The organism is Nonomuraea sp. NPDC050022, from assembly GCF_044460705.1.
Classification (GTDB): domain Bacteria; phylum Actinomycetota; class Actinomycetes; order Streptosporangiales; family Streptosporangiaceae; genus Nonomuraea.
Genome location: NZ_JBITKE010000013.1, coordinates 1 through 56,300, shown reverse-complemented (window position 1 = coordinate 56,300; position 56,300 = coordinate 1). Strand labels below are relative to the sequence as shown.

Sequence of the window (56,300 nt, the reverse complement as noted above, 5' to 3'; positions counted from 1 at the left end):
ACCATGATGTAGGGCGCCAGCGAGTGCCTGCGCATCGCCACGAGGTAACCCTCGCAGCGGGAGGAGCGCGGACCCTCGATGTGCGCGATCCGTTTGTGGCCGTGATCGACCAGGTGGTCGATGGCCAGCCGGGCGCCGAGCTGGTCGTCGTCGACCACGATGTCGACGCCGTCGAGCTCGATGTCACGTTCCCCTACGACGACCGTCGGCGTGTAGGAGGTCGCCTCGATCAGCGTCTCGCTGGTCGGCGCGATGCCGAGTAACACCAGCCCGTCGACCCTGAGCTCCAGGAAGGCCTCCACGGCCTCGTCCTCGAAGGCGGGGTCCCATTGGCTGTTGCCGATCAGCATGCGCAGTCCGTCGCCGTGCAGGCTCTCCTGCAGTCCGTCGAGGAACTCGGCGTAGAACGGGTTGTGCAGGTCGGCGACGAGCGCGCCGACGAGGTGAGTACGGCCTTCCACGAGGCTCCGCGCGACCGCGTTGGGCCGGTAGCCGAGCTCGCGGGCCGCCTGCAGCACGGCTTGCCGCCGGTGCTCGCTCACGTGCGGGGATCCGCGTAGTACGAGCGAGACCAGCGATTTCGAGACGCCGGCTCGCTCGGCGACGTTGCGGATGGTCGGTCGTGGCCGAGGTACCGCGTCTACCTCCCGGAGCTCGGTAATAGTTGAAGTGTTGACGGGTGGTCCTGACATGTGTCTCCCCCGCGATGCGAAGTTGGGCACCTGTCTGACCAAACGATCGAGTTCGCCGCAGGGTACGGCCTCATGTTAGGGAAGGCTGATATTGACCACTTGGCTACATGTCCGCTATTAGGCATGGCGTCGGATACTGTGCTGTTGTGACACCCGGGAAGTCAGCCGAAGCGGCCCGACCGGCTCGGCGCAGGCTCAGCGTGGATCGCCGTCGCGAGGAGCTCATGGCCGCGGCCCTCGAACTCTTCAGCACACGCGACGCGGAAGACGTCTCGATCGATGACGTGGCCTCGGCCGCCGGCGCTTCGCGGGCACTGGTCTACCACTACTTCGGCGGCAAGCAGGAGCTCTATGTGGCGGCGCTGAAGAGCGCGGCCGACCAGCTGGAGTCGCGGCTGCGCCCGCAGGGCGGCGGCAGACCTCTCGATGAGCTGGCTTCGGGGCTCGGGCGCTACTTCGACTTCGTCGAGGAGCACGCGGCCGGCTTCGCGGCGCTGCTGCGCGGCGGCCCCGCCAACCGGGCGGGGGAGGTCGGGGAGATCGTCGACGGTGTGCGGCAACGTCTCTTCCGGCTCATCCAGCGGCAGATGCGGGTGGAGCGGCCGAGTCCGGTGCTGCGTACGACGCTGAGATCGTGGATCGCGTCGGTGGAGACCGCCGGCCTCGACTGGCTGGAACACCGCGACATCGAGCGTCCGACGCTCGAGAAGATGCTCGTGGACCAGATGGTCTCACTACTCAGAGTAGCCGCCGGCTATGACCCGGAGGTCAACCGGCTGCTGGATCTGCTGACCAAGGAACAACTGGCCTAGGTCCCCTTCGGGAAGGATGGCGCCGGGCGGGCGGCGCCAGCTCCCCATTTACGACATGACGTCGTCACCTGGGTGGACCGGGCTGTCCAGCACGGCCCACCATTCAACCCCCCTGAGGTTCGTGACGACCTCGGCACTACTCCGAGCGCTGCTGCGGAATCCCCGCCAGCAGTGCGCGGACCTCGGTCTCCCGGTAACGCCGGTGACCGCCGAGGGTACGAATCGACGTCAACTTGCCTGCCTTCGCCCACCGGGTAACGGTCTTGGGGTCGACCCTGAACATGGTCGCGACCTCGGCGGGCGTGAGCAGCGGCTCGGCCTCGGGTGTACGAGCTGACATTTGTGCGGCCTCTCCTCCGTGTGGACCGGCTCAGCGATCCTGTGACTCCCTTTGCGCGTGTCACGGATGTCCCCCTATAGCCCAGAGCGTGCGGCTTTTCTGAGCCATATGCGGCATCACCCGAAGTGACCATACCGCCACGCAGAGCGATTTGCGAGCCCTTCTTTGACCCAACTGCCCGCTCACATGGCGATGTCACGCTCGGTGATTCTAGCGACACGTTTCGTGGTATCGCAGTGAAAACGGCAAACTACTCAGTTCGCAGAAGAGAGCAGCCGCGAGTCATGACCTACTTATGCAGGTCAGACGGTTGTATTGGGGTTCAGTTGGCAGATTCCAGAAGTTGCATTGACTTCCAGCGCAGGATCACCCTCTGATACATGGCGTAGGCAAGCTCTTCTTGACCCGTGTCCAGGCCCGTGAGGGCCGCTGAGAGCTCCGCGACGGACTGATCCGCTTGCAGAGCGTCATCATTCATGAGGCGCACGAGACCGCCGTAGTCGAGCTCGACCAGCGAGTGCGGGTGGAACTCCTCCAGCCACCTGGCCACGTCCTCCACGTCCAGGTTGGCCGCCACGTCGCCCAGGTGCCTGCGCAGCACCTGCAGCGCCCGCGCGGAGCGCCTCCTGGCCTGGGCCATGGAGGTGACGTAGATGAGGTTGCGACCCGTCGTGGTGGTCACGTCCTGTCCGGGCGTCGCGGAGCCGAGCACCAGCCAGCGCTCGTTGCCGTCGAAGGGCACGAACCACGCGGGTGGCACGTGCCAGGCCGTCGTGCGGATGTGGGTGCGGAGCGCGGCGGAGTCACCGGTGCGCTTGTACCGGTCGAAGTCGTCGGCGGTCTGCTCGGCGATCGCCTTGGGCACGAATCGGTCCATGAGCTTCGCGGGAGTACTGCCACGCAGCCTTGAGAAGGCCAGCCACGAGCGAAGCCGGGTCTGCCACGGACACACATAGAGACGGTCCTCAACGCGCCGCAGATAGGCGTTGGGGCTCTCCTGCGCGGGTGCCGGGTGGGGCGGCATGCCGAGCAGGCGCCTGACGGCCTCGGCGTGCTCGGCGTTGAGCGCGGTGGCCCGGCGGGGACGATCACGCGATTCGGCGTACTCGGCCCAGACCTTGCGCTCGGACTCGGCGAACGCGGTCAGCGGCTCGTAGACCCGGAGGTAAGCGGCATAGGGCAGCACGGAGGCATCGTGTCATGAAGACAACCTGCTCGCATCGTCGCGCTACTACGCTGATAGACGAGATCCGTCGCAACGGGGCGGCGGACACGGGACAGGGAGTCACTACCGTGACCGATGTCTTCGGCTCGTCCCACAAGGACGTCCATGAGCAGGTCGTGTTCTGCGCCGACGAGCAGAGCGGCCTGCGGGCCATCATCGCCATCCACAACACCGCACTCGGGCCGGCCCTGGGAGGCACCAGGTTCTATCCGTACGCGGGCGAGCAGGCGGCTCTGGCCGACGTGCTCAACCTGGCCAAGGGCATGGCCTACAAGAACGCGCTGGCCGGTCTCGACCATGGCGGCGGCAAGGCCGTCATCATCGGCGACCCGCGCCGGGACAAGAGCGAGGCGCTGCTGCGCGCCTACGGCCGCTTCGTCGAGTCACTCGGCGGGCGCTACATCACCGCCTGTGATGTGGGCACCTACAGCGAGGACATGGACGTCATCGCCCGGGAGTCACGCCACGTGATCGGCCGCACGCTGGCGCACGGCGGCGCGGGCGACTCCTCGATCCTCACCGCCTTCGGTGTCTACCAGGGCATGCGCGCCTCGGCCGAGCGCGTCTACGGCTCGCCGTCGCTGCGCGGCAAGCGGGTCGGCGTCGAGGGCGTCGGCAAGGTCGGCCATCGGCTGGTCGACCTGCTGCGCGAGGACGGCGCCGACGTCGTCCTGTGTGACGTCGATCCCAAGGCGGTCGAGCGCGTACGACAGCGCCACCCCGCGGTCGACGTCGTGGGCGACGCGGTGACGCTCACCGGAGCCGACATCGACGTGTTCGCCCCCTGCGCGCTGGGCGGGGCTCTCGACGACCACTCGGTGGCCAGGCTCCGCGCCAAGATCGTCTGCGGCGCGGCCAACAACCAGCTCGCCCATCCGGGCGTGGAGAAGCAGCTCGCGGAGCGCGGCATCCTCTACGCGCCCGACTACGTGGTCAACTCGGGCGGCGTGATCCAGGTCGCCGACGAGCTGGAGGGCTTCAACATGGAGCGTGCCAGAGCCAAGGCGACCCAGATCTACGACACGACTCTGAAGATCTTCGGGATCGCGGCCGACGAGGGCGTCCCTCCGGCGGTCGCAGCAGATAGGCTGGCCGAGCGCAGAATGTCGGAAGTCGGGCGTATTAGGGGCATTTGGCTGGGCCGCTGACGCCCCGCGCCCATACGACGTACCGAGCTGGGCACAAAACAGGTACGGTAATAGGCGAACGATAGGCTGACGCCCAAAGTCAGGCGGCGTCAGTGTGTGGTGCGTTAGCGACGAGGGGTCGGGGACGACCCCACACGAGGGGGTCGAGCCAATGGGGCGCGGCCGAGCAAAGGCCAAGCAGGTCAAGGTTGCTCGCCAGCTGAAGTACAACAGCGGTGGCACGGATCTTGATCGTCTTCGCGATGAACTCGGGGTCGGAGACTCCAGCGACAATGACGACGCCGCCGACGACCTCAGCGATGAGCTGGCGGATCGCTATGCAGATTACGCCGACGACTACGGCAACAAGGACGCCGACGACCGGTAGCGGTTGGTCCGGTTGAGTGCGCCGCCCCACGGCAACCATCCGTGGGGCGCTTTCTTGCCGTTGGGGGTTTTTACTTCTTAGGGTTACGGCAAGCCCGGCTGGCCCCACCCCTTTCGGTCCTTTGGGGTTACGGCAAGCCCGGCTGGCCCCACCCGCCGTACAGGGCTGAGGGCCTCCAGGAACACGGCCGCTGAGCCCGCACAGGGCCGGGCGCCGTTACAAGACGGTGTAACCGTCTGGGTGCGAACGGCTGGCAGGTGTCGTCAGTGACTCCTGCCACCCGGTGCATCTACGCGACCCTCCACCCCCGTGTGTCCACGGTTTTGGCGTTGCCCCCGCGTCAGCGGTAGGTGGCTTGGCCGGTGCCTTCTGTGATTTCGCCCAGCACCCAGGCCGACAGGTTGCGTTCGGTCAGTAGGCGGATGGACTCGTCCGCTGCCTCCTGGGCGACGATGGCGGCCATGCCGATGCCCAGGTTGAAGGTCTTGTCCATGTCCTTCTGTTCGATGCCGCCATACCCGGCCAGGACCGAGAAGATCGGTGGCGGGGTCCACGAAGAACGGTCGAGGACGGCGTCGAGGTGGTCGGGGAGTGAGCGGGACAGGTTGCTCTCGATGCCGCCGCCGGTGATGTGGGCGTAGGCGTGGACATCGACCCTCCGGGCCAGCTCCAGACAGTCGAGCGAGTAGATCCTGGTGGGCTCCAGCAGCTCGGCGCCCAGCGGCCTGGCCAGCTCGGGCAGGTCGGCGTCGAGCGACAGCGACGCCTCGCGCAGCACGTGGCGTACCAGCGAATAGCCGTTGGAGTGCACTCCCGACGACGCCAGGCCGAGGACCACGTCGCCGGCCCGCACGCGGTCGGCGCCGAGCATCGCCGACGCCTCCACGACGCCGGTGCCCGCGCCCGCCAGGTCGTATTCGTCGGGGCCCATGGCCCCCGGGTGCTCGGCGGTCTCGCCGCCGAGCAGGGCCGCCCCGGCCAGCCGGCAGCCTTCGGCGACGCCGCCCACGATCTCGGCGATGCGCTCGGGCACCACCTTGCCGCAGGCGATGTAGTCGGTCATGAACAGCGGCTCCGCGCCGCACACCACCAGGTCGTCGAGGACCATGGCGACGAGGTCGACGCCGATCGTGTCGTGCTTGCCGTATTGCTGGGCGAGCATGACCTTGGTGCCCACGCCGTCGGTCGAGGTGGCCAGCAGCGGGCGCTGGTAGCGCAGCAGGGCCGAGGCGTCGAACAGGCCGGCGAACCCGCTGGCGTCGTCGACCACCTCGGGCCTGCGTGAGCGGGCCACCTTGGCCTTCATCAGGGAGACGGCGCGCTCGCCCGCCTCGATGTCGACCCCGGCGGCCTCGTACGTCGTCACGCCTTGCTCTCCAACACGAACTTGCCCACGTTGTCCTGGTCGATGGGGATGGGATAGGAGCCGTCGAAGCAGGCCCGGCACAGCCGCTCGGCGGGGATCGTGGTGGCCTTGGTCAGGCCCTCCAGCGAGATGTAGCCCAGCGAGTCGGCGCCGAGCGAGGCCCGGATCTCCTCGACGCTGAGCGAGCCGGCGATGAGCTCGGCCCTGGTGGCGAAGTCGATGCCGTAGAAGCAGGGCCAGGCCACGGGCGGCGAGGAGATGCGTACGTGCACCTCTCTAGCGCCGGCCTCGCGCAGCATCCTGACGATCGCGCGCTGGGTGTTGCCGCGCACGATCGAGTCGTCGACGACGACCAGACGCTTGCCCTCGACGACCTCGCGCAGCGGGTTGAGCTTGAGCCTGATGCCGAGCTGCCGGATGGTCTGCGAGGGCTCGATGAAAGTGCGGCCGACGTAGGAGTTCTTCACCAGGCCCTGGCCGTAGGGGATGCCGCTCTGCTCCGCGTAGCCGACGGCGGCGGGCGTGCCCGACTCGGGCGTGGGGATGACCAGGTCGGCCTCGACGGGGTGCTCGCGAGCCAGCGCGCGGCCGACCTCGACCCGGGTGACCTGGATGCCGCGCCCGGCGATGGTGGTGTCGGGGCGGGCCAGGTAGACGTATTCGAACAGGCAGCCCTTCGGCTCGGCCAGCGCGAACCGGCGCGACCTGACGCCGCGCTCGTCGATGGTGAGCATCTCGCCCGGCTCGATCTCGCGAGTGAACGTGGCGCCCACGATGTCGAGCGCGGCCGTCTCGGAGGCCACCACCCAGCCCCGCTCCAGGCGGCCCAGGACCAGCGGGCGGATGCCCTGCGGGTCGCGGGCCGCGTAGAGCGTCTTCTCGTCCATGAACACCAGTGAGTAGGCGCCCTTGACCTGCGGCAGCAGCTCGGCCGCCGCGTCCTCGATGGACCGGTCGCGGTCCTGGGCGAGCAGTGTGGTGAGCACCTCGGTGTCGGTGGTCGCCCTGGTCGCCCCGGGAGCCAGCCGCTGGGCCAGCTCCGGGGTGTTGATCAGGTTGCCGTTGTGGGCGAGCGCCAGGCCGCCCTCGTCGGTGGAGCTCAGCGTGGGCTGCGCGTTCTCCCACACACTGGAGCCGGTCGTGGAGTAGCGGCAGTGGCCGATGGCCAGGTGACCCCTGAGGGTGCCGAGCACCGACTCGTCGAAGACCTGGGAGACCAGGCCCATGTCCTTGTAGACGAGGATGCGGCTGCCCTCGCTGACCGCGATGCCCGCGGACTCCTGTCCGCGGTGTTGCAACGCGTACAGCCCGTAGTAGGTGAGTTTGGAGACTTCCTCGCCTGGCGCCCAGACACCGAAGACGCCGCAGGCGTCTTTAGGAGCATGGTCTTGGGGGTCCAGGTCATGGCCGAGCCGGCCGTCGCCTTTCAGCACGTGCTTCAGTCTAGGTCGGCCGCTCCCCTGCTCGCACCCGGGGGCCAGATCAGAGGGCGTGCGCCGACCGGCCGGCGTTGGATCCGTCGCGGATGATCTCCCCGGTGAGGTTGCGGTTCGCCGCGGAGCCGAGGAAGACGATCAGCGCCGCCAGGTCGTCCGCCGTCGAGAGCCGCCGGGTGGGCGTGCGGGCGGCGAGCGCGTCCGCGACCTCCTGCGGGACGGGCCGTTCGCGCTCGGTGAGGGTGAATCCGGCGGCGGCGACGTTCACCAGGATGCCGTCCTTGCCGGCCTCCCAGGCCAGCGCGCGGGCCATGCCGTGCAGGGCCATCTTGGCCGTGCCGTACGCCCCGGGGCCCGGCAGTCCCTCCTCCGCCGCGCCCGACGAGACGAACACGATTCGCCCGAAACCGTTCCGCCGCATATTGGGTAGTACGGCCCCCGCGAGGATCGCGTTTCCGACCACGTTGGCGTGCAGGGCGGCCGTCCACTCAGCCGCGGGTACGTCCTCGAAGGCCATGCTGTTGGGCATGATCGTGCCCCAGCGCACGGCGTTGGCGACCAGCGCGTCCACGGGCCCCGCTTCCCACACGGCGGCGGTGATGCTCGCGTGGTCCTCAAGATCGAGGTGGACGGCCGTGGCCTTGCCTCCGGCCTGCTCCACCCGCTTGACCACCTCGGCCGCCCGTTCCTCGCCCGAGTGGTAGGTGATGGTGACGCGGGCTCCCGTGGCTCCGTAGGCGACGGCCGTGGCCGCGCCGATGCCGGACGAACCGCCGGTGACGAGCACGTGCATGATGAACTCCCTCAGTTGTTAGCCGACTAATTAGCCAGCTAATTCCATGGCGACGCCTGCCCGCAAGGCGGTTTCGCTGGGAGTGAAAGGGTTGTTAGGGCATGGCACGCAACAGGCGGCCGAACATGTCCCGCTCATCTGGGTCGAACGCGCTCAGCAGCTCTTCGTCCATCCTGGTCCAGATCTGCTCCACGGGCTCGCGGACGGCCTTGCCCGCGTCGGTCAGCCAGACCCGGCTCGTCCGTGGCCGGTCGGGGTCGGGCGAGCGGTGCAGGAAGCCGGCCCGCTCCAGGCGCTGGATGGTCTTGGTGACGGTCGGCGGCTCGACGCCCAGCCGCCGGATGAGCTCGCTCTGGGTGAGGCCGTCCTGCTGCCACAGCTGGTTGAGCAGCAGCTCCTGGCCGCTGTGCAGGCCGAGCGGGACCAGGGCCGCGGCCATCTGGTTGCGCTTCGTCTTCATGACCATGATCAACGCGTAGGTCAGGGTCTCTTCCAGCATGTCCTCATCTTGCCCGTCGCCTGCCATTTTGGCGCATGGTGACCCAAGGATGAGCGGGCTCTTACCGTGTCGCGCGGTTTTGGCGATGTCAGCCGCGAAAAGGTGAAGTATCCGGCATACAGACCCGTCGGGAGACGCAGACGTGACCACACCTGGGGATCCGAACCAGCCTCGCCCGAACGACGGCGACCCTTCGAAGGACGAGCCTCCGGAGGAGCAGCCGCGGCCCCGCCGCGAGCCGGGCAAGCCGTTCCACCCCGACCTGCCCACGGCGCCCGAGACCCCTGGTCCGGCCGAGGGCCAGGAGGGTGAGGAGGCGGAGGAGGCGGAGGAGACCCAGGTGTTTCCGGCGCCGGGCGCGCGGCCGTCCTACCCGGGGTGGGACGACGAAGGAGCGGGGCCCCAGAACGGCGCACCGGGACCCACGCCGCCGTCGCGTTACGAGCCGCCGACCTCGCCCGAGGGCGAGCCCGCGCGCCATGAGCCGCCGACGCCGCCGGGTGTGCCGTCGCGCCATGAGCCACCGCCGTCGCCGCCGGGTGTGCCGCCGCGTCATGAGCCGCCGACCGCGCCCCCGACCTCGCCACAGGGTGGGCCGCCGCCGTCACCGCAGGAGGAGCGGCCGTCGTTCATGCCGCAGCCCCCGTCGTACGGGGAAACCGGGCCGCAGACCCCGTCCTATGGGGAAGGCCAGCCGCCGGGCCCGCCCCCTCGAACCGAGCCCATCCCGGCCGTGCCCGGCACCTCGCCCTCCAGCCCGTACGGCGGCCCGCCCGGCGGAGGTGGCCCCGGCTACGGCCCGCCGCCAGGGGGCGCCTATCCGCCAGGGGGTTCGTACCAGCAAGGGGGTCCGTACCAGCCGTACCAGGCCAGCCCGCCCGCCCCGCCCGGCAGCGGCCTGGCCACGGCCTCGCTGGTGCTGGGGGTCGCCAGCCCGTTCCTCGTCTTCGTCTGCTTCACCGGCCTGCTCACCGCGATCCTGTCGATCGTCTTCGGCTGCGTCGCGCTCAGCAAGGGCGTGGGCAAGGGCCGCGCCATCGCGGGCATCGCGGTCAGCATCCCTGCCCTGATCCTCTTCGCCATTGTGGCCATCTGGTTCTGGAGCGTGGTCCAGGAGTGCGGCCACCTTCCCGGCCAGCTCGCCGACCAGTGCTTCGAGAGCAAGTTCCCCTGGATGCGACGGACCCGCTAGGAGAGCGGGAGATGGCCGGACAGGTCGGCACGGGCGCCGCTCGCTGAGACGGCGCCCTTCGCCATGGCCTCGGCCCAGGTGAGGCGGCCTAGCGCCAGCTCGATCCAGGTGCGTCCGTCCGTCTCCACGACGTTCGGGGGAGTGCCGCGTGTGTGGCGCGGCCCGGCGATGGCCTGTACGGCCGCGTATGGCGGCACGCGCACCTCCACCGTCCGGCCGGGCGCGGCGGTCGCCAGCCGGTCGAGCAGGTGGCGTACGGCCTGCCGGGCGGCGTCGCGCTCGGGCCGGAGATCCCGTTCGTAGGCGGCGAGCACGGCCGAGACCAGAGCGTCGGCCAGCGCCGAGGACGGTCCGTCGAAGGGCGGTTCGTCCAGCGCCACGAGTTGGGCGTCCAGTGCGGCCCGCATTTTTTCCGGGTCCAATTTCCGCGAAGGCACTTGACCATTGTGTCGTGGAAAGCGTTCATCGTGGCGGAGGGCCTCGTTCACCTGCGGTTTCGATGGCGGTCGTAGCGTCCCCGCCGTAAGACAGCTCATTTTTGGAGGAACTGTGGCGAACCGGTTGCTACCGCTGCTTCCCGCGCATACATCTGGACGATCGGCGATGACCTGCCGGTTCCGCTGCGGCAACGCTTGTGCGCACGACGTGGCCAACACCAGCGACAACACCTACTTCGGCGACGTGGTCGCCGAGGCGATGTCCCGCCGGGGCATGCTCCGCGCCGGCGCCCTGGGCGCTCTAGCCGCCGGGGTCGTCGGGGTCGGCGTCGCCGGGGCCGTACCGGCTCTGGCCGACCCGACGGAGCCGCCGGAGGCCGAGCTCGCGGGCCACTCCTCGGGCGGCATCCGCTTCACCCCCGTGCCGCCGAACAAGGAGGATGCGCTGACCGTCGCCGAGGGCTACACCTCGGGCGTCGTCGCGCGCTGGGGCGACCCCGTGACGGCCGACGCGCCCGCGTTCGACTTCGACAAGCAGAGCCCCGAGGCGCAGGCCAAGCAGTTCGGGTACAACTGCGACTTCGTCACGCTCTTCCCGATGGGCGCCAACCGCGGGCTGCTCTGGGTGAACCACGAGTACACCAACGAGAACCTGATGTTCCGCGGCTACACCACCGGTGCCGCCGCCACCGAGGACCAGATCAAGATCGCGCTGGCCGCCCATGGCGGTTCCGTCGTCGAGATCGAGCGCGTCCGCGGCACCGGCCAGTGGAAGCTGGTCACCTCCGGCCGCAGGCGGTACAACCGGCGCGTCACCGCCCAGACGCCGATGCGCTTCAGCGGCCCGGCCGCGGGCAGCGACCTGCTCAAGACCGCCGCCGACCCGAAGGGCCGCACCCCCGTCGGCATGCTGAACAACTGCTCCGGCGGTTCCACGCCGTGGGGCACCGTGCTGACGGCCGAGGAGAACATCGACCAGTACTTCGTCAACGGCGACAAGGTCCCGGCGGCGCAGCTCCCGTACATCTCCCGCTACACGATCACCACCGGCACCCCGTCGAGCAGTCGCCGCTTCGACCGCGTCGAGGAGCGCTTCGACCTGGCCAAGCACCCGAACGAGGCCAACAGGTTCGGCTGGGTCGTGGAGATCGACCCCTTCGACCCCGACTCGACGCCCGTCAAGCGGACCGCGCTGGGCCGCCTGAAGCACGAGGCCGCCAACACGACACTGGCCCGCGACGGGCGTGTGGTCGTGTACATGGGCGACGACTCCCGCTTCGAGTACATCTACAAGTTCGTGTCGAAGAACCGCTTCATCCCCGGTAACGACCGGCACAACAGGGACCTGCTCGACGAGGGCACGCTCTATGTCGCCAAGTTCACCGGCGACAGCCCCGCCGCCGAGATCGACGGGTCGGGCAAGCTGCCCTCCGACGGCGCCTTCGACGGCTCCGGCCAGTGGATCCCGCTGGTCTCGGGCAGCAAGTCGTACGTGGACGGCATGACCGCCACCGAGGTGCTGGTCTACACCCGCGTCGCCGCAGACAAGGTGGGGGCGACCAAGATGGACCGCCCCGAGGACATGGAGCGCAACCCCGTCACCGGTGGCGTGTACGTGGCGCTGACCAACAACACCAACCGCACCGCCGCGCAGGTCGACGAGGCCAACCCGCGCCCGTCCAACAAGCACGGCCACGTGCTGGAGATCGTCGAGCGGCGCGACGACGCGGGGGAGAAGACGTTCGCCTGGTCGATCCCGCTGGTCTGCGGCGACCCGAACGACGCCGCGACCTACTTCGCCGGCTACGACAAGACGAAGGTCTCGCCGATCTCCTGCCCGGACAACGTGGCCTTCGACCGGGACGGCAACCTCTGGATCGCCACCGACGGCAACCAGCTCGGCAGCAACGACGGTATGTTCGTGATGCCCGTGCGCGGCAAGGAGCGCGGGCACCTGCGGCAGTTCCTCACGGTCCCGCTCGGCGCGGAGACCTGCGGCCCGATGGTCACCGAGGACCAGCGCAGCGTGTTCGTCGCGGTGCAGCATCCGGGCGAGCTGGACGGCGCCACCCCCGACAAGCCGGCCAGCCACTGGCCTGACGGTGACCAGCCGCGTCCGTCGGTCGCGGTCGTCTGGCACGAGAAGGGCCAGAAGATCGGTTCTTGACCTGAAGTTAAGTTGAGGTCCTAGGCTGCCATGCATGAGCATGGAAATGACCGCCTGGCATCAGCTGTATTCGATGAACAACCAGACGGAGCGTCGCCCACTGTCCAGGGCGACGCTCCGTCGCGTCGGCGCCTTCGCCCGGCCGCACCGGCGGCGGGTGACGTACTTCCTGGTGCTGAGCGTGGTGATGGCCGCCCTGGCGGTGGTCTCGCCCGTCCTCGCGGGCCGGGTCGTCGACGCGATCGTCAAGGGTGAGACGTTCGGCATCGTGGCCGGTCTGGCGGGGTTGATCGCGGTCCTCGCCCTGGCGGAGGCCGGGCTCGGCCTGGTGACCAGATGGCTGTCGGCGGGACTCGGCGAAGGACTGATCCTCGACCTGCGTACGGCGGTCTTCGACCACGTCCAGCGGATGCCGATCGCCTTCTTCACCAGGACCCGCACGGGCGCTCTGGTCAGCCGGTTGAACAACGACGTGATCGGCGCGCAGCGCGCCTTCACCGACACCCTGTCCAGCGTGGCGGGCAACATCGTGACGCTCGTGCTGACCCTCATCGTGATGATCGGGATCTCCTGGCAGATCACGCTGCTCGCGCTGTTGCTGCTGCCGGTGTTCGTCCTGCCCGCGCGCCGGATGGGCACCAGGATCGCCCGGCTGCGGCGTGAGGCGGCCGACCACAACGCGGCCATGGGCACGCAGATGACCGAGCGCTTCTCCGCGCCCGGCGCGACGCTGGTGAAGCTGTTCGGCCGGCCCGCCCGCGAGTCGGCGGAGTTCGCCGCCCGGGCCAGGCGGGTGCGTGACATCGGCGTGCGCACGGCCATGACCCAGTCGGTCTTCGTCACCGCGCTCACCCTGGTCTCCGCGCTGGCCCTGGCCCTCGTGTACGGCCTCGGCGGCTTCTACGCCCTGCGCGACCAGCTCGACCCCGGCTCGGTCGTGGCACTGGCCCTGCTGCTCACCCGCCTGTACACGCCGCTGACCGCCCTGGCCAGCGCCAGGGTGGACGTGATGAGCGCGCTGGTCAGCTTCGAGCGGGTCTTCGAGGTGCTCGATCTCGAACCGCTGATCAAGGAACGGCCGGGCGCGGTCAGCGTCCCCGACGGGCCGGTCTCCGTGGAGTTCGACGACGTGCATTTCGCCTACCCCGCGGCCGACAAGGTCTCGCTCGCCTCACTGGAGGAGGTCGCCGTCCTGGACTCGCGCGGCGGGGTCGAGGTGCTGCACGGCGTCTCCTTCACGGCCGAACCGGGCCAGATGGTCGCCCTCGTCGGCTCCTCGGGCGCGGGCAAGTCGACCATCGCCCAGCTCCTGCCGAGGCTGTACGACGCCGACTCGGGGACTGTGAGGATCGGCGGTGTGGACGTCCGCGACCTGACCGCCGACTCGATCCGCGACACGCTCGGCATGGTCACCCAGGACGGGCACCTGTTCCACGAGACGATCAGGGCCAACCTGCTGCTCGCCCGGCCCGAGGCCGATGAGACGGAGCTCTGGGAGGTGCTCGGCCGGGCCCGGCTGGCCACGCTCATCGAGTCCCTGCCCGATGGTCTCGACACCGTGGTCGGGGAGCGCGGCTACCGGCTGTCGGGCGGCGAGCGCCAGCGGCTGACGATCGCCCGGCTGCTGCTGGCCAGGCCCAGGGTGGTGATCCTGGACGAGGCCACCGCGGCGCTCGACTCCACCTCGGAGGCGGCCGTGCAGGAGGCGCTGGGTGAGGCGCTGCAGGGCAGGACCGCCGTGGTGATCGCGCACCGCCTGTCCACGATCCGCGCCGCCGACGTCATCCTGGTGATCGAGGACGGGCGGGTGGTCGAGCGGGGTACGCACGCCGAGCTGCTCGCCGCCGGGGGGCGCTATGAGGAGCTGTACCGCACCCAGTTCGACGAGCCCGCCACCGTCGGGGTCGCTTAGGCGGCGGTCGTCTGCTCGTGCCGCTCGGGCCGGGGCTGGTTCACCTGGTCGCTGTCACTCGTACGGCGGGCGCGCAGGGCGTACAGGCTGACCGGGATCGCCGTCAGCACGAGCACGGCCGCCAGCACCAGCGTGAACTGGTAGGCGTCGAGGAAGGCGGCCAGCGGCGGCCGGTCACTGGCGCTCTGCCTGGAGCTCAGGACCGCGCCCAGGACGGTGATGCCGAGCAGCCCGAACACCTCGCGCGACACGTTCAGCACCCCAGAGGCGACGCCCGACCGGCCCTGGGGCATGCCGGAGAGGATCGCGGCGGTCAGGGGAACCAGGAGGCCGCCGCCCAGGCCGTACAGCAGGAACCAGGGCGCCACGTCGCCGTACCCGCCGTCGGCGCCGATCCCGGAGATCATGAACAGGGCGCCGCCCATCAGCGCCATGCCGAGCGCGACGGTCGGGCCGATGCCCAGCCGTGCGCTGACCCGCTGCGACAGGATCGCCGTGACCGCCATGACCAGGGCCATCGGCACGAACGCGGCGCCGGCCTCGGAGGGGGAGAAGGCGAGCACGTTCTGCAGCCAGAGGGCGCTGAAGAAGTAGATGCCGAACACGCCGAACGACCAGATGCCCATGGTGATCAGCCCGCCGCTGAACATCCTCGCCCTGAACAGTGACAGGTCGATCATGGGCTCGGCGGACCGCGCCTCGACGAGCAGGAACGCCAGCGCCGAAGCGAGCGCGAGGCCGAAGGCGGCCAGGATCTCCGGCGAGGTCCATCCGGCGCCGTCGCCCTCGATCAACCCGTAGGTGAGGGCGAACAGCGCGAGCGCCGAGGTGGCCAGGCCCGGCAGGTCGAGGCCGCGCGGTGCGCGGGTGAAGGCGGGACGGACGGCCCAGAGCGCGAGACCGAGCGTGACCGCCCCGATCGGCACGTTGATCAGGTAGATCCAGCCCCAGTGCAGCCGCTCGCTGATGAAGCCGCCGGCCGCCGGGCCGAGCGCCATCGACAATGCGCCGGAGGCGCTCCAGATGCCCACGGCCCGCCCGCGCTCGCCCGGGTCGGGGAAGATCTGCGTCAGCAGCGAGAGCGCCGTCGGCGTGAGCATGGCCGCGCCGAAGCCCTGCACGGCGCGGGCGGCGATCAGCATGGTGCCGTCGGTGGCCAGCCCGGCGGCGAGGGACGACAGTGTGAAGATCACCAATCCGGTCGTGAACACCCGCCGGGCGCCGAACACGTCGGCCAGCCTGCCGCCGACCAGCATGAGCCCGGCGAACACCAGGATGTAGCCGCTCACGATCCACTCCAGACCGGAGATCGTCAGCCCGAGCTCCCGCTGGATCGTCGGCAGCGCGACATTCGCCAGGTTGTTGTCGAGGTAGGTCATGAAGGTCCCGAGCGTCACCGCGGTGAGCGCCCACCAGCGCCGGTCCATGTTCGTCTCCTATACGCCGTACTTGTACGTCGTATAGTGAACTTGTACGTCGTATAGTTGTCAACCGTGATGGGAAAACTGACCGCGGCGGCCATCGTCGAGCGGGCCCTGGAGATCGGTGACGCCGAAGGGCTCGACATCGTGACGATCAGGCGACTGGCGGCCGACCTGGGCGTGACGCCGATGGCCCTCTACTGGCACTTCAAGAACAAGGACCAGCTGCTCATCGGCATGGCGGACCACCTGATCCTGGGCTTCGGGATCAAGACCGACGACGACGACCGCCCGTGGCCCGACCGGCTACGGGAGCTGGTCGAGGGCCTGGTCAGGGTCCTGCGCGCCCACCCGTGCGCGAAGAGCGTGCTGGAGCAGGTGGACCAGGGCGCGGTGCCCAGCTTCCTGAAGGTCTGGGACCTGGCCCTCGGGTTGGCGCGGACGGCGGGATTCACCGTGGAGGAGTGCTGCCTGATCTCCAAATACCTGCTGCAGAGCGCCATCTCCATCGCCGACGCCCCGGTCCACTTCCGCTCCCGCCACACCACGGAGGAGATCGCCGAGATCGTCCGGGTGAAGCGCCTCGGCCTGGAGTCCCTGCCGGCGGACCAATACCCGAACCTGGTGGAGATGGCGGGCCCGATGGTCGAGGGGATGACGGCCGGCTTCTATGACTCGTTCGGCGTGGACCTGGTCATCAGCGGCGTGGAGGCTTTGGCGGCCAGACGTTAGGGTGCTCGGCATGACTTTCGAGCTGGTCTGCGAGATCGAGCCGCCCACCACGCCGGACCTGAAGCACGTCCGGCACCAGATCGGCACGATGAGCAAGATCGCCCACTCGTTCCTCATCCCCGACAACCACATCGGCCGGGCGACCGTGTCCAGCGTGGCCGTCGCGCACGAGGTCGAGGCGATGGGCGGGCGGAGCATCGCCTGCCTCAACTCCCGCGACCGCAACTTGCTCGGCTTCCAGCGCGACCTGCTGACGGCCGCGGCCTATGGGGTCGACCAGTTCCTGTTCGTCTACGGTGACAAGCCGGCGAGCGGAAACCGGACCAGCGACCTGACCGTCCGCTCGATGATCGAAGAGGCCAGGAACTTCGACGGCGGATTCCGCGTCGGCGCGGCGGCCGGGCTGCGTCCCCTGCCCGCCTGGAAGCGCACGGCCGACTTCCTGTTCCTCCAGGTCGGCTTCTCTCTGGAGGCCCTGCTGCGCTGGCGCGAGGCCAACCAGGTCGATGTGCCGGTCTACGCGGGGGTGATGGTGCTGGCCAGCGAGCGCCACGCCCGCACGCTGGCGGCGGCGATCCCCGACATCGCCATCCCCGACCGGCTGATCCACGCGGTGGCGGCCGACCGCATGGCGGGCGTGGACGCGGCCTGCGAGCAGGTCCTGGCCATCCGCGACTCGGGCGCCTTCGACGGCGTCCACCTGATCCCGGTCAGCCGCTACCGCGACGTGGAGCCGAGGCTGGCGGCGGCTTTCAGATGAGGCCGAGTTTCAGCATCAGAGCGCGGTCAACCTCCGCGGCCTCATGTGCGTCCAGTGTGCCCATGAAGTCACCCAGCCTGGACGGCGACACGGAGTAGATCTGATCAGCCAAGACGCGCGACTTCGTGCCGTTGAACTCGATTTCGGGCCGGTAGATCGCCGGTCCAGCGCTCGACGACGTAAGGGCGATCGTGATGACGCTGGTCGCGAAGCGGTCCGATTGAATGATCACCCCATACCGGCGCCCCTGCTGTTCGCGGTCCCGAGCGCCAGGAATGGCCTTGACCTCGTAGATCGCGCCACGAAATATCACTCGGCGACGCCCATGAAGCGCTGGATCGCGAGCATCTCGGCCTGATCGTCGGGATCGTCGCGCAGTCGCTCGGCATCAGCTGCGGCCTGCTCCAGCAGCATTTCCTTGTAGGTGTGAAGGATGGCGTAACGGACCGCCTCCGAGCGGCTCCGCCGGTCACCTGCCAGTGCGCGTAGTGCGGTCTCCATCGCCTCGTCGGTGCGGACGTTGAGGGTTCCCATGCGGTCAAGTGTAACACGTTTTGTAATACGTCATTGATGTCGCGGCCGGGCCAGCGCCGCGAATAAGGCGCCCGTCAGGGCGACGGCGAACAGCATCGCGTACGTTCGCTCGAACCCGTGCATCACCTGCCCCACCGCCACCGGCGACAGCTTGGCCAGCGTCCCCGCGTACACCTGGGCCCGTTCGGCGGGCCCCACCGAGCCGGCCAGGACGCTCAGTGACAGGCCCACGCTGATCACGATTCCCACATTCATGATCATCACCCGGAACCCGTTGACCACCCCCAGGCTGCCGCGCGGCAGCGCCCGCATGACCTGCGTGGTGTTGCCGGTCAGGAACGTGCCACTCCCGCACCCGGCCACGAAGAGGCCGACCCCGATGATCCAGTACGGCGTGGCGGGGTCCGCCGTCAGCATCAGCGTGCCGAGCCCCACGGCGCTCATCAGCGCGCCGCCGATCGACACGGCATACGGGGAGATCTTCAGCGAGCCCGCCAGCGGCGAGGCCAGCGCCATGCCGACCGGCACCGGCAGCACGCTCAGCCCGGCTGTGAAGGCGTCCACGCCCCTGGCCGCCTGGAAGTACAGCGCCACGACCAGGATCAGCGCCGAGCGGGCCAGCGCGTTGCAGAACGAGGCCAGGTTGGCGAAGGCCAGCAGCCGCTCCCCGAACAGCCGCAGGTCGAGCACCGGATGCGCGGCCCGCCGCTCCACCAGCGTGATCACCGGCACCAGCGCCGCGAACACCGCCACCCCCGTCAGCACGACAGGGCTCGACAGCCCGGCGGAGCCCGCCTCCGACAGGGCGATGAGGATGGCCGAGAGCGCGGCGAACACCAGGGCGTTGCCCAGCGCGTCCACCGGCTCGCGGGGGCCCCGGGGCATCTTGCGCAGGATCACCGCGCCCCAGCCGAAGGCGATCAGCCCGGCCGGTACGTTCACCCAGAAGATCCACTGCCAGCCGGCCGTGTCCGCGATGAGCCCGCCCAGCGTCGGCCCGGCGAGCTGCGCCACGGAGAGGGTGCCGATGTAGACGCCCATGCCCTGGCTGAGCCGGTCGGGCGGGAACGCGTCGGTGATGATGACCGTGCCGTTGGCCAGGATCATCGCCGAGCCGACCGCCTGCAGCACGCGCATCGCGACCAGGAACCACACGCCCGGCGACAGCCCGGCCAGCAGCGAGGCGACGGTGAACAGCGCGAACCCGGCCAGATAGATCTCCCGCCGCCCCAGCAGGTCCGCCACCCGGCCGAAGAACACCAGGCTGGCGGTATTGACCAGCAGGAACGCCAGCAGGATCCAGCCGGATTCGAACGGGCTCGCGTGGAAGTGCCGGACCACGGTGGGCAACGCGACGTTCAGGGTGCTGCCCGCGATGCCGATGAGGACGAGACCGAGACTGGTGACCGAGCACACGCGCCAGGCGTAACGGAGGCGGTCGTCGTACGCGAGGGGCATGCGGTCCACTATGACGTACGACGTACGTCCGATTTGTCAGGGGGTTATCTGGCCCGCTTGCGCAACCCGTCAAGATCGTGGATCACCACGCGCCGCCGCCCGGTCTCGATCAGCCCGCGGTCCCGTAGCAGCCGCAGCGCCTTGCTGACGGCCTCGCGCGAGGCCCCGGTCCACCCGGCCAGCTCGTCCTGGGAGAGCGGCAGCGCCACGCGTACGCCGCTGTTGGTCTTCTCGCCGTAGCGCTCGGCCAGCTCGATCAGCCGGGTCGCCACCCGGCCCGTCGTGTCGAACGCCCCGTACTCGATCCGCTTCCGGTCCGCGTCACGCAGCCGGCCCGTCACCAGCTGCATGAGCAGTACGGCGATGCGCCCATGGGCCTGCAGGAACGCGGGGAAGTCGCGGACCACGATGCCCGCGATCGGCTCCAGCGCGGTGACCGTGGCCGACCGCGGCGATCCGTCGATGGCCGACATCTCCCCGAGCAGCCCGCCCGGCCCACGTACGGCCAGCACCACCTCGGTGCCGCTGCTCGTGTGCGACGAGACCTTCACCCGGCCCTCGGTCAGGACGAGCACCCAGTCGGAGGTGTCGCCCTCGCTCATCACGGTCGTCCCGCGCTCCCACCTGCGCGGTCGTCCCGCGGCGCGCATTTCCTCGACCTCGTCGGCTGTGAGCATGGAGAGGAACTCGCCGGGATCTGGGTTCATGCGCCGATTATGTCGGTACGGTCAGCGCCCTTCTAGGTCATTGCGGTCAGAACGTAGGCACCCACGAGTTCTTCCTTGCCCTTGAGGCTCAGCTTTCCGAGGGGGTTCACCGTGACGCCGGCTCCCAGTTGCCTGCGCGTCGTCTCGCCGATCACCACCGTGCCCGGCTCGGCGAGGGACTGCAGCCTGGCGGCCACGTTCACGCAGTCGCCCATCGCGTTGAAGCCGCGCAGCTCCGGGCTGCCGATGTTGCCGACCAGGGCGGGGCCGGTGTTGACGCCGACCCGGAATGTCGGCCACGCTTCGGCGTCCTCGCGCTTCCAGGCGATCTCCTCGGCCACCTCGGAGGCGGCCTCCTGCATGGCCAGCGCGGCCCGGCAGGCCGCCCTGGCATGGCCGTTCTGCGTGGCCGGGGCATTGAACAGGGCAAGCAACGCGTCGCCGACGAACTGCACGATCGTGCCGCCGTTGGTCAGGATGCAGGGCACCGCGGCCGTGTGATACCGGTTGAGCATCTCGACGATCTCGCCGGGCGTGACCCGCTCCGAGAACGTGGTGAAGCCCTTGAGGTCGGCGAAGAGCGCCGTCAGCTCCTTCATCTGGCCGCCGAGCGCCGCCTGGCCGGGGTCGGCGAGCAGGGCGTTGGCCACGTCAGGCGACATGTACTGCCGGAAGAGCGTGTCGAGCTCCTGGTAGAGGCGGGCGTTCTCCAGCGAGATCGAGATCTGCCCGGCCAGGGTGGCGGCCAGTGCCTCGTCCTGCGCCGTGCGGCCGACCGGCACCTCCAGCACGCCCGCCAGGTTGCCCTTGACGGTCAGCGGGAAGGCGAACAGGTTGTCGCGTCTGATGGGGGTGTCTCCGGCGAACTCGTACTCGCGGGAGCCGATCTGCGTCTTGCCGTCGGCGACGAGGCCGATCCGCACGTCGCCGTACGCCTGACGGACGCGTTCGAGCGCGGTGGCCAGGAGGTCGCTCTCGGACTGGCGTACGCGGGTCTGGGCGCTGACCGCCACCAGGGCGCTCAGGCGCTCAGAGAGCTCACGCTCGCGGGCCAGTGCCTCGCCGGCCCGGTCGAGAACCGCGGCCTGCCCCTCGTTGAGCCGGAACTTGTCCGATAACCGGGTGGCCGCCAGCGACTCGCCGCGCCGTACGTGCTCGACCAGCTCTTCCAGGGCCTCGTCGTAGTGCAGCTGGATGCGGGCCACGGTCGCCGACAGCGCGACCGAGTCGAACAGGCCGCCGCTCGACCCCTCGCGCCTGAACTGGATGTAGGCGCTGTAGGCGACGAAGACGAAGGCCAGCGTCAGCAGGATGTGCCACTCCCACCAGGACAGGTGCCAGTTGAGCTGCGACATCCCGGCGATCATGGCCTCGGCGAGCAGCGCGTAGGCGGTGATCAGGCTGACCAGCATGGCCGACGGCCGCTGCCGGTGCAGCTGGAACATCATCACGCTGGCCGCGCCGTACAGGCCCAGGCCCGGCAGCGACAGCCATACGAGCCAGTTGACCGGCTCCCTGAGCGGTGGCTCGCTGAGCGGCGTCAGTCCGGGGATCAGCGAGGCCAGCCCCCAGAGGATCATGAATCCGAGGAGCACGCCCCGTATGAGGTGCTGGGATCTCATGACGGTCAGTGCCGCCCGCTCGCCCAGCGGGAACGCCGAGGCGAACGCGAACCCCGAGGCGATCGTCAGCCCGACCTGCTGCCCGAGGTCGAACCCCATCGATCCGGTGGGCAGGATGATCTGCGGAGTGGCCAGGCCGTGCAGGAAGAAGAAGCCGGCGCTGGCCAGGAAGACCATCGAGACCAGGAAGAGCCGGGCGTCCTGCCGTTTCCGCGACGCTTCGCTGATCAGCGCGCCGAGCGCCACGTTGAGGCCGGCCACGGAGATGATCATCCAGAAGTGGCTGGAGTGGTGCTCCCACATGATGTTGAGGTGGCTCTGGGCCAGCAGCAGCCAGAGACCGAGCAGTGGCAGGACCAGGTGGATGGCCCAGACGACCCCTCGCACCGGCTGCGTGGCAGGAGGGAGGTAGGGACTGGCGGTCGACAAGGTCATCCTCCGTGGAGTGCGTGCGCCCCCGAACGGTCCCGATTATCCATCGTAGACAGGCCCGGCCGATGCGTCCTTTTACCCACAGCCGACTTTCATGACTCGTCAAGTAGCGTTATCGCCTTCTGTCTGATTTGTCACGTAATGAACCCGTTATACGGTTCCTGTCATCCGTTGGAACGGTTGAAACGTGAACCTCATGCTCAACCTGAGCAACACACGTTCCTCGGAAGGAAAGCCGTGGCTATCAAGATTCGCGGTGCGCGCACGCTCACCCTCGCCACTGTTGGAGCGCTCGCCGCCTCGCTCCTCGCCGTTGGCGGAGTCGCCACCGCGTCGTCGGCTACAGAGGTGTACGCGTGCGTGCACAAGAAGACCCGGTACGCCCGCATCGTCAACGCCACCACCCCGTGCCGGAAGACGGAGACCCGGATAGTGATCGGCGGCGGTGGCCAGTCGACGACCACGATCACGGAGGGCACCAAGGGCGACACCGGCCCGCAGGGCCCGAAGGGTGACACCGGCCTCCAGGGACGTCAGGGCTTCCCCGGCAAGAACGGTAAGGACGGCCTGCCCGGTAAGGACGGCCTGCCCGGTAAGGACGGCACCGACGGCAAGGACGGCCTTCCGGGCAAGCCCGGCGCCGACGGCACCGACGGCAAGAACGGGCTCCCGGGCAAGGATGGCGCCGACGGCAAGAACGGTCTTCCCGGTAAGGACGGCAAGGACGGCCTGCCGGGCAAGGACGGTAAGGACGGCCGGGATGGCAAGGACGGTGTAGACGGCAAGGGCATCACCTACACGACCTACACCCGTTCGAACAACTTCAGCTCGGGCAGCGGCTCCGTCTCCTGCAACAGCGGCGACGTCGCGACCGGCGGCGGCTTCACCATCAGCGGCAACGGCAACGTCACCAGCAGCGCCCCCAGCGGCGGGTCGGGCTGGTCGGTCACCGCGGCAAAGAACGACACCAACAAGGACATGGGCGTGCAGTCCAGCGGCAACCACGGTGTGAGCGGCACCGTCTACGTGGTCTGCCTCAAGAAGTCCTGACCCTCAAGAAGTCCTGACCCTCAAGACTCTCTGACAAGCGAAGGCCGGTACGGACAGCACCCCGTACCGGCCTTCGCGCTAAAACCTCAGCCGAACAGCGCGGGCAGCGTGCCGGAGTGCGTCTCGCGCAGCTCCGCGACCGGCACCTCCAGCACCCCCTCCACCACCAGCGACGTGCCGCCGGTGGTGCCGAGGCCGTAGCAGGGCACCTCGTGGTCGGCGCAGAGCGCGGCGAACCGGTCGAAAGCCTCCGGCCGGACCACCACCAGCGCGCGGGCCGACGACTCACTGAACAGGTCGGTGAACGCCTCGCCGCTCAGCGCCACCGTCGCCCCGATGCCCCGCGCCAGGCAGGACTCGGCCAGCGCGATGGCCAGGCCGCCGTCGGACAGGTCGTGGGAGCCCTCAAGGAGCCCCTGGGCGGCGGCCTCCACCAGCACGGTGGCCATGGCCTGCTCGGCCGCCAGGTCGGCCGCCGGCGGCAGGCCACCGAGGTGGCCGTGGGCGACGTGCGCCCACTCCGACCCGCCGAACTCCTCCTTCGTCTCACCGAGCAGCGCGATGCGCAGGCCCTCGGCGACGAACCCGGTGGCGACCCGCTTGGCCACGTCGTCGATCACACCGAGCACGCCCACCACCGGTGTCGGGTGGATCGGGGTCGAGCCGGTCTGGTTGTAGAAGGAGACGTTGCCGCCGGTCACCGGCACGCCGAGGGTCCGGCAGGCGTCGGCGAGCCCGCGTACGGCCTCGGCGAACTGCCACATGACCTCGGGGTCCTCCGGCGAGCCGAAGTTGAGGCAGTTGGTGACGGCCAGCGGGCGAGCCCCGGTGACGGCGACGTTGCGGTAGGCCTCGGCCAGCGCGAGCTGGGCGCCCGCGTAGGGGTCGAGCCGCGCGTAGCGGCCGTTGCCGTCGGTGGCCAGGGCGATGCCCCGGGTCGTCGGCTCGGCGCCGGCCATGACCTCGGAGATACGCAGCATCCCGGCGTCGGCGGGCTGGGCGAGCACGGTGTTGGAGCGGACGTAACGGTCGTACTGAGAGGTCACCCACTCCTTGGACGCCAGGTTCGGCGAGCCGAGCAGCTCCAGCAGGGTGACGCGCAGGTCGGCGGGCCGGTCGAGGCGGTCGGGGGTGTTGGCGTTGAGCGCGACCTGCCCGGCGGGCTCGTGGAAGGGCCGCTCGTAGACCGGGCCGTCGTCGGCCGCGGTGCCGGGCGGGATGTCGACGATCGTCTCGCCGTCCCAGGTCATCACCAGCCGGCCGGTGTCGGTGACCTCACCGATCACGGTGGCCGGGACGTCCCACTTCTCGCAGATCGCCATGAACGCCGCGATGTCCGACGGCCGGACCACGGCCATCATCCGCTCCTGCGACTCGCTCATCAGGATCTCCTCGGGCCTGAGCGAGGGATCGCGGAGCGGGACCAGATTGAGGTCAACGTGCATGCCGCCGGTGCCCTTGGCGGCCAGCTCGGTGGTCGCGCACGAGACGCCGGCCGCGCCGAGGTCCTGGATGCCCACGACCACGTCGGCCGCGTAGAGCTCCAGGCAGCACTCGATGAGCAGCTTCTCCATGAACGGGTCGCCGACCTGTACGGCGGGCCGCTTGGCGTGCGACTCGTCCTCGAAGGTCGCCGACGCCAGCACCGACGCGCCGCCGATGCCGTCGGGCCCGGTCGAGGCGCCGAACAGCACCACCTTGTTGCCCGGCCCCGGCGCGGTGGCCAGCTTGATCTGGTCCTTGCGCAGCAGGCCCACGCAGAGCGCGTTGACCAGCGGGTTGCCGATGTAGCAGGGGTCGAAGACGACCTCGCCGCCGATGTTGGGCAGGCCCAGGCAGTTGCCGTAGCTGCTGATGCCCTCGACCACGCCGGGCAGCACGCGCCGGGTGTCGTTCTGGTCGGCGCCGCCGAAGCGCAGCGCGTCCATGACCGCGATCGGGCGGGCGCCCATCGACATGATGTCGCGGACGATCCCGCCCACGCCGGTGGCGGCGCCCTGGTGCGGCTCGACGTAGGACGGGTGGTTGTGCGACTCGATCTTGAAGGTGGCGGCCCAGCCGTCGCCGATGTCGACGACGCCGGCGTTCTCTCCCATGCCGACGAGCAGCGCGTCGGACTTGGGGGCCTTCGTGGCGAACTGCCGCAGGTGCACCTTGGACGACTTGTACGAGCAGTGCTCGGACCACATGACGCTGTAGATGGCCAGCTCGGAGCCCGTGGGACGACGGCCGAGGATCTCCTTGACCCGGTCGTACTCCTCCTGCTTCATCCCCAGCTCGGCGAACGGCATCGGCTCGGCGGGCGTCTCGACGGCCCGCTTGACGCTGTCGGTGCTCACGCGTTCACCAGCTTCTTGAGGATGGAGGTGAAGAAGCCGAGCCCGTCCGTGCTCGGCGCGCCGACGAGGTTTTCGACGGCGTGCTCGGGGTGCGGCATGAGCCCGACCACGTTGCCGGCCTCGTTGCGGATGCCGGCGATGTCGTTGGCGGAGCCGTTGGGGTTGCCGAGGTAGCGCACGACCACGCGGCCGTCGGCCTCTAGCTCGGCGATCGTCTCGGGATCGGCGACGTAGCGGCCCTCGCCGTGCTTGATCGGCAGCACGACCTCCTGGCCGGCCTCGAACGAGTTCGTCCAGGGCGTGCCGGTCGCCTCGACCCGGAGCCGCTGGTCGCGGCAGACGTAGTGCAGCGAGGCGTTGCGCGTCAGCGCGCCCGGCAGCAGGTGCGCCTCGCACAGGATCTGGAACCCGTTGCAGGTGCCGAGCACCGGCAGCCCCTCACGGGCGGCCGGGACGAGCTCCCGCATCAGCGGCGCGAACCGCGAGATGGCGCCGCACCGCAGGTAGTCGCCGTAAGAGAAGCCGCCGGGCAGGAAGACGGCGTCCACACCCTTGAGGTCGTGGTCGGCGTGCCACAGCGGAACCGCTTCCGCGCCGGACAGTCTGATCGCTCTGGCGGCGTCCTGATCGTCGAGAGTTCCTGGAAAGGTGACTACCCCCACGCGGGCGCTCATGTCTTGCGTTCCTCCAGCGTTCGTGGTGTGCACCGCCAAGGTTATCTGGTGCTCGACGATGCCTCCCAACAGCGTCATCGTGTACGGCCGGGCATGCCAAGGGGCGGGCCGCCGCGACGGCCCGCGAAGGGGTCAGATGGAGCGAACGGCTAGACCGCGGCCAGCTCGCGGGAGCGGCGGTTCGCCGTCTCCTCCCAGGCGAGGGTCTTGCGGAGGTGGACCGTGGTGCCGCGGCCGGGGGTGATGCCGAAGGAGATCTCGTCCACGACCGAGCGCATGATCAGCAGGCCACGGCCGTTCTCGGTGTCGGCGGGCGGAAAGTGCAGGGGCATCGAGGGCAGGCCGACCCCGTTGTCGACGACGCGTACGTCGCAGCGGCCGTAGCCGATCGAGGCCGTGACCTCATAGCGGTTGGCCGGGCCGCCGTGGCGTACCGCGTTAGAGCACGCCTCGGAGACCGCGAGCAGCATGTCGGAGATGCACGCCTCGCTCACGTTGAGCGAACGCATCGCATCCCCTAGCACTCGCCTGACCATCGGTATGCCGATCGCATCCCGAGGCAGCGCCAACGAGAACTCAATATCCACCGGACTCCTCCGGGCTCCGGAATGTCACCTGGAGTAGGTTTCCCCGTGAAATCGGGGCTAACCGCAAAATCACGTTGTTGTTATTTACTGTTGGCAAGCCCGTGGCATTGTGGCATGCCGGAACCCGACTTTAGCCGCTCGCGGGTATTTCGATGCGTCAAATGTGCTGTTCTACTCTTCCACCCGCACGACGTAGTCCTCGATGACGGTGTTGGCCAGCAGCGTCTCGGCCATCTTTCGGACGTCCGCAAGTGCCGCCTCGTCGGCCGGACCGTCCAGTTCGACCTCGAAGCGCTTGCCCTGCCGTACGGCCGCGACGCCGGAGAAGCCCAGCCTGGGCAGCGCGCGGGCGATGGCCTGGCCCTGCGGGTCGAGAATCTCGGGCTTCAGCATGACGTCTACGATGACGCGCGCCACTGCGTTCCTCCTGGGTGCGGCGGGAGTTGGGAAAGCCAGCCTACCGGCGCGTGTGGCAGGCAACACAACGGGAACGGGGAGGGCATGGGGCTTGCGCTGAGGGCTGTGACGTCTGCCACCATGTCCCCAAACGCGTACGAACCACCACCACATGGTCCGACGCTCGAAAGGCTGGCCTAAGGTGGCAACCCCATCGACTCCGGCCCTGACCGCACAGGAGTGGCACGTGACACTCGACGCCTCTCGTGGTGCCCAAGCACCCCCGGAGCTCGTCCAGCTCCTCACCCCCGAGGGTGAGCGGGTCGAGCACCCCGACTACGACATCGACCTCAAACCCGAAGAGGTCCGGTCCCTCTACCGCGACCTCGTGCTCGTCCGGCGCGTCGACCTGGAGGCGGTCGCTCTCCAGCGGCAGGGCGAGCTCGGCATCTGGGCCTCGCTGCTCGGCCAGGAGGCCGCGCAGATCGGCTCGGGCCGCGCGCTGACCGACGCCGACATGGCCTTCCCCACCTATCGGGAGCACGGCGTGGCCTGGTGCCGCGACGTCGACCCGGTGAAGCTGCTCGGCCTGTTCCGCGGGGTGAACCATGGCGGGTGGGACCCCAAGGAGCACAACTTCCACCTCTACACGATCGTGATCGGCAGCCAGACCCTGCACGCCGTCGGCTACGCGATGGGCGTCCAGCGCGACGACGCGAACGCGGCCGTCATCGCCTACTTCGGCGACGGCGCCAGCTCCCAGGGCGACGTGAACGAGTCGTTCGTCTGGGCCAGCGTGTTCAACGCGCCGATCGTGTTCTTCTGCCAGAACAACCAGTGGGCCATCTCCGAGCCCCTTGAGAAGCAGAGCCGCATCCCCCTCTACCGCAGGGCCTCCGGGTTCGGTTTCCCCGGCATCAGGGTCGACGGCAACGACGTGTTCGCCTGCCTCGCCGTGACCAGGCAGGCGCTCAAGAACGCCCGCGAAGGTCAGGGCCCGGTGCTCATCGAGGCGTTCACGTACCGGATGGGCGCCCACACCACCACGGACGACCCGACGCGCTACCGCGTGGCCAGCGAGCTGGAGGCGTGGAAGCTCAAGGACCCGATCGAGCGCGTCAAGGCGTACCTGTTCAAGAACGAGTTCGCCGACCAGGCGTTCTTCGACTCGGTCGAGGGCGAGGCCGACCAGCTCGGCGCCGACCTGCGCAGGCGCTGCCTGGCGATGCCCGACCCCGAGCCGCTCGCGATGTTCGAGCATGTCTACGCCGAGCCGCACGCGTTGATCGACGAGGAGCGCGCCCAATACGCCGCTTACCTGGAGGGCTTCAGTGAGTGAGCGAACCCTTGAGCGCCGCATGACCGTCAAGGAGGCGTCATGACCGTGCTCAGCCTGTCCAAGGCGCTCAACGAGGGCATGCGCAAGGCCATGGAGGACGACCCCAAGGTCCTCATCATGGGCGAGGACGTCGGCAAGCTCGGCGGCGTGTTCCGGGTCACCGACGGCCTGCAGAAGGACTTCGGCGAGGACCGGGTCATCGACACCCCGCTGGCCGAGTCCGGCATCATCGGCACCGCGATCGGCCTGGCGCTGCGCGGCTACCGGCCGGTGTGCGAGATCCAGTTCGACGGCTTCGTCTTCCCCGCGGCCGACCAGATCATCACCCAGCTGGCCAAGATGCCGATGCGCTCGCTCGGCGCGATCAAGCTGCCTGTCGTCGTACGCATCCCCTGCGGCGGCGGCATCGGCGCGGTCGAGCACCACAGCGAGTCGCCGGAGGCATATTTCACGCATACCGCCGGACTGCGCGTGGTCGTCTGCTCCAACCCGGCCGACGCGTACACGATGATCCAGCAGGCCATCCGCTGCGAAGACCCGGTCATCTTCTTCGAGCCCAAGCGCCGCTACTGGGAGAAGGCCGAGGTCGACACCGTCGGCACCGACTGGTGGCTGCCTCTCGACCGCGGCCTGCAGGTGCGCCAGGGCACGGACATCACGCTGATCGCCTACGGCCCGATGGTGAAGACCTGCCTGGAGGCCGCCACGGCGGCCGAGGCCGACGGGCGCTCGGTCGAGGTCATCGACCTGCGCTCGCTCAACCCGCTCGACGCGCCGCTGGTGATGGATTCGGTACGCCGTACCGGCCGGGCCGTGGTGGTGCACGAGGCGCCGGTCAACAGCGGTTTCGGCGCCGAGCTGGCGGCCAGGATCACCGAGCAGTGCTTCTACCAGCTGGAGTCACCGGTGCTGCGCGTCGGCGGCTTCTCCACGCCCTACCCGCCCTCGAAGCTGGAGGAGCACTACCTGCCCGACCTCGACCGGGTGCTCGACGCCGTCGACCGCGCCTTCGGCTACTGAGGAGGGGGACTCATGCGACGTGAATTCAAGCTCCCCGACGTGGGCGAGGGTCTGACCGAGGCGGAGATCGTCCGCTGGCACGCCAAGCCCGGTGACACGGTCAAGGTCAACCAGATCGTGGTGGAGATCGAGACGGCCAAGTCCATCGTCGAACTGCCGATTCCCTGGGACGGCGTGGTCTCCGGGCTGATGGCCGACGAGGGCCAGACGGTCGACGTCGGCCGGCCCATCATCGCCGTCGACACGGACGAACCGGACGACACCTCCGGCAACGGGGGCCGCCGGACCGAGGCGGCTGACGCCGGCGAGGTCAAGGCGGACGCCGACCGGGCCGGGGCGCCTGACGTCGGTGAGGTCAAGGCGGACGCCGACCGGATCGAGGCGCTGGCGGACGACCTGGTCCCGCGTCCCCCGGCGGAGGGCGCCGTCGAACCCGGCGCCCACGGCAGTCCCGCCCCCAAGGAGGAACGCCAGGCGGTCCTGGTCGGCTACGGCGTCAAGACCGGCACCACCAAACGCCGCCCCCGCAAATCCCGCCCTGACGGGCCCGCCCAGTCACCCGTGGTCCCGGCCGCTCCCGAGCCACCCGTGATCCCGGCCACCCCGGTCGCGAACCCGTCCCGCGTCGAGGTCACCGCGCCATCCGGCCCGGCGGCGCTGCGGCGGGTCGCGGTCCTGGCCAAGCCACCGGTACGCAAGCTGGCCAAGGACCTGGGCGTCGACCTGACCACCCTGGTCGGCTCGGGCCCGAACGGCTCGATCACCAGGGACGACGTCCACGCCGCCGCGGAGCAGCCCGCCCCGCGGGTGACCGCCCAAGAGCGGGCGATCACCCAGCAGGGCGAGGAGGAGCGCATCCCGGTCAAGGGCGTCCGCAAGCTGACCGCCCAAGCCATGGTGGCCAGCGCCTTCACCGCCCCGCACGTCACCGAGTTCCTCCAGCTCGACGTCACCGAGACCATGGAGGCGGTCCGGCGCCTGCGTACGATCCCGGACTTCGCCGAGGTCAAGGTCTCGCCGCTGCTCCTGGTCGCCAAGGCCGTGCTCACGGCCGCCCGGCGCCATCCGATGATCAATTCCTCATGGGACGAGGCCGCTCAGGAGATCGTGGTCAAGCACTACGTCAACCTGGGCATCGCCGCCGCCACCCCGCGCGGCCTCGTCGTCCCCAACATCAAGTCCGCCCACGGGCTGTCCCTCCCCGAGCTGGCCGCCGAGCTGGGCCGGCTCACGGAGACCGCCAGGGCGGGCCGCACCCAACCGGCCGAGATGGCGGGCGGCACGATCACGATCACGAACGTGGGCGTGTTCGGCGTCGACACCGGCACCCCGATCCTCAACTCGGGTGAGGCCGCCATCCTCGCCTTCGGTCAGATACGGGACATGCCGTGGGTGGTGGACGGCGAGCTCGCGGTGCGCAAGGTGACGACGCTGGCGCTCTCCTTCGACCACCGGATCGTGGACGGTGAGCTGGGGTCGCTGTTCCTGCGCGACGTCGGCGCCATGCTGGAGGACCCACTCCGCATGCTCGCCTGGAGCTGACCGAGGACGCGTGCGCGCTCGTCTGATGGCCGGGTGGGCGCGGGCGCGGGACCTGCCCAAGCTAGCCGAGGGCGGGCGTGAGGACGCGCTTGTCGGCCGAGGTCGGGCCGTGTGACCCGACCCAGACGGGTGCGCCCAGAGCGTCCGCCACGGCCGCGGGCCAGTCGGTGACGGCGTCGCCGTACACCGGTTTGGCCCGCAGCAGCCGTGCGGTCCGCGTCGCGGGGTCGCCGAGCCGGAAGTCAGCCCCCTCGTACGCGTGGCACAGCCGCGAAACCGGCGCGTCCAGATGCGTCAGCGCCAGGCCGTCGACCCCGCCCGCCACCTCCACCGCGTACCGATGCGCCACGGCGTCGAAGTGCCCCACCCTGAACGGCCCCTGCCACGGCCCGGTGCCGTTGTGCGGCTCCGGGAGCTCCAGCGTGGGGTCCTCCGTGACCAGCGGCCCCGGCCCGTGCCGGGGAGTGTAGGTCCGCAGCACGCCCAGCCGGAGCGCCCCGGCCCCGCCGAGCAGGTCCAGCGCGTTCGCGAAGGTCGTGGTGCTCCAGGTCGTGTACGGGTCGAACCCGTGGTTCTCGTCCAGCAGCACCCCCTGAGCCCCCTCGAACACCACCGGCCCCCGCCTGAGCAGCTCATCGGTGGAGTCCACCAGCCGCACCCGCGACGCGAACGCCTGATAGGCCGCCACGCAGTCCGCCACCGGCGGCCCCTCCACCCCCAGCGCTTCCCGCAGCAGGCCCAGCTTGCGGGTCAGCGTCGCGGGGGAGTCGCCCGCGCGCGGGGCGAGCGAGCCGTGCGACAGCGAGTACGCCATCGCCTCGCCGACGCCCATCCCGCACGACCCGTGCCGCTCCGCCCCGCGCGCCAGCTCGCGCCGCCGGCCCGCCTCGACGTGGTACGGCGTGGCCAGCAGGCAGTCCCGATGGACCGTGATCAGCCCGAACGGATCCGGCACGCCGAGCCGCTCCAGATGGGCGGCCTCGGCGGAGAGCGCCAGCGGATCGACCACCACGAACCTCGACAGATGCGTCGGCACCCCCCGCAGAGTCCCCGAGCCGAACTGCGCGAACGTGTGGTGCCGCCCGTCCGGCAGCACCACGTTGTGCGCCGCCTGGGCGCCGCCGTTGAAGCGGACCACCGCGTGGACCGGCCGCGTGGCGCACAGCCAGTCCACGACGGTGCCCTTGCCCGCGTCGCCGTACCCGAGGTCGACGACGATGACGTGCTCGCTCACGCGTCGCGCCCATCGAGCGCGTCGAGCCCGTCGAGCGCGCCGAGTCGTTCGATCATGAGTCGAGCCCGTCGAGCGGCTCCGACACCACGAGTGTGCCGCGGTCCAGCTTGGCCAGCGCCTTCGACACCGAGGCGCCCGCGGCGGAGCCGAGCCCGGCCAGGTCGTCGAGGCCCTCGTCGAGACCGATGGCGTCCTCGCCGAGCCCGATCGTGAGCGCGATCGTCTCGCAGACCGCGTCGAGGTCGTCGAGCTCCAGGACGTTCTGGCCGAGCAGGTCGCGCCAGACTCGCAGCACCCGCGCGTCGCCGGCGTAGCTGGAGCCGGCGGGCAGGATGTAGTAGACGTCGTACCTCTCGGTCAGTTCGGCGACGATCGCGGCCACGTCGATGTCGCGCGGGCGCGGGTCGCCGATCAGCTTGGCGACGGCCTTCCCGCTGACCCGCGGATAGGGCAGCTCGTCGCCGATGATGAACAAATATCCCCGCTTGCCGCGCTTGTCGTAGCAGTCGATCGAGGTGTGCCGGGCCATGAAGTACATGGCCAGCTCGTACGACTCCGACATCTGCCCGCCGCCCCCGCCCTCCAGCAGGATCTGGCCGAGCTGGTCGTCCATGCGGTTGTCGGACTCGAACTGCCCTACCTGGAGCGGCGCCCGGTCGCAGGTCGCGTCGCCGATGGCGCCGAACATGATCTGCGGGTCGGCGGCGTACCCCTTGCGCAGCAGCAGCCCGAGCAGGTCGGGCAGCTTGGCCTGCAGCGTACGCGGCACGTGGCCCATCGAGCCGGTCACGTCGAAGAGCACGGCGACGGCCAGCGAGTCCGGGTGCTCGTCGGAGTCGCGGCTCTCCCGCGTGACGCCGAACGGGTCGAGGTCGGGGTGGGTGGTGGAGGCGCCGCCGTCGCTGTAGGCGAAGGCGCTGGCGCCGGTGGCGGCCCGGTAGCGGGCGGCCGAGCTGTAGACGTCGGTGGACCAGATTCCGCTGCCCATGATGTTCTCCCTAGAGGTGAAGGGGCCGGTAGGTACGCGGTCCGTAAAGGTCTTCGAGGAGCTCGTCGAGCTCGCCGAGCAGCGCCCACGCGTCGGACGGCGGGCGCAGCAGGCAGCCGCGGACGAAGGCGCGCATCGTGCGGGGGTGCTCGCCGAGCAGTCCGGCGACGCATCGGGTGACGCCCAGCACGTCGTCCGACGCGTCGGAGAGCTGTGAGCGGCACCAGTCGACGAGGACGAGCCCGTGGTCGAGGGGGTGGACGAGTACGTGGCGGGGGAGCACGGCGCCGTGCGTGACGCCGGCCCGGTGCGCCAGGCCGGTGGCCACCAGCAGCCGCCGCCAGATCCAGGCCACGTCCCGGGGGTCGAGGCCGGTGCCGATCCGGGTCAGGGGGACGAAGCCGCCAGGTGCCCGGCTGAGGACGTTCGCCTGCCGCACGGCGCGCCCGGCTTTATGCCGAAATTTCGAGACAAGGCGGGGGACGTACGGCAGGAAACGCGGGTCCGCGTCCGAGGCGAGCCGGGTGAGCGCGGCGGCCTCCCGCACCAGCAGGTGGTTGTCGGCCGGGTCGCGCGGCAGCTTGAGCAGCGCGTCGCCGTCCGCCGGATAGAGGACGGCGGTGCCACCCCGATGCAGCGGCGGCCCGATCCGATAAGGCCCGACCTGCCGGCCCCGGTTGAAGTCGGCCCACAACTCGGCCAGCCTGGCGAACGCCTCAGCGGTCCCCGGAGACAGGTCCGGGTGGAGTAACCGGGCATAGCGCCGGTAGACCCGCGCGGGGGAGTCGCCCGTGAAGAGGTCGGCGGCCGAACGCGCCCCTGTGACGATCGACGCGGCCTCCTGGGCGTTCACCGGATCTCCTCCTCCCGCGAGGGCCGCAGCAGGGCGGGGTGCAGCAGCCGGGCGTCGCCCGCGCGGTACAGCTTGGCCCGCGGCCCGCCCCTGGGCCCGCCGGTCTGCGTGGTCTCTCCGGTGCCCTCCACGAACCCGGGCACCGACAGCACCTTCCGGTGGAAGTTGCCCGCGTGCAGCGGGGTGCCCCAGACGCTTTCGTAGATCAGCCGCAGCTCGGAGATCGTGAAGGTGTCGCCCGCGAACGCCGTGGCCAGCGGGGTGTACTCCAGCTTCGACCGGGCCCGCTCCACGCCGTCGGCCAGGATGCGCTGATGGTCGAAGGCCAGCCGAGGCACATCGTCGACCGGATGCCACACGGCCGCCGCCGCGTCGGTGCCCGCCCGCGGATCGGGCAGGTCGGGGGCGAAGGCCAGGTACGAGATCGACACCACCCGCATTCGCGGGTCCCGGCCGGGGCCGCCGTAGCTGGCCAGCTGCTCGATGTGCGCGGGCGCGGTGTCCAGTCCGGTCTCCTCGGCCAGCTCGCGCACCGCCGCCCCCGCCAGGTCCTCGTCGGGCCTGATGAAGCCGCCGGGCAGCGCCCAGGCGCCCTCGTACGGCTCGACACCGCGCTCCACGATCAGCACGTGCAGCCGCCGGTCGCGGATGGTCAGCGCCACCACGTCGACCGTCACCGCGACCGGCGGGTAGCGCCGCGGGTCGTAGTCGGCCAGGAACTCTTCCATCGCCAAGTCCTTCTCAAGCTGAGTAAATCTCGACTTGAGAATAACCACCCGCCACCACGATGTCCAGAAATTTGGGCATTTACGAGATCGCGTTTAGTTGTTAAGAAGGTTTATTAACAAACTCCATCGGCCTTGCGAGGACCCATGGCGCGCTCCCGGCTCATCCTCATCCTGCTCTGGACCTGCACTTTGCTGGTCAGCGCTGGAGGTGTCGCCCTGGCCGCCCCGGCCGCGACCGCCTCCTCGACAGCTCTCTCCGGCTACAAGATCCAGTCATCCGCCAAGGTGTCGGACTCCGGCGCCGCGATCTCCACTCCCGGCTACGCGGCCTCCGGCTGGTATCCGGTCGGCCCGCGCTCGACCGTCCTGGCCGGGCTGCTGGAGAACAACGTCTACTCCGACCCGTTCTTCTCCACGAACATGCAGTCGATCCCGACCGCCGACTTCGACGTGCCCTGGTGGTACCGCTCGGACTTCACGCTCGGCTCGGAGACCGGGTTACGCACGTTCCTCGACATCAGCGGCGTGATGTCGAGCGCCGACGTGTGGGTCAACGGCAGCCAGGTGGCCACGGCCGCCCAGGTCGCCGGCGCCTACACCCGCAACGAGCGCGACATCACCGCGCTGGTCCACCCGGGCGCCAATTCGGTGGCCTTCCGCGTCAACGCCAACAACCCCAACAACCACCTGACGATCGGCTGGATCGACTGGGTGCAGGTCCCGCGCGACGACAACACCGGCATCTTCCGCGACGTGCTGATCAGGCGCAGCGCCGACGTCTCTCTGCGGGACGCGCACGTGATCACCAACCTGGCCGTCCCGGCGCTCGACCGCGCCGACCTGACGATCAAGGCCGATGTACGCAACGGTACGGGCAGCGCGGTGACCACCACGGTCAGCGGCACGATCGGCTCGCTCACCTTCTCCCAGAACGTCTCCTTAGCCGCGAACGAGACCAAGCGCATCACCTTCTCCCAGACCCTCAACAATCCACAGGTCTGGTGGCCGTACCAGATGGGCGCCCAGCCCCTCTACGACCTCAACCTGACCGCGACCGTCGGCGGCGCGGTGAGCGATTCGCTGACCCAGCGCTTCGGCGTCCGCAAGGTGGAGTCGGGCAAGAACGCCAGCGGCCGCCGCTTCTACAAGATCAACGGCCGGTCGATACTGATCAGGGGCGGCGGCTGGTCGCCGGACATCTTCCTGCGCAAGGACCTGCGCTACCTCGAAGACAAGATCCGCTACGTCAAGGACCTCGGCCTGAACACCATCCGCGTCGAAGGCCACCTGGACACCGACGAGCTCTACGACCTGGCCGACAAGTACGGCATCCTGATGCTGCCCGGCTGGGAGTGCTGCAACAAGTGGGAGGGCTCGTTCGCCACGGCCGACTACCCCATCGCCAAGGCGTCGATGCAGGCGGAGGCCACCCGGCTGCGCAACCACCCCAGCGTGATCTCGTTCCTGATCGGCTCCGACAACCCGCCGACGGCCCAGAAGGAGACCAACTACCTCGACGCCCTGACGGCCGCCGAGTGGCCGCTGCCGATCGTCTCCGTGGCCTCGGACAAGTCCAGTCCGCAACTGGGCAACTCCGGCCTGAAGATGCCCGGCCCGTACGAGTGGGTGCCGCCGAACTACTGGTACAACAAGCGCGAAGGCGGCGCGTTCGGCTTCAACTCCGAGACCAGCGCGGGCCCGGACGTGCCGACGCTCGACTCGCTGAAGCGGATGATGACCACCGCGCAGATCAACTCGCTCTGGCAGAGCCCGAGCGCGACGCAGTATCACCGCTCCCCGTCGAGCACGTTCAACAACCTGACGATCTACCACAACGCCCTCAGGGGCCGGTACGGCGTGCCGTCCAGCCTGAACGACTACGTGAAGAAGGCGCAGCTCGCCCAGTACGAGGCGGTCCGCGCGCAGTTCGAGGCCTACGGCCGCAACTTCACCGACTCCAGCAACCCCTCGACCGGCGTCATCTACTGGATGCTCAACAGCGGCTGGTCGTCGCTGCACTGGCAGCTGTTCGACTACTACCTCGACCAGGGCGGCTCCTACTGGGGCGCGCGTGAGGCGAACAAGCCGCTGCATGTGCAGTACTCCTACGACAACAAGTCCGTCGTCGTGGTCAACTCGGGCACCTCGGCCGCCTCGGGCCTGACGGTCAAGACGGACGTGTTCAACATGGACGGCACCTCGAAGTACACCAACACGGCCACCGTCACCGCCCCCGCCGACGGCGGCAAGGCCACCGCGGTCACCGTGCCGTCGATCAGCGGCCTGTCCACGACCTACCTCGTACGGCTGAGCCTGCTGCGCGGCGGCGAGGAGATCGACCGCAACGTGTACGCGCTGTCCACCGCGAGCGACGTCATCGACTGGGACAACAACGACTGGTACTACGTGCCGACCACCAGCTACGCCAACCTGACCGGGCTCAACGGCCTGGCTCAGGCCCCGATCACCGCCACCGCCACCTCACCGTCCCCGGGGAACGTGAGTGTGACGATCAAGAACACCGGCACGGGCGCGATCCCCGCGTTCATGCTCGACGCGCACGTCGTGGACGCGGCCGGCAAGCCGGTGCTGCCGATCCAGTGGTCGGACAACGCCATCAGCCTGTGGCCGGGCGAGTCCAAGACGCTGACCGCCACGTTCCGCGCCTCGGACCTGAGCGGCGCGGCGAGCGTCAGGGTCTCCGGCTGGAACACCGCCACGCTCACCGTCCCGGCCGGCCCGACCGGCCCGCCCGACACCGAGCAGCCCAGCGTGCCGGGCAACCTGCACAGCACCGCCAAGACGTCCTCAAGCGTCTCGCTGGCCTGGGACGCCTCGACCGACAACACCGGAGTGACCGGCTACGACGTCTACAACGGCACGACCCTGGCCACCACCGTCACCGGCACGACGGCGACGGTCTCGGGCCTGGCGGCCGCCACGGCGTACACCTTCACGGTCAAGGCCCGCGACGCGGCCGGTAACGCCTCGGACGCCTCGAACGCGGTCACCGAGACCACCGGCAGCGGCCCGGTCGTCTACCAGGCCGAGGACGCGACGATCTCCCAGGGCGTGGTGGAGTCGAACCACGACGGCTACACGGGCACCGGGTTCGTGAACTACGACAACCTGACCGGCAGCTACGTCGAGTGGACGGTCAACGCCCCCGTGGCGGGACCGGTCACTCTGGAGCTGCGCTACGCCAACGGCACGACGGTGAACCGGCCGATGACCATCACGGTCAACGGCGGCGCCGCCGTGACCCGCGACTTCAACGCCACCGGCAACTGGGACACCTGGCAGACCTCCACCCTCACCGTCAACCTCGCGCAAGGAGTCAACAAGATCAGAGCCACCGCCACGACGGCCAACGGCGGCCCGAACGCCGATCGGATCTCGATAGGCTGAGCTCATGATTCGCCACGTCGTGCTGTTCACCTGGACCGAGGACGCCACCGAGGAGCAGAAGGCCACGGTGGCCACCGAGTTGCGGAAACTGCCGGGGATCATCCCGGAGATCCGCGCGTACACGGCGGACACCGACGCGGGCATCAACCAGGGCAACCACGAGTTCGCGGTGGTCGCCGACTTCGACAACGTCGACGACTACCTGGTGTACCGCGATCACCCTCAGCACCAGAAGGTGATCGCGGAGCACATCAAGCCCATCATCGCGAGCCGAGCCGCCGTTCAGCTTTCTCTGTAGGCTGCTCGTCGGTCCACCCCAGCCGCTCGACCAGCAACGACTCGAACGTCTGGCCGATCGGGAACGTGGCCTGCTTGCCGTCCGACCGGAGCATCTCGCTCTGCACGGCCAGCAGGTCACCGCTGTCCCGGTCGATGATGATCTGCTGCTGCAGAGGGTCGCCGAGGAGCAGCGCGACCCCCGCGCGTCCCTCGTCGTCCTTGACTCCGTCGGCCACCTTCACGTGCGGCAGCCCGGCGAGCATCCGATAGACCGCCGCCCGCGTGCCCGGAGTGCTCGGAACGTCGAGGAGCAGCCACCTGCTTGCCGCCCAGAGCCAGGCCTCCTGAGTGTCGCGGCCGTCCGCGGGATACTGCTTCAGCAGCTCGGCCTTGAGCGCTTTGGCGTCGGTCGGCAGTTGCCCCACGGGCTTCAGCTTTTTCGGGTCAAAGGGGGTGAAGAACACCCGGCCGAGCGTGCAACCGCGCGTTGAATTGCAGAGCCGCAACGAGCCGGCCTCCTTCCACGCCCGCTTGTCGGCCGGCGTGAGCGGCACGCTGGTCACAGGCTTCAACTCGAGCCGGGTCTCCCCTTTCCGACTCACCCACAGCACCTCGCCGGTCCGCTGCTCGACGACATAAGCGGGCTTCGCCTTGCCGACCTGCCGCGACACCTGCCGCACCTCCCGCCGCCACCAGGCGCCCGTGCCCGGGGGCTGCGCGGCCAGCCGGTCCGCCGCCGCCGCGAGCACCGCGGGCACGTTCGAGGTGGCGGCCGTGTCGACCTCGCTCCCGCCCAGCCTCGGCACCACCACGAACCCGCCGACCAGCACCACGGTCACGGCCGCCGCCGCGAGCGTCACCCGGGACCAGCCGGGCACCCGCCGGCGCGGGGGGCGGCCCATGAGCTGTGCCCGGATCCCCATCGTCCTGGCCGGATCGGCGGGCGGCACGTCCGGCATCACATCGTCGATGAGCTGGAACTCCTTCATCGCACCTCAACTCCCAGCGCGTCACGCAGCTTGGTCCTGGCCCGGCTCAGCCGGGAGGCGACGGTGCCGTTGGCGATGCCGAGCGCCGCCGCCACGTCGTCGTAGGTCAGCTCGCCGTAGGCGACGAGCAGCAGCACATCGCGCTCACCGCGCGACAGTCCGGCCAGCGCGGCCGAGAGTTTCTGTACGGTCACTCCGGCGGTGACCCGATCGGCGACCCGCTGGTCATGGCCGCCCTCGTCCGGCGGCGGGCCCGATCTGGCCAGCGCTCGGTAATGCCGGAGCTCGGCCCGCCGATGCTTGCCGATGAGGTTGGTGGCGATGCCGTACAGCCATGGCCTGATGCCGCCCTTGGCGGCGTCGAAGCTGTCGCGACGGCGGAACGCGGCGAGGAAGGTCTCGGCGGCGAGGTCCTCGGCGATGTCGAGGTCGAGGCGGCGGCCGATGTAGCGCCGGATCTCCTCGTAGTGCGCGTCGAAGACCGTGGCGAACCGCTCGGGATCGGCCACCGCTCCTTCAGGAGATGTGATCATGCAAGGGTCTCCCTTGCCGGGGAACAGGGACACCTGTGATTACCCGTTCCCGGGAGACCCTTCCATCAGATCGCCAAGCAACCCAAACGCCTGTTGACCGTGGCCGCACCCAAGCCCGCGACCTGCTGTCCCGCAAGATTCGTTAGATCGGCGACCTGAAATGAGAGCACTGCTCTTGACTCGGTCGCCAGTTTGAGAGAGCATTGATCTCGTAAGAGAGCAGCGCATCAAACGGAGGACATCATGGGCAAGCACGTCATCGCCGGAGCTGGACAAGTCGGCAAGCACCTCGCCGGGCACCTGCTCGCCCAGGGCCACCAGGTCGTCGTGATCACCAGGTCAGGCAAGGGCCCAGCCGGCGTCGAGTCCGTCGCGGCCGATCTCACCGACCGCGACCGGCTCACCCGGATCGTCAAGGGCGCTGACGCCCTCCACAACTGCGCGGGCCCCGCCTACCCCCGCTGGGCCCAGGACTGGCCGCCGCTGGCCTCCGCGTTGCTGGCCGCCGCCGAGGCCACCGGCGCGGTGCTCGTCACCGCTGGCAACCTCTACGCCTACGGACCCGTGACCAGGCCGATGGTCGAGGATCTCCCCCTCGCCGCCCCCGGCGTCAAGGGCCGTGTCCGCGCCAAGATGTGGACCGACGCGCTGGCCGCGCACCAGGCCGGCCGGGCCCGCGTCACCGAGATCCGTAGTTCCGACTACTTCGGCCCGGGCGCCAGCGACCAGACCCCCGTCGGCACCCGTTTCGTGCCTTCGCTGCTCGCCGGCAAGAGCACCTCTTTCCTCGGCGACCCCGACCAGCCCCACTCGTGGACCTACCTGCCCGACGTGGCCGCCGCGATGGCCATCGCCGCCACCGACGAGCGCGCCTGGGGCCGCGCCTGGCACACTCCCAACAACGCCGCGCTATCGGCCCGCGCGTTGGCCGGGCGGCTGTGCGAACTCGCCGGAGCGCCCGCACCGCGCCTCAACCGCCCCCCGGCGCCGATCCTGCTCGCACTCGAGCTGATCAACCCCGTGATCCGTGAGCTGAAAGAGACGCGCTACCAGTTCGACCGCCCGTTCGTCGTCGACTCCTCGGCGTTCGAGAACACCTTCGGCATGACCGCCACTCCGCTCGATGTCGCCCTCAAGGCCACCATCGCCGCGGCGTCGAACTAGCCTTCCGGCGGGTTGTTCTCGCGGTGCATCAGCTGGTGGTCAGAGGTGCGGCCTCGCTTCGAGTCCAGCACGATGCTCAGGACCACGCCCACCCCGCCGACGATCATGAAGATGACGCCGATCGTGTCCATGTGCACGCTCTGACCGAACACGTCCGGCTCGATGGCGAATCGCAGGATGGCGCCGAGCGTGAGGAAGAAGATGCTGACCCCGACACCCATGACGACCTCCAGGACGGCAAAGAACGCGTACGCCCTCGGTCATACCCGGGTATGGGTGATCACACTCAGGCGAGACAGGACAGTGGCTTCCCGTCGTTGTACGTGATCATGTCGACGACGGCGGCGACGAGGTCGATCGTGCCGCCACGGGGCAGTCCGTCCAGCTCGGCGTAGGCGCGGTGCAGGTTGCCGACGATGCGCTCGGCGTCCAGGAGCTCGCCCCACTCGCCCAGATCGGTCTCGCGGGCCGCCTCCAGGGGAGTCAGCCCCGCCGCCCGGCCGCGTTCGGCGGTCGCCAGCACGAACTCCAGGTAGCCCCGCACCGGCTCGAAGACCTCAGGCCCGCACACGTCGCCGTGGCCGGGCACGACCGTCTCCGCACCCAGCTCCCTGAGCTGGGCAAGCGCCTCGATCGCGCCCGTCACCGACCCCATCAGCACGAATGGCGTGCCGCCGTTGAAGGCCAGGTCACCCGCGAACAGCAGCCGCCGCTCCGGGATCCAGACATAGGAGTCGTTGGTCGTGTGCGCGGCGAAGCCGACGTGCCGCACCTCGCAGCGCAGGTCGTCGGAGTAGACCGTGACCCCGTCGGTGTAGGTGAGGAACGGCGCCACCGCCTCCAGATCGCCCCACTCCACGTCGGGCGACCAGGCGAACGTCCGGTAGTCGGGGATGCCCTCGGCCAGGATCAGCTCACGGGTCCGCTCGTGGGCGACGATGGTGGCCTCGGGGAAGAGGTAGTTGCCGAAGGTGTGGTCGCCGTGGTGGTGGGTGTTAATCAGCGTGGTGATCGGCCGGTCGGTGACCTCGGCGATGGCCCGCCGGTACGCCCGGGTGCGGCGCTCGGTCGAGCAGGCGTCGATCGAGATCACGCCGCGCCGCCCGGCCAGGAAGCCGGTGTTGTTGATCCACCAGCTGCCGTCGGGCTGGATGTAGGCGAAGACGCCCGCCGAGACCTCTTCGACGCGAGGCGGGGCCAGCGGGTGATCGTGGGTGGACGCGCTCATGCCGCGAACGTACCCCGTGCGGGGCGTACGGACTGTGCGTTTCTCAGCAGAACGCCCGCTTCACCGGGAAGCGGGCGTTCAGCGGGAGGCGGCTGGTCTGTTCGGGCCTAGAAGGCGTCCTCCGGCAGGTCCATCAGGTCCTGGCCGGTGGCGGTGAGCACCCGGCGCTCGGTGGCCAGGCGGGGCAGCACGGTCGTCGCGAAGAACGAGGCGGCGGCGACCTTGCCCTGGTAGAAGGCGTCCTCGCCGTCGGCGAGCCGGGTCAGCGCGATCTCGGCCTGGCGCAGCAGTAGCCAGCCGATCACCAGGTCGCCCAGGGCGAGCAGCAGCCTGGTCGTGTTGAGCCCGACCTTGTAGACCTCGCTCGGCGTCTCCAGCGCGCCCAGCGCCCAGCCGGCCATCGTGTCGCCCATGACCTTGATGTCGGCGGCGGCCTCGGCGAGCAGCTTGCGCTCCTCCTTGAGGCGGCCGTTGCCGGCGTCGGAGGAGGCGAAGGCGTTGATCTCGGCCAGCAGCGAACCGATCGCGGCGCCCTGGTTGCGCAGGATCTTGCGGAAGAACAGGTCCAGGCCCTGGATCGCGGTGGTGCCCTCGTACAGGGAGTCGATCTTGGCGTCGCGGATGTACTGCTCGATCGGGTAGTCCTGCAGGTAGCCCGAGCCGCCGAGCGTCTGCAGTGACCGGGCGAGCAGCTCGTACGACCGCTCGGAGCCGACACCCTTGACCAGGGGCAGCAGCAGGTCGTTCATGTCGCGCGCGTGCCGGTCGCCGGGGTTCATCTGGATGGTGTCCTGGAAGGTGGCCGTGTAGAGCACCAGCGCGCGCATGCCCTCGACGTACGACTTCTGCAGCATCAGCTCGCGGCGTACGTCCGGGTGATGCGTGATCGGCACCCGAGGCGCGGACTTGTCGGCCATCCGGGTCAGATCGGCGCCCTGGGCGCGGCTCTTGGCGTACTCCAGGGCGTTCAGGTAGCCGGTGGACAGCGTGGCGATGGCCTTGGTGCCGACCATCATGCGGGCGTGCTCGATCACCATGAACATCTGCCTGATGCCCTCGTGCACGTCGCCGACCAGCCAGCCGATGGCCGGGTGCTTGTCGCCGAAGGTGAGCTCGCAGGTCGTGGAGACCTTCAGGCCCATCTTCTTCTCCACGTTGGTGACGTAGGCGCCGTTGCGCTCGCCCAGCTCACCCGTCTCCAGGTCCACGTGGAACTTGGGCACCAGGAACATCGACAGGCCCTTGGTGCCCGGTCCGTGCCCCTCGGGGCGGGCCAGCACCAGGTGGAAGATGTTCTCGGACATGTCGTGCTCGGCGCTGGTGATGAAGCGCTTGACGCCCTCGATGTGCCAGGTCCCGTCGGGCTGCCGGATCGCCTTGGCCCGGCCCGCGCCGACGTCGGAGCCCGCGTCGGGCTCGGTCAGCACCATGGTGGCGCCCCAGTCGCGCTCGATGGCCAGCTCGGCGAAGCGCTTCTGCTCTTCGGTGCCGACTTCCCACAGCGTGTAGGCGAAGTTGGGCCCGGCGGCGTACATGTAGAGGGCCGGGTTCGCGCCGAGGACCATCTCGGCCGTGGCCCAGGCCAGGCTCCGGGGGATGCCGGGGCCGCCCAGCTCACGCGGCAGGTCGAGATGCGCCCAGCCACCGTCGACCAGCGCCCGGAACGACTTCTTGACACCCTCGGGCACGGTGACCGAGCTCGTGGCGGCGTCGAAGACCGGCGGGTGGCGGTCGCCCTCCTCGAAGGAGTCCGCGAGCACACCGGTGGCCAGTCTGTTGACCTCTTCCAGAATGCCGCGGGCCACCGATTCGTCGATGTCGGCATACGGCCCGGTGCCGAGGATCTCGCGTCGCCCGAACACCTCGAAGAGGTTGAACTCCAGGTCACGGACGTTGCTCTTGTAGTGGCCCATGAGTGTCGATCTCCTTGAACCGGGGGCGTTATGTACTGGCCAGTAACCTTACTCGAAATGCTACCCGCGAGTAACCGTGAATATGCGTGGCATGCTCATCTCCATGGACGCCGAAGAACTCGCCACCCGCTGGCGAGAGCGACTGGACTCCTGGGCCATCCCCGCCGAGATCATGGCCAAGGCGCCGGTTGATCCGTGGGGTCATCACCCGGCGCGCTTCGCCACGCGCACCGACAGGGCGCTCGCCGAGCCCGACGACGGGCCGACCGCGACGCACCTCATCGAGGCGCTGGACGAGGGCGCCACCCTGCTCGACGTCGGCGCGGGCACCGGCGCCGCGTCACTGCCGCTGCACGACCGGTTCTCCATGCTGTACGCGGTCGACACCTCCGCCGCGATGCTCGACGAGCTCACCCTCAGGGCGGACAAGCTCGGCGTCCCGCTCACCACGATCGAAGGCCGCTGGCCCGACGTGGCGGAGCAGGTGCCGGTCGTCGACGTGGTGGTCTGCGCCCATGTCGTCTACAACGTGCCCGACCTGGCCGACTTCCTCCGCGCGCTGAACGACCACGCCAGGCGCCGCGTCGTCATCGAACTCCCGCACCGCCACCCCATGAGCTGGATGGCCCCGCTGTGGCAGCACTTCCACAACGTGGACCGCCCGGTCCGGCCGGTCGCCGAGGACTGCGTGGCACTGGCGGCCGCGCTCGGCTACCCCGTACGGGTCGAGGAGCGGGAGGCGCCGCTGGACCGGTTCAACTCCCTGGAAGACCTGGCCGACAGCGTCTGCCAGCGCGCCTGCCTCGACCCCGCGCGCTCGGCGGAGGTCGGCGCGACGGCCCTGGAGCTCGGCATGTGGCCGCTCCCACGGGAGCGCTGGACCACGATCTGGTGGGACTGACCAGCAGAGCGCTGAGTCACTATCTGGTGGACTGGCCAGCTTGTCAGAATGATGTTCTATCGGGGACGCTGTCCGGATGAAGGCAGTCGTCTGCACCGCGTTCGGCAAGCCGGTCGAGCTCGTCGAGCGGCCCGATCCCGTCGCGGGACCCGGCCAGGTGGTGGTCGAGGTCGAGGCGGCCGGGGTCAACTACGTCGACGGGCTGATGGTCGGCGGCACCTACCAGCTCAAGCCACAGCTGCCCTTCACTCCGGGGTACGAGGTGGCCGGGCGGCTGGCCGACGGCAGCAGGGTCCTCGCCATCACCGGGCTCGGCGGCTACGCCACACATGTCGTCATTTCGGAGGAGCAGGCCGTACCCCTGCCGGCGGGCCTCGATCCGGGGACCGCGGCGGCGTTCGCGCAGAGCTATTGCACGGCCATGTACGCGCTCAGGGAGCGCGCCCGGCTGCGGCACGGTGAGCGGGTGCTGGTGCTCGGCGCGGGCGGCGGGGTGGACCCGGTGGGGGCGAACTGTCGGAGGAGGCGCTGCGCTCGCTGCGCGAGGGCGGGCGGCTCCTGGTCGTCGGCTTCGCCGGGGGCGGCATCCCGCGGTTGCCCGCCAACCAGGTGCTGCTGCGTAATCGGGCGGTGGTGGGAGTGGATTGGGGCGCGTGGTCGATGAGCCACGCGGCCGCCAACCGGCTGATGCTCCAGGAGCTGCTCACGATGCCCGGGATCGACCCGGCACCACCGCGGGCCAGGCCCCTGGAGGAGGCCGGGCGGGCCATGGACGACCTGATCAACCGCCGGGTCACTGGGAAGATCGTGCTCGTCCCTGCCTCGTGAGCGTCAGGACGCCGGCGATCACATAGACCAGGGCGCCATGCCAGACCGACTGGAACGCCGAGCCGAACACCCCCTCCCCGTCGAGTACGAGCTGCACCGGGTAGTCCAGGACCGCCGTGATGGCGGCCGGCAGCAGCGCGAACCTCCACGGGTGCTTCAGCGCCCACAGACGCGCCTGGCGCGTGACCCGGTCGCCCTCGTGTGGCTTGGACACCGCGCCGATGGCGGCGACCAGCGCGAACACGCTGATCCCCAGGCCGAGCGACCACACCAGGCCGGCGGAGTCGGTAAGCACACCCAGCCCGAAACTGACCGCGGCAGTCGCGCCACCGCTGACGGCGGCGGTCTTCCAAGGGGCGCCACGCAGAGCGGCGCCGGACAGCGAGACCTCATCGCGTCGACTGATTTCGTTCATGTCCCCAGAGTGCCTTTCGACACCCCTTTATCGCATCGGGGACCTACCCTGAGCCCTCCCTGACTTGTCGGGCATGATTCGGGCATGGACGAAACCTGGATTATCCGCCCGGCCCGTGCCGACGACGTGCCCGCCGTCGTGGCGATGCTGGCCGACGACCCGCTCGGCGCCAAGCGCGAGGGAGACCCGGCCGACGAGCGGTATCTGGCGGCCTTCGCCCGGATCGACGCCAACCCCTACGACGAGCTGATCGTCGCCGAGCGCGGCGGCAAGGTCCTCGGGACCATGCAGCTCACCTACCTGGCCGGGCTCTCGCGGCTCGGGGCCGAGCGCTGTCAGATCGAGGCCGTCAGGGTCGACGCCTCCACTCGGGGTCAGGGTCTGGGCCGCGAGATGATGCGGTGGGCGATCGACCGGGCGCGGGTTCGGGGTTGTGCGATCGTCCAGCTCACCTCGGACAAGTCGCGCACCGACGCGCACCGGTTCTACGACTCGCTTGGCTTCGACGCCTCGCACGAGGGTTACAAGCTGTCGCTGTCGCCCAGCTGATCGATCATCCACCTGCACCACTCGGCGCGGTGCCGCTCGTATCCCAGACCGCACCGCAGCGTCGCGTAGTTGCCGAAGCGCGGATCGCCGAACGGCGGTGGGCCGCCGAACGCCGCCTCCTCCCGTTCGTACTCGGCCAGCCGCGCCTCGTGCGCGGCCAGCTGGTCGGCGAACATCCGCCTGACCAGCCCCGCCTCGGCCAGCCACGCCGCGTACGTCTTGAGCACCAGCTCATCCCGCTCCGGCCGCTCCTTCGGCGGCCGGGTCACCCACCCGCGCAGCTCCGCGGAGCCCTCGTCCGTCAGGTGGTAGACCTTCTTGTCCTGCGGCCCCGGCCCGTGTTCGGCCTCGTAGCCGACCAGGGCGGCGGCCCGCAGCTTCTGCAGCTCGGCGTGGATCTGGCTGTGTCCGGCGGTCCAGAAGAAGCCGATGGGCCGCCGCATGGCCGCGGCGATGTCGTATCCGGTGCGGTCGCCGCGAGCCAGCACGGCGAGGATCGCGAATCCCAGCGTTGAGGTCATGGTGCCGCCAAGGGTATTGTCCCCATCAACTATGTCACTTCAGACATAGTGTGGTGAAGGGGCGGCGATGCGCGCGATCATCGGTTCGATCGGGCTTGTTCTGACACTGACCGCCTGCGGAGGCGCGGTCAGCACCACGACCGCGCCCGCCACTCCGCCTACACCGGCGGCGAAGGTCACCACCCCCAACGTCTCCGGCCCCAACGTCTCGGGCTGCTTCACCAGCGCGGACGGCAAGATCTTCACCTACGGCGACGACCTGCCCGGTGTCATCACCGGCAAGGGCGCGGTCGGCGTGGTGATCACGTACGAGCGCAACGGCAACGTCTGCACCTGGCGCCCGCTCTCCGACCGCCTGGTCGCGGCCGGCTACCGCGTCCTGCTGTACGCCAGGAAGAGCGCCGAATACCCCGACGAGGTGACGGTCGCCATGGCCAAGCGCCTGTCCAAGGAGAAGGGCGTGCGGCGCCTGTTCCTGGTCGGCGGCTCCATAGGCGCGACCGCCTCCGTCCCGGCGGCCGAGCGGCTGGGCTCCCGGGTGGCCGGGGTGGTCGCCCTGTCCGGCGCGGTCGCCGAGGGCGAGGCGGCCAAGCTGACGGTCCCGCTGCTCCAGATCGGCAGCGAGAACGACGCGTACGGCGGCGCCAAGGACCTCCAGCGCACCCACGACGCCGCCACCAAGGCCCCCGACAACGAGCTCCACGTCATCAAGGGCGAGAGCCTGCACGCCTCAGCGCTGTTCGGCAGCCCTCACGGCCCCGAGGTGCTCGACCGGATCATCGCTTTCATGGATCGGCACAAGGGCTGACCTCGACCAGGTTGTCATGGTAGCCCGGACCCCTGCCCATGTCGGCGTCGCGTTCGGCCACGACCGCGTTGGCGTTCGCGCCGCCGGGGCTGTGCTTGGGCCAGCGGCCCTTGGGCGAGGCCACCACGCCACGTGCCACCCGGTCGCTCACCTCGACGTCGGCCAGGAACTCGCCGCTCGCGTTGTGCACCCGCACCCGCTGCCCGCTCACCAGCCCGCGCGCCTCGGCGTCGGCCGGGTTGACCAGCACCACGGGCTCCTTGGCCCGGCGCCTGAGCTCCGGGTTGTTGCCGAAGATCGTGTTGAGGAAGGTGTGCGCCGCCGGCGTCACCAGGGTCAGCGGGTACGGCGAGTCGCCGGCCGTACGCACGGAATGAGGTTGGACGTACGCCTTGCCGCGCGGAGGGAAGCGGAGCCGGCCCGAGGCGGTGGGGAAGCCGTCGGCGAAGGGGGTGAACGGCTGGGGATAGTTCATCCGCACCCATCCCTCCTTGCGCAGCCGGTCCAGCGTGACGCCCTCCAGCGACGGGTGGCCGCTGCTCAGCAGCTGCTCGGCCAGCTCCAGATCGGAGTGGAACAGCGACGGCTCCGTCATCCCCATGTGGGCGGCCAGGCGGCGGAACGTCTCGGTGGTGGGCAGGCACTCGCCCGGCGGCGCCACGGCGGGCTCGTTCCAGAGCAGGTAGAGGTGGCCGTACCCGGCGTGCAGATCCATGTGCTCGGTCTGCATGGTCGCGGGGAGCACGATGTCGGCGTAGTCGACCGTGTCGGTGGGGAACTGCTCCATGACCACGGTGAACAAATCCTCGCGGAGCAGCTGTCGCCGGATCCGGTTGGCGTCGGGGGTCGAGCCGACCGGGTTGGCGGCGTACACCCAGAGGCACTTCACCGAGTCCAGCTCGGAGGCCAGCCGGGTCATGGTCAGCGTACGGACCGGCTTGGCCAGCAGGTCGTCGCGCTTGTCGATGTCGAGATGCACGTGGCCGCTGGTGGAGTAGGCCACGCCGCCGCCCGGGTGGCGCCAGTCGCCGGTCACGCCGGGGATCGCGGCGATCGTCCGCAGCGCGGTGCCGCCGCCGGCGTGCCGCTGGATGCCCATCGTGGTCCGGATCGCGGTCGGCCGGGTGTGCGCGAGCCGTGTGCCCAGCTCGCGGATGTCGGCGGCCGGGATGCCGGTGATCTCGGCGGCCCGCTCGACGGGGTAGGCCAGGATCTCCTCACGGAAGGACTCCCAGCCCTGGGTGTGCTCGGCGAGGAACTCCTCGTCCTGGGCGCCCTCGGCGAGCACCACGTTCAGCAGGGCCAGCGCGAGCACGGCGTCGGTGCCCGGCCGGATCGCCAGATGCCGGTCCGCCTGGTCGGCGGTCCTGGTGCGGATCGGGTCGATGGCCACCACGTACGCGCCGGCCGCGCGAGCGTCCTGGACGAACTTCCACAGGTGGTGCCCGCTGGTCAGCGTGTTCGTGCCCCACAGCAGGATCAGCCTGGACAGCGCGAGGTCCTCGGGGTCCATGCCGGCGGGCGTGCCGTTGGTCAGGCTCAACCCGGCCCCGCCGGCCGTGGCGCAGATGTTCAGCCAGTGCTTGGAGGCGCCCAGCATGTTCCAGAACCGGCGCCCGGCGACGCCCTCGCAGCCCTGGATGTAGCCGAGCGAGCCCGTCCCCACGTACGGCCAGATGGCCTCGCCGCCGTGCTCGTCGATGATGTTCCGCAGCCTGAAGGCGATCTCGTCGAACGCCTCCTCCCAGGAGATGCGCTCGAGCTCGCCCGACCCTTTGGGCCCGGTACGGCGCAGTGGGTAAAGGATGCGGTCGTCGGCCTGGGTATGCTCCAGATATCGGTTGACCTTCACGCAGAGCGCGCCCCGGGTGTAAGGCTGCTCCGGGTTGCCGCGCATCTTCACGGGCTTGCCGTCTTCGACCGTGACGATCCAAGAGCAGGTATCAGGGCAGTCCAAAGGACATGCCCCCAAAACTCGCAACTCACCCGACATGCGACACAGCTTACGTGTCGCCCGCCAGGCATTTAGGGGAGCCACGACATGCCCCGACGCGCGGTAGAAATCAAGGGTGAAGGATTGAAGGGGCCTAAAGATCGTACGGTCGGTCGGGAAGGTGCAGAATCTCTGTCGGTGGCCGAAATCAGGGAACGTGATGACGCGGAGGACCTCGCGGAGGGGGATCCAGCCGTGGCTGAAGCGCGCGCTGAAACGGACGTCTATGTAGTCGAGCCGCTGCTGCCCCAGCGCCTGCGCCGGCCCTCCGACCTGCTGCGCTTCCTCACCACGCTGCTCGTGCTGGCCGCGGTCGTTCTCATCGCCCTGGTCGCCAAGCAGACGCTCAACGGGCTCGAAGCGGACGTCAAAGAAGGCACCACCCTCGTCCCCGATCTGCTCAGCCGCGTGGCGTCGTTCCTGGGCGGCGCGGCCGTGCTCATCGTGCCGGTGGCCTTCGCCGTCGAGCGCGTCTTCCACCGCGACGGTCTGCGGGTGGCCGAGGGCCTGATCGCCGCGATCATCGGCATGGTCGGCTCCTTCCTGCTCGGCCAGTGGCTGATCGGCGGCAGCGTCGAGGACCTGCGCATGCTGCTGACCGGCGGGCGCTCCATCGAGCCGCTCAACACGCTGCTCACCTCGGTGGTCGCCTACGCCACCGCCGTACGCATCTCGCGCCGCCCCACCTGGCGCATGCTCATGTGGACGGTGATCGCGCTCGACATCTTCGCGCTCTTCTCCGCCAGGCAGATCACGCTGCCGGGCGCGATCGTGCCCGTCCTGGTCGGCATGGCCGTGGGCTACGGCACCCTGTACGGCGTGGGCAGCCCCAACACCCGGCCGCCCGGCAACGCGGTCATCGCCGCGCTCCGCAAGCTCTCCTTCTCTCCGCAAACGGCCCGCCGCATCGAGGATGACCACCAGGGCAGCCGCCGCTACGCCATCGGGCTCAAGGACGGCAGCAGCCTCGACGTCACCGTGCTCGACCGCGACCGGCAGGTCGCCGGCCTGCCGTACCGGCTCTGGCGGCGGATCCGGCTCAACTCGGAGACCAGGCGCCGGGCGATCAGGTCGCTCCGCGCCGAGCTGGAGCGCGAGGCGCTCATGGCCTACGCCGCGCAGGCGGCGGGCGCGAGCACCCCGCGCCTGCTCGGCACCAGCGAGATCGGCACCGAGGCCGCGCTGCTCGCCTACGAGCACCTCGAAACCCGCCCGCTCGACGACGTGCCCGACGCCGACATCGACAACGCCCTGCTCGCCCAGATCTGGGAGCAGGTCGCGCTGCTGCAGATCCAGCGGCTCGCCCACCGGCGGCTGACCGGCGACAGCATCCACCTCGACCGGGCCGGCCGGGTCGTGCTCACCGACGCCCGCAGCGGCGAGATCGCGGCCGGCGACCTGCTGCTCCGGCTCGACGTCGCGCAGCTGCTCACCTATCTGGCACTGCGCGTCGGCGCCGAGCGCTCCGTGCGGGCCGCCGCCGCCGTCATGGGGTCCGACACGCTGGCCGCCGCGATGCCGCTGCTCCAGCGCATCGCCCTCACCCGCGAGACCCGCGCGGCGCTGTCGAAGGACAAGGGCGTGCTCGGCGAGCTGCGCGAGCACATCGTGGCGCTCAAACCGCAGGGCAAGGTCGAGGAGATCCGGCTGGAGCGGTTCCGGCCGCGCACGCTGGTCACGATGATCGCCAGCACGCTGGCCGCGTACTTCCTGCTGTCGCAGCTCAGCCAGGTCAACGTCGTGCACGTGGTGACCACCGCCAACTGGGCCTGGTCGGTGCTGGCGCTGGCCGCCTCGTTCGTCAGTTTCGTGGCCGCCGCGCTGATGCTCAGGGGCTTCGTACCCGAGCATCTACCGCTCTGGCGCACGGTCCTGGTCCAGTTCGCGGCCTCGTTCGTCAAGCTCGTCACGCCCGCCGCCGTCGGCGGCGTCGCGATCAACACGCGTTACCTGCAGAAGCGCGGCATCTCGCCCGCGCTCGCGGTGGCCAGCGTGGGCGCCTCGCAGCTCAGCATGATGGTCTTCCACATCGCGCTGCTGCTGCTGTTCGCCTACATCACCGGGTCCAACACCGCCACCGCGTTCAGCCCGTCGCGTGGGCTGGTCGTGGTGATGCTGGCGGTCGCGGTGTTGGTCGTGGTGCTGTTCGGGGTGCCGCCGCTGCGCCGGTTCATCACCGGGCGGATGCACAAGCTGTTCGCCAACGTGCTGCCCAGGCTGCTCGACGTGCTGCAGTCGCCGCGCAAGATGATCGAGGCCTGCGTCGGCACCCTGATGATCACGATCGCGTTCGTCGTCTGCCTCGACGCCTGCGTCGAGGCCTTCGGCGGCGACATCAGCTTCACCGCCGTCGCCGTCGTCTACCTCACGGCCAACGCGATCGGCTCGGCCGCGCCCACACCTGGTGGTCTGGGCGCGGTCGAGGCGTCGCTCACCGTGGGCCTGACCGTGGCCGGGCTGCCCGCCGAGCTGGCCACGTCGGCCGTCCTGCTGCACCGGCTGCTCACATTCTGGCTGCCGGTGCTGCCCGGCTGGGCGGCCTTCACCTACCTCCAGCGGCACGAAGCTCTATGACCTTGTCGATGGCCTCGAGCTCGTCCTGAGTGAACGCCGGGCCGTCGACGCAGGCCACGTTGTCCTCCAGCTGCTTCACGCTGCTCGCGCCGATCAGCACGCTGGTCACCCGCGAGTCCCTGATCGCCCACGACAGCGCCATCTGCGCCAGCGACTGGCCGCGCGTCTTGGCGATCTCGTTGAGGTCGCGCGCGAGGTCGCGGTCGATCCGGTCGGCGCTCAGGAACCGGCTGGTCGCCGCCCGCGAGTCGTCGGGGACGCCGTCGAGGTAGCGGTCGGTCAGCAGCCCCTGGGCGAGCGGTGAGTAGACGATGCACCCCATGCCCGCCTCCTCCAGCACGTCGAGCAGCCCGTCCTCGATCCAGCGGTTGATCATCGAGTAGGACGGCTGGTGGATGAGCAGCGGCGTGCCCAGCCCCCGCATGATCCGCGCGGCCTGCGCCGTCTGCTCGGCGGAGTAGTTGGAGATCCCCGCGTACAGCGCCTTGCCCGAGCGCACCGCCCGGTCCAGCGCGCCCATCGTCTCCTCCAGCGGCGTCTCGGGATCAGGCCGGTGGCTGTAGAAGATGTCGACGTAGTCGAGCCCCATCCGCTCCAGCGACTGGTCGAGGCTGGCGAGCACGTATTTGCGTGAACCCCATTCGCCGTACGGCCCCGGCCACATGTCGTAGCCGGCCTTGGTGGAGATGACCAGCTCGTCCCGGTAGCGGGTGAAGTCCTGGCGGAAGATCCCGCCGAAGTTGCGCTCCGCCGAGCCGTACGGCACGCCGTAGTTGTTGGCCAGGTCGAAGTGCGTGACGCCCAGGTCGAACGCCCGCCGCAGGATCGCCCGCGAGTTGTCGATCGGCCGGTTGTCGCCGAAGTTGTGCCAGAGCCCGAGCGAGACGGCAGGCAGCTTGAGGCCGCTGCGCCCGCTGCGGTTGTACGGCTGGCGCTCGTAGCGGTCGTCGTCCGGCTGGTAGGTCATGAGGTGCCTCTCTCGATGATCCAGGAGAGCGCGAAGGCCTCTTCGCGCCAAACGTCATAGCGCCCGCTCCGGCCGCCGTGACCCGCGCCCATCTCCGTCTTGAGCAGGAACGGACCGCCACCGGCCGTGGCCCGCAGCCTAGCGATCCACTTCGCGGGCTCGTGGTAGAGCACCCGGGTGTCGTTCAGGCTGGTTATCGCGAGAATCGGCGGGTACGGGCGATCGTCCACGTTCTCGTACGGTGTGTAGCTCTTCATGTAGGCGTAGACGTCGGCGTTGTGTAGGGGATCGCCCCACTCGTCCCACTCGATCACGGTCAGCGGCAGCGACGGGTCGAGGATCGTGTTGAGCGCGTCGACGAACGGCACCTCGGCCACCACGCCCGCGAACTCCTCCGGCGCCAGGTTCGTCACCGCGCCCATCAGCAGACCGCCGGCCGAGCCGCCCCTGGCGACGATCCGCTCGCTCCAGCCCGACGCCTTCAGGTGCCTGGCCGCCGCGACGAAGTCGGTGAAGGTGTTCTTCTTCCTGGTGAGCTTGCCCTCCTCGTACCAGCGACGGCCCATTTCGCCGCCGCCCCTGATGTGCGCCACGGCGAAGATGAAACCGCGGTCGAGCAGGGACAGCCTGGGGACGGAGAAACCGGGGTCGATGGAGGTCTCGTAGCTGCCGTAGCCGTACAGGACGGTGGGGGCGGGCTTGGCGGTGTCCTTGCGCTTGACCAGGGAGATCGGCACCCGGGTGCCGTCCTCGGCGGTGGCCCACTCGCGGAACTGCTCATAGTCGTCCGGGTCGTAACCACCCAGGACGGGGCGCTGCTTGAGCAGGATCAGCTCGTGGGTGGCCAGGTCATAGTCGTAGACGCTGGCCGGGGTGATCATGCTGGTGTAGGCGAGCCGGAGCCTGCCGGTGCTGAACTCCGGGTTGCCCGCCGGCCCGACGTCGTAGAGCGGCTCGGGGAACTCGATCTCGTACTCGTCGCCCCCGTACGGGAGGACGCGGATGCCGGTCAGCCCGTCGCGGCGGAAGTGGACGACGGCGTGGCCGTCGAACGCGTCGATCTCCAAGAGCCTGGTCTCGGTGCTGTGGGCGATCACCGGTGTCCAGGTGCCGGGAGCGTCGAGCGGGGCGGTGGCCAGTTCGAAGTTCTCGGCGTTCTCGTTGTGGAGCACGTAGAAGAAGTCGCCGGCGTGCTCGATGCCGTACTCGACACCGGCCTTCCTGGGCCGGACGACCTGGAACTCGCCCGTCGGGTCGGCGGCGTCGAGGATGCGCACCTCGCTGGTGATCTTGCTCCCGGCGCCGAGCACAAGGAACTTCTCGCTGCGGGTGAGCCCGATCCCGACCCAGTAGCGCTCGTCGCTCTCCTCGTAGACCAGCACGTCGTCCGGCGAGCCGAGCGTGTGCCGATAGACCTGGAAGGGACGCCAGGCGTCGTCGACGCGCGTGTAGAAGAACGCCGACCCGTCGGCCGACCAGGCGCCACCGTAGAAGACGTTCTCGATCTCGTCGTCGAGCGGCTCGCCGGTCTCCAGGCTCTTGAACCTCAGGGTGAAGCGCTCGTCACCCTTGTAGTCGGTGGAGTAGGCCAGCATCTTCCCGTCGGGCGTGATGGCGCTGGTGCCGACGGAGAAGAACGCGCTATCGCCCGCCAGCTCGTTGCCGTCGAGGATGACCTGCTCCCGGTCGAGGCGCTCGCCAGGGGTGACCGCGGGTGGGGTCTCGCCGTCGGCGGGCACGCGGCAGGAGACGGCGTACTGCTTGCCCTCCTCTGTCCGGCTGAAGTACCACCACTCGCCCTTGCGGCTCGGCACCGACAGGTCGGTCTCCTGGGTGCGGCCCTTGATCTCCTGGAAGACCTGCTCCTGGAGATCGCCGAGGTGAGCGGTCTGCTCCTGGAGGAACGCGTTCTCCGCCTCCAGGTAGGCGATCGTGTCGGGATCGTCCTTATTGGTGAGCCAGGCGTACTCGTCGATCACGGTGTCTCCGTGATGGGTGCGCTCAGTCGGTGACTTCTTCGCCAGCGGCGGTGTTTTGCTACTCACGTGGGGAGTCTATGTTCCGGGCCGTGATCGTTCTGTGGCCTCCGATCGGAGTGAAGGCGTCTCGAGTGGTCGGGGGCGCTGCTAATCTTTAGAAGTCGCCAGGTGCGGCGCAACCAACCTCCTCCACTCCGGTGGCTTTGACGTGGGTTATGTTGTGCTTGGTGACAGTCGCTTCGATTCGCTACCCGGTCTACGGGATGGTAAATTGAAGAGGCGGTCGAAATTCCAAGCAAGTCCGGTCAATTTGACACAAAAACGGACTGGTGAAAGAATAGAGACACAACGGAAAACGAAATGAACGCCTCTCGCAGGTTGGGGAGTACGCGTCCGTTTCTTGAGAACTCAACAGTGTGTTAAAAGCCAGTGCATGATGCACAACCCCG

At 69.5% G+C, this 56,300-nt stretch carries 53 protein-coding genes (1 of these 53 running past the window's edge); 21 read left to right on the top strand and 32 right to left on the bottom strand.

The window, feature by feature from the left end:
• On the bottom strand, positions 1-692 hold the 5' portion of the coding sequence (locus ACIBO2_RS44440; protein ID WP_397304183.1) for a LacI family DNA-binding transcriptional regulator. It extends 358 nt beyond the left edge of the window; only the first 692 of its 1,050 coding nucleotides appear in the window; its start codon is at positions 690-692; its stop codon lies off the left edge, out of view.
• A 200-nt stretch (positions 693-892) separates the two neighbouring features.
• On the opposite strand from ACIBO2_RS44440, the gene ACIBO2_RS44435 reads away from it, so the two are divergent.
• Positions 893-1,504 carry a TetR/AcrR family transcriptional regulator gene (locus tag ACIBO2_RS44435; protein WP_358554932.1) on the top strand — a complete coding sequence of 204 codons (612 nt, stop codon included), beginning with the start codon at positions 893-895 and terminating at the stop codon, positions 1,502-1,504.
• 136 nt (positions 1,505-1,640) lie between these two features.
• On the opposite strand, the gene bldC is transcribed toward ACIBO2_RS44435, so the two are convergent.
• Positions 1,641-1,844 carry a developmental transcriptional regulator BldC gene (bldC, locus tag ACIBO2_RS44430; RefSeq protein ID WP_013133571.1) on the bottom strand — a complete coding sequence of 68 codons (204 nt, stop codon included), beginning with the start codon at positions 1,842-1,844 and terminating at the stop codon, positions 1,641-1,643.
• A gap of 322 nt (positions 1,845-2,166) precedes the next feature.
• Entirely contained in the window at positions 2,167-3,030 is an 864-nt protein-coding gene (locus tag ACIBO2_RS44425) for a hypothetical protein (RefSeq protein ID WP_357939630.1), read from the bottom strand.
• 107 nt (positions 3,031-3,137) lie between these two features.
• Here ACIBO2_RS44425 and ACIBO2_RS44420 point away from each other — a divergent pair, with 107 nt between their 5' ends.
• Together ACIBO2_RS44420 and ACIBO2_RS44415 are read left to right on the top strand one after the other, a co-directional pair.
• Entirely contained in the window at positions 3,138-4,217 is a 1,080-nt protein-coding gene (locus ACIBO2_RS44420; protein WP_358554929.1) for a Glu/Leu/Phe/Val dehydrogenase dimerization domain-containing protein, read from the top strand.
• Positions 4,218-4,368: 151 nt separating this feature from the next.
• Positions 4,369-4,584, top strand: coding sequence for a DUF3073 domain-containing protein (locus ACIBO2_RS44415; protein WP_357939634.1), 216 nt, complete (start codon positions 4,369-4,371; stop codon positions 4,582-4,584).
• Between the two features lie 340 nt (positions 4,585-4,924).
• Here the strand turns inward: ACIBO2_RS44415 and purM are convergent, their stop codons facing one another.
• From purM to ACIBO2_RS44395, 4 genes are all read right to left on the bottom strand, one after another.
• Positions 4,925-5,950: a phosphoribosylformylglycinamidine cyclo-ligase gene (gene purM, locus ACIBO2_RS44410; RefSeq protein ID WP_358554926.1), complete on the bottom strand. Its 1,026-nt coding sequence runs from the start codon at positions 5,948-5,950 to the stop codon at positions 4,925-4,927.
• Positions 5,947-7,383: an amidophosphoribosyltransferase gene (gene purF / locus ACIBO2_RS44405; protein WP_358554923.1), complete on the bottom strand. Its 1,437-nt coding sequence runs from the start codon at positions 7,381-7,383 to the stop codon at positions 5,947-5,949. The genes purM and purF overlap by 4 nt, the downstream gene beginning before the upstream one ends.
• A gap of 49 nt (positions 7,384-7,432) precedes the next feature.
• The gene (locus tag ACIBO2_RS44400) at positions 7,433-8,179 is read right to left on the bottom strand and encodes an SDR family NAD(P)-dependent oxidoreductase (protein ID WP_358554920.1); all 747 of its coding nucleotides are present in this window, start codon (positions 8,177-8,179) and stop codon (positions 7,433-7,435) included.
• Positions 8,180-8,273: 94 nt separating this feature from the next.
• A complete protein-coding gene (locus tag ACIBO2_RS44395) occupies positions 8,274-8,678 on the bottom strand; it encodes a MarR family transcriptional regulator (RefSeq protein ID WP_358554916.1) in 405 nt (134 codons plus the stop codon).
• Positions 8,679-8,820: 142 nt separating this feature from the next.
• On the opposite strand from ACIBO2_RS44395, the gene ACIBO2_RS44390 reads away from it, so the two are divergent.
• Positions 8,821-9,870 (top strand): hypothetical protein, encoded by a 1,050-nt coding sequence (locus ACIBO2_RS44390; RefSeq protein WP_397304182.1) that lies wholly within the window; start codon positions 8,821-8,823, stop codon positions 9,868-9,870.
• Here ACIBO2_RS44390 and ACIBO2_RS44385 read toward each other — a convergent pair.
• The gene (locus ACIBO2_RS44385) at positions 9,867-10,307 is read right to left on the bottom strand and encodes a sterol carrier family protein (protein ID WP_397304181.1); all 441 of its coding nucleotides are present in this window, start codon (positions 10,305-10,307) and stop codon (positions 9,867-9,869) included. The two genes, ACIBO2_RS44390 and ACIBO2_RS44385, sit on opposite strands and share 4 nt — an antisense overlap.
• A gap of 166 nt (positions 10,308-10,473) precedes the next feature.
• Between ACIBO2_RS44385 and ACIBO2_RS44380 the strand changes: the two genes are divergently transcribed.
• Positions 10,474-12,474: a PhoX family protein gene (locus ACIBO2_RS44380; RefSeq protein ID WP_397304180.1), complete on the top strand. Its 2,001-nt coding sequence runs from the start codon at positions 10,474-10,476 to the stop codon at positions 12,472-12,474.
• 34 nt (positions 12,475-12,508) lie between these two features.
• A complete protein-coding gene (locus ACIBO2_RS44375; protein ID WP_358554907.1) occupies positions 12,509-14,386 on the top strand; it encodes an ABC transporter ATP-binding protein in 1,878 nt (625 codons plus the stop codon).
• Here the strand turns inward: ACIBO2_RS44375 and ACIBO2_RS44370 are convergent.
• Positions 14,383-15,813, bottom strand: coding sequence for an MFS transporter (locus tag ACIBO2_RS44370; protein ID WP_358554904.1), 1,431 nt, complete (start codon positions 15,811-15,813; stop codon positions 14,383-14,385). The two genes, ACIBO2_RS44375 and ACIBO2_RS44370, sit on opposite strands and share 4 nt — an antisense overlap.
• A 69-nt stretch (positions 15,814-15,882) precedes the next feature.
• Between ACIBO2_RS44370 and ACIBO2_RS44365 the strand changes: the two genes are divergently transcribed.
• Positions 15,883-16,539: a TetR family transcriptional regulator gene (locus tag ACIBO2_RS44365; protein WP_358555036.1), complete on the top strand. Its 657-nt coding sequence runs from the start codon at positions 15,883-15,885 to the stop codon at positions 16,537-16,539.
• A 10-nt stretch (positions 16,540-16,549) separates the two neighbouring features.
• Complete coding sequence (locus tag ACIBO2_RS44360) at positions 16,550-17,299, top strand: methylenetetrahydrofolate reductase (protein ID WP_358554901.1); 750 nt, start codon at positions 16,550-16,552, stop codon at positions 17,297-17,299.
• Here the strand turns inward: ACIBO2_RS44360 and ACIBO2_RS44355 are convergent.
• The 5 genes from ACIBO2_RS44355 to ACIBO2_RS44335 are packed head-to-tail and all read right to left on the bottom strand — an operon-like array spanning position 17,292 to position 22,049.
• A complete protein-coding gene (locus ACIBO2_RS44355) occupies positions 17,292-17,612 on the bottom strand; it encodes a type II toxin-antitoxin system PemK/MazF family toxin (protein ID WP_358554898.1) in 321 nt (106 codons plus the stop codon). The two genes, ACIBO2_RS44360 and ACIBO2_RS44355, sit on opposite strands and share 8 nt — an antisense overlap.
• Positions 17,609-17,833 (bottom strand): hypothetical protein, encoded by a 225-nt coding sequence (locus ACIBO2_RS44350; protein ID WP_357652174.1) that lies wholly within the window; start codon positions 17,831-17,833, stop codon positions 17,609-17,611. Before ACIBO2_RS44350 ends, ACIBO2_RS44355 begins: the two co-directional genes overlap by 4 nt.
• Positions 17,834-17,863: 30 nt before the next feature.
• Positions 17,864-19,291: an MFS transporter gene (locus ACIBO2_RS44345; protein ID WP_397304179.1), complete on the bottom strand. Its 1,428-nt coding sequence runs from the start codon at positions 19,289-19,291 to the stop codon at positions 17,864-17,866.
• Between the two features lie 44 nt (positions 19,292-19,335).
• Positions 19,336-19,998, bottom strand: coding sequence for a Crp/Fnr family transcriptional regulator (locus ACIBO2_RS44340; RefSeq protein WP_357939658.1), 663 nt, complete (start codon positions 19,996-19,998; stop codon positions 19,336-19,338).
• Positions 19,999-20,030: 32 nt separating this feature from the next.
• On the bottom strand, positions 20,031-22,049 hold the full coding sequence (locus ACIBO2_RS44335) for an adenylate/guanylate cyclase domain-containing protein (RefSeq protein ID WP_397304178.1): 2,019 nt from the start codon (positions 22,047-22,049) through the stop codon (positions 20,031-20,033).
• A 240-nt stretch (positions 22,050-22,289) separates the two neighbouring features.
• On the opposite strand from ACIBO2_RS44335, the gene ACIBO2_RS44330 reads away from it, so the two are divergent.
• A complete protein-coding gene (locus tag ACIBO2_RS44330; protein ID WP_397304177.1) occupies positions 22,290-23,102 on the top strand; it encodes a hypothetical protein in 813 nt (270 codons plus the stop codon).
• Between the two features lie 86 nt (positions 23,103-23,188).
• Here the strand turns inward: ACIBO2_RS44330 and purL are convergent, their stop codons facing one another.
• The 4 genes from purL to purS form a co-directional block, all read right to left on the bottom strand.
• Entirely contained in the window at positions 23,189-25,393 is a 2,205-nt protein-coding gene (gene purL, locus ACIBO2_RS44325) for a phosphoribosylformylglycinamidine synthase subunit PurL (protein WP_358555033.1), read from the bottom strand.
• A gap of 44 nt (positions 25,394-25,437) precedes the next feature.
• Positions 25,438-26,115 carry a phosphoribosylformylglycinamidine synthase subunit PurQ gene (gene purQ / locus ACIBO2_RS44320; RefSeq protein ID WP_358554886.1) on the bottom strand — a complete coding sequence of 226 codons (678 nt, stop codon included), beginning with the start codon at positions 26,113-26,115 and terminating at the stop codon, positions 25,438-25,440.
• Positions 26,116-26,264: 149 nt separating this feature from the next.
• Positions 26,265-26,651, bottom strand: coding sequence for an ATP-binding protein (locus tag ACIBO2_RS44315; RefSeq protein ID WP_358555030.1), 387 nt, complete (start codon positions 26,649-26,651; stop codon positions 26,265-26,267).
• A gap of 222 nt (positions 26,652-26,873) precedes the next feature.
• The gene (gene purS / locus ACIBO2_RS44310; RefSeq protein ID WP_225301645.1) at positions 26,874-27,119 is read right to left on the bottom strand and encodes a phosphoribosylformylglycinamidine synthase subunit PurS; all 246 of its coding nucleotides are present in this window, start codon (positions 27,117-27,119) and stop codon (positions 26,874-26,876) included.
• Between the two features lie 226 nt (positions 27,120-27,345).
• Here purS and pdhA point away from each other — a divergent pair, with 226 nt between their 5' ends.
• From pdhA to ACIBO2_RS44295, 3 genes are read left to right on the top strand one after another with little or no spacing between them, the layout of a single operon-like run.
• Entirely contained in the window at positions 27,346-28,437 is a 1,092-nt protein-coding gene (pdhA, locus tag ACIBO2_RS44305) for a pyruvate dehydrogenase (acetyl-transferring) E1 component subunit alpha (RefSeq protein ID WP_358554884.1), read from the top strand.
• Between the two features lie 39 nt (positions 28,438-28,476).
• Positions 28,477-29,457, top strand: coding sequence for an alpha-ketoacid dehydrogenase subunit beta (locus ACIBO2_RS44300; RefSeq protein ID WP_397304176.1), 981 nt, complete (start codon positions 28,477-28,479; stop codon positions 29,455-29,457).
• A 12-nt stretch (positions 29,458-29,469) separates the two neighbouring features.
• Complete coding sequence (locus ACIBO2_RS44295) at positions 29,470-30,999, top strand: dihydrolipoamide acetyltransferase family protein (protein WP_358554878.1); 1,530 nt, start codon at positions 29,470-29,472, stop codon at positions 30,997-30,999.
• A gap of 61 nt (positions 31,000-31,060) precedes the next feature.
• On the opposite strand, the gene ACIBO2_RS44290 is transcribed toward ACIBO2_RS44295, so the two are convergent.
• The 4 genes from ACIBO2_RS44290 to ACIBO2_RS44275 are packed head-to-tail and all read right to left on the bottom strand — an operon-like array spanning position 31,061 to position 34,802.
• Positions 31,061-32,233, bottom strand: a complete 1,173-nt coding sequence (locus ACIBO2_RS44290; protein WP_397304175.1) for an adenylosuccinate synthetase — start codon at positions 32,231-32,233, stop codon at positions 31,061-31,063.
• A 52-nt stretch (positions 32,234-32,285) separates the two neighbouring features.
• Positions 32,286-33,221, bottom strand: coding sequence for a hypothetical protein (locus ACIBO2_RS44285; RefSeq protein WP_358554872.1), 936 nt, complete (start codon positions 33,219-33,221; stop codon positions 32,286-32,288).
• A gap of 10 nt (positions 33,222-33,231) precedes the next feature.
• Positions 33,232-34,074 (bottom strand): molecular chaperone DnaJ, encoded by an 843-nt coding sequence (locus ACIBO2_RS44280; RefSeq protein WP_358554869.1) that lies wholly within the window; start codon positions 34,072-34,074, stop codon positions 33,232-33,234.
• Entirely contained in the window at positions 34,071-34,802 is a 732-nt protein-coding gene (locus tag ACIBO2_RS44275; RefSeq protein WP_358554866.1) for an NUDIX hydrolase, read from the bottom strand. The genes ACIBO2_RS44280 and ACIBO2_RS44275 overlap by 4 nt, the downstream gene beginning before the upstream one ends.
• Before the next feature lie 144 nt (positions 34,803-34,946).
• Here ACIBO2_RS44275 and ACIBO2_RS44270 point away from each other — a divergent pair, with 144 nt between their 5' ends.
• Positions 34,947-38,210 carry a glycosyl hydrolase 2 galactose-binding domain-containing protein gene (locus tag ACIBO2_RS44270; protein WP_397304174.1) on the top strand — a complete coding sequence of 1,088 codons (3,264 nt, stop codon included), beginning with the start codon at positions 34,947-34,949 and terminating at the stop codon, positions 38,208-38,210.
• Between the two features lie 4 nt (positions 38,211-38,214).
• Entirely contained in the window at positions 38,215-38,508 is a 294-nt protein-coding gene (locus tag ACIBO2_RS44265; protein WP_358554860.1) for a Dabb family protein, read from the top strand.
• Here the strand turns inward: ACIBO2_RS44265 and ACIBO2_RS44260 are convergent.
• On the bottom strand, positions 38,471-39,478 hold the full coding sequence (locus tag ACIBO2_RS44260; RefSeq protein WP_397304173.1) for a CU044_5270 family protein: 1,008 nt from the start codon (positions 39,476-39,478) through the stop codon (positions 38,471-38,473). The two genes, ACIBO2_RS44265 and ACIBO2_RS44260, sit on opposite strands and share 38 nt — an antisense overlap.
• On the bottom strand, positions 39,475-40,011 hold the full coding sequence (locus ACIBO2_RS44255; protein WP_358554854.1) for an RNA polymerase sigma factor: 537 nt from the start codon (positions 40,009-40,011) through the stop codon (positions 39,475-39,477). Before ACIBO2_RS44255 ends, ACIBO2_RS44260 begins: the two co-directional genes overlap by 4 nt.
• Positions 40,012-40,254: 243 nt before the next feature.
• Here ACIBO2_RS44255 and ACIBO2_RS44250 point away from each other — a divergent pair, with 243 nt between their 5' ends.
• Positions 40,255-41,175: an NAD-dependent epimerase/dehydratase family protein gene (locus ACIBO2_RS44250; RefSeq protein WP_358554851.1), complete on the top strand. Its 921-nt coding sequence runs from the start codon at positions 40,255-40,257 to the stop codon at positions 41,173-41,175.
• Here the strand turns inward: ACIBO2_RS44250 and ACIBO2_RS44245 are convergent.
• The 3 genes from ACIBO2_RS44245 to ACIBO2_RS44235 all read right to left on the bottom strand — a co-directional run bounded on the left by ACIBO2_RS44245 (position 41,172) and on the right by ACIBO2_RS44235 (position 44,316).
• Positions 41,172-41,396, bottom strand: a complete 225-nt coding sequence (locus ACIBO2_RS44245; RefSeq protein ID WP_358554848.1) for a hypothetical protein — start codon at positions 41,394-41,396, stop codon at positions 41,172-41,174. The genes ACIBO2_RS44250 and ACIBO2_RS44245 overlap by 4 nt on opposite strands.
• A gap of 65 nt (positions 41,397-41,461) precedes the next feature.
• On the bottom strand, positions 41,462-42,403 hold the full coding sequence (locus ACIBO2_RS44240) for an MBL fold metallo-hydrolase (RefSeq protein ID WP_358554845.1): 942 nt from the start codon (positions 42,401-42,403) through the stop codon (positions 41,462-41,464).
• 107 nt (positions 42,404-42,510) lie between these two features.
• Positions 42,511-44,316: an acyl-CoA dehydrogenase gene (locus ACIBO2_RS44235; protein WP_358554842.1), complete on the bottom strand. Its 1,806-nt coding sequence runs from the start codon at positions 44,314-44,316 to the stop codon at positions 42,511-42,513.
• A 91-nt stretch (positions 44,317-44,407) separates the two neighbouring features.
• Here ACIBO2_RS44235 and ACIBO2_RS44230 point away from each other — a divergent pair, with 91 nt between their 5' ends.
• The 3 genes from ACIBO2_RS44230 (at position 44,408) to ACIBO2_RS44220 (ending at position 46,045) form a co-directional block, all read left to right on the top strand.
• A complete protein-coding gene (locus ACIBO2_RS44230) occupies positions 44,408-45,217 on the top strand; it encodes a methyltransferase domain-containing protein (RefSeq protein ID WP_358554839.1) in 810 nt (269 codons plus the stop codon).
• A gap of 76 nt (positions 45,218-45,293) precedes the next feature.
• Positions 45,294-45,881 carry an alcohol dehydrogenase catalytic domain-containing protein gene (locus tag ACIBO2_RS44225; RefSeq protein WP_397304172.1) on the top strand — a complete coding sequence of 196 codons (588 nt, stop codon included), beginning with the start codon at positions 45,294-45,296 and terminating at the stop codon, positions 45,879-45,881.
• Entirely contained in the window at positions 45,776-46,045 is a 270-nt protein-coding gene (locus tag ACIBO2_RS44220) for a hypothetical protein (protein ID WP_397304294.1), read from the top strand. Before ACIBO2_RS44225 ends, ACIBO2_RS44220 begins: the two co-directional genes overlap by 106 nt.
• Here the strand turns inward: ACIBO2_RS44220 and ACIBO2_RS44215 are convergent.
• Positions 46,011-46,460: a hypothetical protein gene (locus ACIBO2_RS44215; protein WP_358554833.1), complete on the bottom strand. Its 450-nt coding sequence runs from the start codon at positions 46,458-46,460 to the stop codon at positions 46,011-46,013. The two genes, ACIBO2_RS44220 and ACIBO2_RS44215, sit on opposite strands and share 35 nt — an antisense overlap.
• Before the next feature lie 84 nt (positions 46,461-46,544).
• On the opposite strand from ACIBO2_RS44215, the gene ACIBO2_RS44210 reads away from it, so the two are divergent.
• Positions 46,545-47,009, top strand: coding sequence for a GNAT family N-acetyltransferase (locus ACIBO2_RS44210; protein WP_397304171.1), 465 nt, complete (start codon positions 46,545-46,547; stop codon positions 47,007-47,009).
• Here the strand turns inward: ACIBO2_RS44210 and ACIBO2_RS44205 are convergent.
• Positions 46,982-47,530 carry a helix-turn-helix transcriptional regulator gene (locus ACIBO2_RS44205; RefSeq protein ID WP_358554827.1) on the bottom strand — a complete coding sequence of 183 codons (549 nt, stop codon included), beginning with the start codon at positions 47,528-47,530 and terminating at the stop codon, positions 46,982-46,984. The genes ACIBO2_RS44210 and ACIBO2_RS44205 overlap by 28 nt on opposite strands.
• A 67-nt stretch (positions 47,531-47,597) precedes the next feature.
• On the opposite strand from ACIBO2_RS44205, the gene ACIBO2_RS44200 reads away from it, so the two are divergent.
• The gene (locus ACIBO2_RS44200; protein WP_397304170.1) at positions 47,598-48,338 is read left to right on the top strand and encodes an alpha/beta hydrolase; all 741 of its coding nucleotides are present in this window, start codon (positions 47,598-47,600) and stop codon (positions 48,336-48,338) included.
• Here the strand turns inward: ACIBO2_RS44200 and ACIBO2_RS44195 are convergent.
• The gene (locus ACIBO2_RS44195) at positions 48,316-50,331 is read right to left on the bottom strand and encodes a molybdopterin-dependent oxidoreductase (protein WP_397304169.1); all 2,016 of its coding nucleotides are present in this window, start codon (positions 50,329-50,331) and stop codon (positions 48,316-48,318) included. The genes ACIBO2_RS44200 and ACIBO2_RS44195 overlap by 23 nt on opposite strands.
• Before the next feature lie 195 nt (positions 50,332-50,526).
• Between ACIBO2_RS44195 and ACIBO2_RS44190 the strand changes: the two genes are divergently transcribed.
• Positions 50,527-52,905 carry a lysylphosphatidylglycerol synthase transmembrane domain-containing protein gene (locus tag ACIBO2_RS44190; RefSeq protein ID WP_358554818.1) on the top strand — a complete coding sequence of 793 codons (2,379 nt, stop codon included), beginning with the start codon at positions 50,527-50,529 and terminating at the stop codon, positions 52,903-52,905.
• On the opposite strand, the gene mgrA is transcribed toward ACIBO2_RS44190, so the two are convergent.
• The gene (gene mgrA / locus ACIBO2_RS44185; protein ID WP_358554815.1) at positions 52,874-53,872 is read right to left on the bottom strand and encodes an L-glyceraldehyde 3-phosphate reductase; all 999 of its coding nucleotides are present in this window, start codon (positions 53,870-53,872) and stop codon (positions 52,874-52,876) included. The two genes, ACIBO2_RS44190 and mgrA, sit on opposite strands and share 32 nt — an antisense overlap.
• Entirely contained in the window at positions 53,869-55,917 is a 2,049-nt protein-coding gene (locus ACIBO2_RS44180; protein ID WP_358554812.1) for a S9 family peptidase, read from the bottom strand. Before ACIBO2_RS44180 ends, mgrA begins: the two co-directional genes overlap by 4 nt.
• Positions 55,918-56,300: the final 383 nt, after the last annotated feature.

Coding starts and splice junctions, on each gene's coding strand:
- bldC (WP_013133571.1), bottom strand. CDS start 1,844: ATGTCAGCTCGTACACCCGAGGCCGAGCCGCTGCTCACGCCCGCCGAG.
- ACIBO2_RS44415 (WP_357939634.1), top strand. CDS start 4,369: ATGGGGCGCGGCCGAGCAAAGGCCAAGCAGGTCAAGGTTGCTCGCCAG.
- ACIBO2_RS44400 (WP_358554920.1), bottom strand. CDS start 8,179: ATGCACGTGCTCGTCACCGGCGGTTCGTCCGGCATCGGCGCGGCCACG.
- ACIBO2_RS44395 (WP_358554916.1), bottom strand. CDS start 8,678: ATGCTGGAAGAGACCCTGACCTACGCGTTGATCATGGTCATGAAGACG.
- ACIBO2_RS44380 (WP_397304180.1), top strand. CDS start 10,474: ATGACCTGCCGGTTCCGCTGCGGCAACGCTTGTGCGCACGACGTGGCC.
- ACIBO2_RS44375 (WP_358554907.1), top strand. CDS start 12,509: ATGAGCATGGAAATGACCGCCTGGCATCAGCTGTATTCGATGAACAAC.
- ACIBO2_RS44370 (WP_358554904.1), bottom strand. CDS start 15,813: ATGGACCGGCGCTGGTGGGCGCTCACCGCGGTGACGCTCGGGACCTTC.
- ACIBO2_RS44365 (WP_358555036.1), top strand. CDS start 15,883: ATGGGAAAACTGACCGCGGCGGCCATCGTCGAGCGGGCCCTGGAGATC.
- ACIBO2_RS44360 (WP_358554901.1), top strand. CDS start 16,550: ATGACTTTCGAGCTGGTCTGCGAGATCGAGCCGCCCACCACGCCGGAC.
- ACIBO2_RS44350 (WP_357652174.1), bottom strand. CDS start 17,833: ATGGGAACCCTCAACGTCCGCACCGACGAGGCGATGGAGACCGCACTA.
- ACIBO2_RS44345 (WP_397304179.1), bottom strand. CDS start 19,291: ATGCCCCTCGCGTACGACGACCGCCTCCGTTACGCCTGGCGCGTGTGC.
- ACIBO2_RS44340 (WP_357939658.1), bottom strand. CDS start 19,998: ATGAACCCAGATCCCGGCGAGTTCCTCTCCATGCTCACAGCCGACGAG.
- purL (WP_358555033.1), bottom strand. CDS start 25,393: ATGCCGTTCGCCGAGCTGGGGATGAAGCAGGAGGAGTACGACCGGGTC.
- purQ (WP_358554886.1), bottom strand. CDS start 26,115: ATGAGCGCCCGCGTGGGGGTAGTCACCTTTCCAGGAACTCTCGACGAT.
- ACIBO2_RS44315 (WP_358555030.1), bottom strand. CDS start 26,651: ATGGTCAGGCGAGTGCTAGGGGATGCGATGCGTTCGCTCAACGTGAGC.
- ACIBO2_RS44300 (WP_397304176.1), top strand. CDS start 28,477: ATGACCGTGCTCAGCCTGTCCAAGGCGCTCAACGAGGGCATGCGCAAG.
- ACIBO2_RS44295 (WP_358554878.1), top strand. CDS start 29,470: ATGCGACGTGAATTCAAGCTCCCCGACGTGGGCGAGGGTCTGACCGAG.
- ACIBO2_RS44285 (WP_358554872.1), bottom strand. CDS start 33,221: ATGGGCAGCGGAATCTGGTCCACCGACGTCTACAGCTCGGCCGCCCGC.
- ACIBO2_RS44275 (WP_358554866.1), bottom strand. CDS start 34,802: ATGGAAGAGTTCCTGGCCGACTACGACCCGCGGCGCTACCCGCCGGTC.
- ACIBO2_RS44270 (WP_397304174.1), top strand. CDS start 34,947: ATGGCGCGCTCCCGGCTCATCCTCATCCTGCTCTGGACCTGCACTTTG.
- ACIBO2_RS44265 (WP_358554860.1), top strand. CDS start 38,215: ATGATTCGCCACGTCGTGCTGTTCACCTGGACCGAGGACGCCACCGAG.
- ACIBO2_RS44260 (WP_397304173.1), bottom strand. CDS start 39,478: ATGAAGGAGTTCCAGCTCATCGACGATGTGATGCCGGACGTGCCGCCC.
- ACIBO2_RS44255 (WP_358554854.1), bottom strand. CDS start 40,011: ATGATCACATCTCCTGAAGGAGCGGTGGCCGATCCCGAGCGGTTCGCC.
- ACIBO2_RS44250 (WP_358554851.1), top strand. CDS start 40,255: ATGGGCAAGCACGTCATCGCCGGAGCTGGACAAGTCGGCAAGCACCTC.
- ACIBO2_RS44245 (WP_358554848.1), bottom strand. CDS start 41,396: ATGGGTGTCGGGGTCAGCATCTTCTTCCTCACGCTCGGCGCCATCCTG.
- ACIBO2_RS44240 (WP_358554845.1), bottom strand. CDS start 42,403: ATGAGCGCGTCCACCCACGATCACCCGCTGGCCCCGCCTCGCGTCGAA.
- ACIBO2_RS44235 (WP_358554842.1), bottom strand. CDS start 44,316: ATGGGCCACTACAAGAGCAACGTCCGTGACCTGGAGTTCAACCTCTTC.
- ACIBO2_RS44230 (WP_358554839.1), top strand. CDS start 44,408: ATGCTCATCTCCATGGACGCCGAAGAACTCGCCACCCGCTGGCGAGAG.
- ACIBO2_RS44225 (WP_397304172.1), top strand. CDS start 45,294: ATGAAGGCAGTCGTCTGCACCGCGTTCGGCAAGCCGGTCGAGCTCGTC.
- ACIBO2_RS44215 (WP_358554833.1), bottom strand. CDS start 46,460: ATGAACGAAATCAGTCGACGCGATGAGGTCTCGCTGTCCGGCGCCGCT.
- ACIBO2_RS44210 (WP_397304171.1), top strand. CDS start 46,545: ATGGACGAAACCTGGATTATCCGCCCGGCCCGTGCCGACGACGTGCCC.
- ACIBO2_RS44205 (WP_358554827.1), bottom strand. CDS start 47,530: ATGACCTCAACGCTGGGATTCGCGATCCTCGCCGTGCTGGCTCGCGGC.
- ACIBO2_RS44200 (WP_397304170.1), top strand. CDS start 47,598: ATGCGCGCGATCATCGGTTCGATCGGGCTTGTTCTGACACTGACCGCC.
- ACIBO2_RS44195 (WP_397304169.1), bottom strand. CDS start 50,331: ATGTCGGGTGAGTTGCGAGTTTTGGGGGCATGTCCTTTGGACTGCCCT.
- mgrA (WP_358554815.1), bottom strand. CDS start 53,872: ATGACCTACCAGCCGGACGACGACCGCTACGAGCGCCAGCCGTACAAC.